At 66.6% G+C, this 57671-nt stretch carries 53 protein-coding genes (2 of these 53 cut by a window edge); 6 read left to right on the top strand and 47 right to left on the bottom strand.

Going from position 1 to position 57671, the window contains the following annotated elements; all coding sequences use genetic code 11:
• The 5 genes from ppk2 to C5B85_RS02390 form a co-directional block, all read right to left on the bottom strand.
• Positions 1–154 carry the start of a polyphosphate kinase 2 gene (ppk2, locus tag C5B85_RS02410; protein WP_258070544.1) on the bottom strand. The gene continues 929 nt to the left of window position 1, outside the view, so only the first 154 of its 1083 coding nucleotides appear in the window; the start codon lies at positions 152–154; its stop codon lies beyond the left edge, outside the window.
• 115 nt (positions 155–269) lie between these two features.
• Positions 270–539 (bottom strand): 30S ribosomal protein S15, encoded by a 270-nt coding sequence (rpsO, locus tag C5B85_RS02405; RefSeq protein ID WP_068480294.1) that lies wholly within the window; start codon positions 537–539, stop codon positions 270–272.
• Positions 540–648: 109 nt separating this feature from the next.
• The gene (locus C5B85_RS02400) at positions 649–1023 is read right to left on the bottom strand and encodes an FKBP-type peptidyl-prolyl cis-trans isomerase (protein ID WP_104284449.1); all 375 of its coding nucleotides are present in this window, start codon (positions 1021–1023) and stop codon (positions 649–651) included.
• Positions 1024–1026: 3 nt separating this feature from the next.
• Positions 1027–2271 (bottom strand): PrsW family intramembrane metalloprotease, encoded by a 1245-nt coding sequence (locus tag C5B85_RS02395; protein WP_146077814.1) that lies wholly within the window; start codon positions 2269–2271, stop codon positions 1027–1029.
• On the bottom strand, positions 2268–3449 hold the full coding sequence (locus C5B85_RS02390; RefSeq protein ID WP_104284447.1) for a PrsW family intramembrane metalloprotease: 1182 nt from the start codon (positions 3447–3449) through the stop codon (positions 2268–2270). Before C5B85_RS02390 ends, C5B85_RS02395 begins: the two co-directional genes overlap by 4 nt.
• A gap of 167 nt (positions 3450–3616) precedes the next feature.
• On the opposite strand from C5B85_RS02390, the gene C5B85_RS02385 reads away from it, so the two are divergent.
• Positions 3617–4093: a hypothetical protein gene (locus C5B85_RS02385; protein ID WP_104284446.1), complete on the top strand. Its 477-nt coding sequence runs from the start codon at positions 3617–3619 to the stop codon at positions 4091–4093.
• Positions 4094–4195: 102 nt separating this feature from the next.
• Here C5B85_RS02385 and C5B85_RS02380 read toward each other — a convergent pair whose 3' ends face one another.
• On the bottom strand, positions 4196–5692 hold the full coding sequence (locus C5B85_RS02380; RefSeq protein WP_104284445.1) for an aspartate ammonia-lyase: 1497 nt from the start codon (positions 5690–5692) through the stop codon (positions 4196–4198).
• Between the two features lie 51 nt (positions 5693–5743).
• Positions 5744–7900, bottom strand: coding sequence for a DEAD/DEAH box helicase (locus C5B85_RS02375; RefSeq protein WP_104284444.1), 2157 nt, complete (start codon positions 7898–7900; stop codon positions 5744–5746).
• 265 nt (positions 7901–8165) lie between these two features.
• On the opposite strand from C5B85_RS02375, the gene C5B85_RS02370 reads away from it, so the two are divergent.
• The gene (locus C5B85_RS02370) at positions 8166–8822 is read left to right on the top strand and encodes a maleylpyruvate isomerase family mycothiol-dependent enzyme (protein ID WP_104284443.1); all 657 of its coding nucleotides are present in this window, start codon (positions 8166–8168) and stop codon (positions 8820–8822) included.
• A 77-nt stretch (positions 8823–8899) separates the two neighbouring features.
• Here the strand turns inward: C5B85_RS02370 and C5B85_RS02365 are convergent, their stop codons facing one another.
• The 4 genes from C5B85_RS02365 to truB are packed head-to-tail and all read right to left on the bottom strand — an operon-like array spanning position 8900 to position 11595.
• Positions 8900–9859 (bottom strand): bifunctional riboflavin kinase/FAD synthetase, encoded by a 960-nt coding sequence (locus C5B85_RS02365; protein WP_104284442.1) that lies wholly within the window; start codon positions 9857–9859, stop codon positions 8900–8902.
• Positions 9843–10292: a hypothetical protein gene (locus C5B85_RS02360; RefSeq protein ID WP_104284441.1), complete on the bottom strand. Its 450-nt coding sequence runs from the start codon at positions 10290–10292 to the stop codon at positions 9843–9845. The genes C5B85_RS02365 and C5B85_RS02360 overlap by 17 nt, the downstream gene beginning before the upstream one ends.
• On the bottom strand, positions 10289–10675 hold the full coding sequence (locus C5B85_RS02355; protein WP_104284440.1) for a hypothetical protein: 387 nt from the start codon (positions 10673–10675) through the stop codon (positions 10289–10291). Before C5B85_RS02355 ends, C5B85_RS02360 begins: the two co-directional genes overlap by 4 nt.
• On the bottom strand, positions 10672–11595 hold the full coding sequence (gene truB / locus C5B85_RS02350) for a tRNA pseudouridine(55) synthase TruB (protein ID WP_104284775.1): 924 nt from the start codon (positions 11593–11595) through the stop codon (positions 10672–10674). The genes C5B85_RS02355 and truB overlap by 4 nt, the downstream gene beginning before the upstream one ends.
• A gap of 80 nt (positions 11596–11675) precedes the next feature.
• On the opposite strand from truB, the gene C5B85_RS19480 reads away from it, so the two are divergent.
• Positions 11676–13601 carry a 2-dehydropantoate 2-reductase gene (locus tag C5B85_RS19480; protein ID WP_258070543.1) on the top strand — a complete coding sequence of 642 codons (1926 nt, stop codon included), beginning with the start codon at positions 11676–11678 and terminating at the stop codon, positions 13599–13601.
• Between the two features lie 59 nt (positions 13602–13660).
• Here the strand turns inward: C5B85_RS19480 and rbfA are convergent, their stop codons facing one another.
• The 12 genes from rbfA to C5B85_RS02285 form a co-directional block, all read right to left on the bottom strand.
• Entirely contained in the window at positions 13661–14095 is a 435-nt protein-coding gene (rbfA, locus tag C5B85_RS02340) for a 30S ribosome-binding factor RbfA (protein WP_104284439.1), read from the bottom strand.
• A 149-nt stretch (positions 14096–14244) separates the two neighbouring features.
• Positions 14245–17103: a translation initiation factor IF-2 gene (gene infB, locus C5B85_RS02335; RefSeq protein WP_104284438.1), complete on the bottom strand. Its 2859-nt coding sequence runs from the start codon at positions 17101–17103 to the stop codon at positions 14245–14247.
• A 78-nt stretch (positions 17104–17181) separates the two neighbouring features.
• The gene (locus tag C5B85_RS02330) at positions 17182–17481 is read right to left on the bottom strand and encodes a YlxR family protein (protein WP_104284437.1); all 300 of its coding nucleotides are present in this window, start codon (positions 17479–17481) and stop codon (positions 17182–17184) included.
• A 1-nt stretch (position 17482) separates the two neighbouring features.
• On the bottom strand, positions 17483–18502 hold the full coding sequence (nusA, locus tag C5B85_RS02325) for a transcription termination factor NusA (protein ID WP_104284436.1): 1020 nt from the start codon (positions 18500–18502) through the stop codon (positions 17483–17485).
• A 129-nt stretch (positions 18503–18631) separates the two neighbouring features.
• Positions 18632–20410 (bottom strand): proline--tRNA ligase, encoded by a 1779-nt coding sequence (locus tag C5B85_RS02320; protein WP_104284435.1) that lies wholly within the window; start codon positions 20408–20410, stop codon positions 18632–18634.
• 84 nt (positions 20411–20494) lie between these two features.
• A complete protein-coding gene (locus C5B85_RS02315) occupies positions 20495–21217 on the bottom strand; it encodes a hypothetical protein (RefSeq protein WP_104284434.1) in 723 nt (240 codons plus the stop codon).
• Positions 21214–22200 carry a VWA domain-containing protein gene (locus C5B85_RS02310; protein ID WP_181064238.1) on the bottom strand — a complete coding sequence of 329 codons (987 nt, stop codon included), beginning with the start codon at positions 22198–22200 and terminating at the stop codon, positions 21214–21216. Before C5B85_RS02310 ends, C5B85_RS02315 begins: the two co-directional genes overlap by 4 nt.
• Positions 22197–23192, bottom strand: a complete 996-nt coding sequence (locus C5B85_RS02305) for a VWA domain-containing protein (RefSeq protein ID WP_104284432.1) — start codon at positions 23190–23192, stop codon at positions 22197–22199. The genes C5B85_RS02310 and C5B85_RS02305 overlap by 4 nt, the downstream gene beginning before the upstream one ends.
• On the bottom strand, positions 23183–23671 hold the full coding sequence (locus C5B85_RS02300; protein ID WP_104284431.1) for a hypothetical protein: 489 nt from the start codon (positions 23669–23671) through the stop codon (positions 23183–23185). Before C5B85_RS02300 ends, C5B85_RS02305 begins: the two co-directional genes overlap by 10 nt.
• Positions 23658–24554 (bottom strand): DUF58 domain-containing protein, encoded by an 897-nt coding sequence (locus C5B85_RS02295; RefSeq protein WP_104284430.1) that lies wholly within the window; start codon positions 24552–24554, stop codon positions 23658–23660. The genes C5B85_RS02300 and C5B85_RS02295 overlap by 14 nt, the downstream gene beginning before the upstream one ends.
• A 2-nt stretch (positions 24555–24556) precedes the next feature.
• Positions 24557–25561, bottom strand: a complete 1005-nt coding sequence (locus C5B85_RS02290; protein WP_374953075.1) for an AAA family ATPase — start codon at positions 25559–25561, stop codon at positions 24557–24559.
• Positions 25562–25697: 136 nt separating this feature from the next.
• Positions 25698–27035, bottom strand: a complete 1338-nt coding sequence (locus C5B85_RS02285; RefSeq protein WP_104284429.1) for an RIP metalloprotease — start codon at positions 27033–27035, stop codon at positions 25698–25700.
• A 111-nt stretch (positions 27036–27146) separates the two neighbouring features.
• Between C5B85_RS02285 and C5B85_RS02280 the strand changes: the two genes are divergently transcribed.
• A complete protein-coding gene (locus C5B85_RS02280) occupies positions 27147–28160 on the top strand; it encodes an asparaginase (protein WP_104284428.1) in 1014 nt (337 codons plus the stop codon).
• 16 nt (positions 28161–28176) lie between these two features.
• Here the strand turns inward: C5B85_RS02280 and C5B85_RS02275 are convergent, their stop codons facing one another.
• The 15 genes from C5B85_RS02275 to prmC form a co-directional block, all read right to left on the bottom strand.
• Positions 28177–31104, bottom strand: coding sequence for an FtsK/SpoIIIE domain-containing protein (locus tag C5B85_RS02275; protein WP_181064237.1), 2928 nt, complete (start codon positions 31102–31104; stop codon positions 28177–28179).
• A complete protein-coding gene (locus C5B85_RS02270) occupies positions 31094–32179 on the bottom strand; it encodes a DUF4192 family protein (RefSeq protein WP_104284426.1) in 1086 nt (361 codons plus the stop codon). Before C5B85_RS02270 ends, C5B85_RS02275 begins: the two co-directional genes overlap by 11 nt.
• Before the next feature lie 171 nt (positions 32180–32350).
• Positions 32351–33046 (bottom strand): DUF5684 domain-containing protein, encoded by a 696-nt coding sequence (locus C5B85_RS02265; RefSeq protein ID WP_104284425.1) that lies wholly within the window; start codon positions 33044–33046, stop codon positions 32351–32353.
• A 171-nt stretch (positions 33047–33217) separates the two neighbouring features.
• Positions 33218–34033 carry a YaaA family protein gene (locus tag C5B85_RS02260; RefSeq protein WP_104284424.1) on the bottom strand — a complete coding sequence of 272 codons (816 nt, stop codon included), beginning with the start codon at positions 34031–34033 and terminating at the stop codon, positions 33218–33220.
• On the bottom strand, positions 34030–34308 hold the full coding sequence (locus C5B85_RS02255) for a F0F1 ATP synthase subunit epsilon (protein ID WP_104253476.1): 279 nt from the start codon (positions 34306–34308) through the stop codon (positions 34030–34032). The genes C5B85_RS02260 and C5B85_RS02255 overlap by 4 nt, the downstream gene beginning before the upstream one ends.
• A gap of 2 nt (positions 34309–34310) precedes the next feature.
• On the bottom strand, positions 34311–35777 hold the full coding sequence (atpD, locus tag C5B85_RS02250; protein WP_104284423.1) for a F0F1 ATP synthase subunit beta: 1467 nt from the start codon (positions 35775–35777) through the stop codon (positions 34311–34313).
• Between the two features lie 30 nt (positions 35778–35807).
• On the bottom strand, positions 35808–36704 hold the full coding sequence (locus tag C5B85_RS02245) for a F0F1 ATP synthase subunit gamma (RefSeq protein ID WP_104284422.1): 897 nt from the start codon (positions 36702–36704) through the stop codon (positions 35808–35810).
• A gap of 38 nt (positions 36705–36742) precedes the next feature.
• The gene (gene atpA, locus C5B85_RS02240) at positions 36743–38368 is read right to left on the bottom strand and encodes a F0F1 ATP synthase subunit alpha (RefSeq protein ID WP_104284421.1); all 1626 of its coding nucleotides are present in this window, start codon (positions 38366–38368) and stop codon (positions 36743–36745) included.
• Between the two features lie 52 nt (positions 38369–38420).
• Positions 38421–39212: a F0F1 ATP synthase subunit delta gene (locus C5B85_RS02235; protein WP_104284420.1), complete on the bottom strand. Its 792-nt coding sequence runs from the start codon at positions 39210–39212 to the stop codon at positions 38421–38423.
• Positions 39212–39781: a F0F1 ATP synthase subunit B gene (locus tag C5B85_RS02230; protein ID WP_104284419.1), complete on the bottom strand. Its 570-nt coding sequence runs from the start codon at positions 39779–39781 to the stop codon at positions 39212–39214. Before C5B85_RS02230 ends, C5B85_RS02235 begins: the two co-directional genes overlap by 1 nt.
• 12 nt (positions 39782–39793) lie before the next feature.
• A complete protein-coding gene (gene atpE, locus C5B85_RS02225) occupies positions 39794–40024 on the bottom strand; it encodes an ATP synthase F0 subunit C (RefSeq protein WP_104241494.1) in 231 nt (76 codons plus the stop codon).
• A 58-nt stretch (positions 40025–40082) separates the two neighbouring features.
• Positions 40083–40910, bottom strand: coding sequence for a F0F1 ATP synthase subunit A (gene atpB / locus C5B85_RS02220; protein ID WP_104284418.1), 828 nt, complete (start codon positions 40908–40910; stop codon positions 40083–40085).
• A 174-nt stretch (positions 40911–41084) separates the two neighbouring features.
• Positions 41085–41525: a hypothetical protein gene (locus C5B85_RS02215; protein ID WP_104284417.1), complete on the bottom strand. Its 441-nt coding sequence runs from the start codon at positions 41523–41525 to the stop codon at positions 41085–41087.
• Positions 41522–42733, bottom strand: a complete 1212-nt coding sequence (locus tag C5B85_RS02210; RefSeq protein ID WP_104284416.1) for an MraY family glycosyltransferase — start codon at positions 42731–42733, stop codon at positions 41522–41524. The genes C5B85_RS02215 and C5B85_RS02210 overlap by 4 nt, the downstream gene beginning before the upstream one ends.
• Before the next feature lies 1 nt (position 42734).
• Positions 42735–44570, bottom strand: coding sequence for a peptide chain release factor N(5)-glutamine methyltransferase (gene prmC / locus C5B85_RS02205; protein ID WP_181064236.1), 1836 nt, complete (start codon positions 44568–44570; stop codon positions 42735–42737).
• Between the two features lie 134 nt (positions 44571–44704).
• Between prmC and cysK the strand changes: the two genes are divergently transcribed.
• On the top strand, positions 44705–45640 hold the full coding sequence (gene cysK / locus C5B85_RS02200) for a cysteine synthase A (RefSeq protein WP_104284414.1): 936 nt from the start codon (positions 44705–44707) through the stop codon (positions 45638–45640).
• Positions 45641–45643: 3 nt separating this feature from the next.
• A complete protein-coding gene (gene cysE / locus C5B85_RS02195) occupies positions 45644–46246 on the top strand; it encodes a serine O-acetyltransferase (RefSeq protein WP_104284413.1) in 603 nt (200 codons plus the stop codon).
• Between the two features lie 87 nt (positions 46247–46333).
• On the opposite strand, the gene prfA is transcribed toward cysE, so the two are convergent.
• The 9 genes from prfA to C5B85_RS02150 all read right to left on the bottom strand — a co-directional run.
• On the bottom strand, positions 46334–47416 hold the full coding sequence (prfA, locus tag C5B85_RS02190; protein WP_104284772.1) for a peptide chain release factor 1: 1083 nt from the start codon (positions 47414–47416) through the stop codon (positions 46334–46336).
• 17 nt (positions 47417–47433) lie between these two features.
• A complete protein-coding gene (rho, locus tag C5B85_RS02185) occupies positions 47434–49368 on the bottom strand; it encodes a transcription termination factor Rho (protein WP_104284412.1) in 1935 nt (644 codons plus the stop codon).
• A gap of 143 nt (positions 49369–49511) precedes the next feature.
• Positions 49512–50462, bottom strand: a complete 951-nt coding sequence (gene thrB / locus C5B85_RS02180) for a homoserine kinase (RefSeq protein ID WP_104284411.1) — start codon at positions 50460–50462, stop codon at positions 49512–49514.
• 96 nt (positions 50463–50558) lie between these two features.
• A complete protein-coding gene (locus tag C5B85_RS02175; RefSeq protein WP_104284410.1) occupies positions 50559–51908 on the bottom strand; it encodes a homoserine dehydrogenase in 1350 nt (449 codons plus the stop codon).
• A 13-nt stretch (positions 51909–51921) separates the two neighbouring features.
• A complete protein-coding gene (lysA, locus tag C5B85_RS02170; RefSeq protein WP_104284409.1) occupies positions 51922–53382 on the bottom strand; it encodes a diaminopimelate decarboxylase in 1461 nt (486 codons plus the stop codon).
• A 66-nt stretch (positions 53383–53448) separates the two neighbouring features.
• Positions 53449–54642 (bottom strand): LmeA family phospholipid-binding protein, encoded by a 1194-nt coding sequence (locus C5B85_RS18900; protein WP_146077813.1) that lies wholly within the window; start codon positions 54640–54642, stop codon positions 53449–53451.
• A 111-nt stretch (positions 54643–54753) separates the two neighbouring features.
• A complete protein-coding gene (locus tag C5B85_RS02160) occupies positions 54754–55539 on the bottom strand; it encodes a DUF2993 domain-containing protein (protein WP_104284408.1) in 786 nt (261 codons plus the stop codon).
• A 6-nt stretch (positions 55540–55545) separates the two neighbouring features.
• Complete coding sequence (gene argS / locus C5B85_RS02155; protein WP_104284407.1) at positions 55546–57210, bottom strand: arginine--tRNA ligase; 1665 nt, start codon at positions 57208–57210, stop codon at positions 55546–55548.
• A 57-nt stretch (positions 57211–57267) separates the two neighbouring features.
• Positions 57268–57671, bottom strand: the 3' portion of a protein-coding gene (locus C5B85_RS02150; protein WP_181064235.1) for a transglutaminase family protein. Its footprint extends 388 nt past the window's final position; the window shows 404 of its 792 coding nt (coding positions 389–792); its start codon lies off the right edge, out of view; its stop codon occupies positions 57268–57270.

Raw genomic sequence — 57671 nt, 5'->3', positions numbered from 1 at the left:
CCGTCTGGGCGCTTGGCGCAGGCTTTCGACCACGCGACGTCGCACCTGAGACCGACTTGCCAGTCTCGATGGGAGCATCGTCGCTCTCAGTCGCGGCCTTCGCGTGTCCCTTGATGTCTGTCTGCTGCTTCGCTGGAGTTCGAGGGGCTGCCATGCCAACAGCCTAGCGGCGGCGGCCCGTCACGAGAGGAACTTCTGGGCGCAGATCGCTCCGCTCAGCGCGCGAAAAGAGCCCCTGCCGTTTGGCAGGGGCTCTTCCCAGAAAGTGCTTAGCGGCGGAGGCCGAGTCGCTCGATGAGCGAACGGTAACGCGCGATGTCGACGTCGGCGAGGTAGCCGAGCAGACGACGACGCTGACCCACAAGCAGGAGGAGACCACGACGCGAGTGGTGGTCGTGCTTGTGCTCCTTGAGGTGCTCGGTGAGCTCCTTGATTCGCGTGGTGAGGATGGCAACCTGAACTTCAGGGGAGCCAGTGTCACCCGGGTGCGTTGCGTACTCTTCGATGATGGCCTTCTTGCCCTCAGCGCTTAGTGCCATTGACAGACCCCCTTCTCTTTCGTTGCGCGGCGCTCGGCACACAATGTGCGAGCTCTCTTCATCCGCGGCCGTTTCACGGCAACCGAAAGAGCATAGCAGGTTTCAGGCGTCAGCTCACACCGAGCAGGTCGATGATGAAGACGAGCGTCTTGCCGGAAAGCGGGTGTCCCCCGCCAGCTGCGCCGTAGGCGAGATGAGGGGGAAGGACAAGCTTGCGGCGTCCGCCGACCTGCATGCCCGGGATGCCTTCCTGCCAGCCGCGAACGAGCGCCTTCAATGGGAAGTTGACCGATTCGCCACGGTTCCAGGAGGAGTCGAACTCCTCGCCGGACTCGAACTCCACGCCGAGGTAGTGCACGTCGACGGTCGAGGACGTCTCCGCGACTGCCCCGTCGCCCACGATGATGTCTTCAATTACCAGCTCTGCTGGTGCGTCCCCACCCGGGAAGTCGACTTCTGGCTTTGTGCGATCTGTGTGTGTCATGTCCTACATCCAAGCGCCGGAGCCTGGACGAGTCCCGGATGACGCGCCGTGCGGCTGCGCCTGGGCCTGGATGAGCTCGGCCCGCAGCTCGCCGAGGTTTCTGAGCAGGAGCCGCTCGTCCAGCAGCTTGCTCGTCCGGTTCGGGTCGAGCACGACCTGGTGGCGAACACTGGCGAGACGAGTCGACTCTGTGATGAAGTCGCGCATGGCCTTGTCGGCGCGTTTGCCGGACCGCCGAGCCCACGCTCGTGCACTCGAGCGCCCGCGCATCGTCGACAGCATCCTAATCTCGGCCGGCGAGTACCACCCGACCGCCGCGTACTCGGACAGCCTCTCGATGATGATGCGAGCGTCTTGCCTCCGCAGCAGGAAGATCGTCACGATCCAAGCTATGAAGATGGGCACCATCACGAGTGCGAAGAACCCGATGAGGCCGAGGATGCCGGCCGATTCCTGCACAAGCCCGGAGCCGACGTTCCAGAGCGCATGGAGTCCCATGGCGGGAATCAGCCCGATGGCGAACCCTCCGAGCGCGGAACCCCATCCTCCACGACGCGCGCCGATGCCCATTCCGATTCCCGTGAGCGAGACGCACATCGGGTGAAGAAGTGGCAGGGCGATACCGCGGATGAAGTACTGCGCCACGAATCCGCCGACACCCGCCTCCTGCCACATCGACGAGAAGTACAGGATGTTCTCCGTGAACGCGAAACCTGCGCCGAGCAGCGCCCCGTAGACGAGGCCGTCGGTCGGGCCGTTGAAGTGGCGACGAGCGACCGCGTAGATCACGATGAGGCCGAGACCCTTCCAGATCTCCTCCCCCACGGGCGCCTCGACGGATGGCCCCCACCAGGCGGGGAGCGCGCCAGGCAGGAGGAACTCCCGCAGGAAGCCGGTGAGGAGCGCGCCGCCGACCGCGATCCCACCACCCCAGAACACTGCTCCGATGAGCAGGATGCGCGGCTCCGGTTCCCAGCGGTCGATGAGCCAGACAACCATCCACACGACGAAAAGCGGGACGAGGGCCGCGAGCACGCTGCCGAGCAGTACGACGTCGCTGCTGCCGAGGTACGCGAGGAACAGGACCACCGCGATGATGAGCGCGGCGAGGCACATGACCACGATCGTGGTGATGCGCATCGCGAGCTCGCCGCGCGTGGGCGCCTGTGGGATCGCGAACTGCGGGTCGATCTGACGCTGAGCTCCCGGCACGGCCCATTGGCCCCGAGGCTGCTGCGGGGCGCTCACGAGGTCGCCGCCTTAGCGCCGCCAGCGCCGAATCTCGCGAGCTGCGAACGATGCTCCTTGACTCGATCGAGCATCCGCTTCTCCACGACCCGACGATTCGGGTCCCGCTTGTTCACCCTGGCGTGTTCGCGGGCGAACGCGAGACGGGACGCGTCCTGAACGAAGCCGCGCATCGCCCGATCGGCTTCCGGGCTCACGGACTTCGCCCACGCGAATGCCTGCTCGCGTGCGCTCCAGTCTCCGATCATGGCGACCTCCGACGTCGTGAACCAGCCCGCGTCCGCGTACTCGCCGAGCCGGTCCACGATGATCAGACGGTCGCGGTCGTGCAGCTTGACGAGGAACCAGGCGAGCAGCAGGAAGATCGGGAGCTGGACGACCAGGTAGAAGATGAGCCAGCCGAACTGGTTGCTCGGGTCGACGCCGAGCAGGGGCAAGATCAGGAGGCTGCCACCGTTCCAGAATGCGTGCGCGAGGATCGCTACGACGAGACCGCCGAGGCCCATCAGAATCGGCCGAAGCCACCCGCCTCGACGCGCTCCCCAGCCGATCGCCATGCCGGTGATCCCCGTGAAGAGTGCGTGGGCGAACGGCGAGAGGATGCCGCGCACGATGAACGTCGAAGCGAAGCCAGCGGCCGAGTCAGCGGCCTGGGAGAAATAGATGATGTTCTCGGTGAAGGCGAAGCCAGCGCCGATGACCGCTGCGTAGCTGAACCCGTCAAGGGGGCTGTCGAAGTGGCGCCGAGCGAAGATGAGGATCAGGAACAGCCCGACGGCCTTGATCGCCTCCTCGGAGATGGGCGCCTGGATGAGCACGGAGAACTTGCTGACGTCGCCCTCGGTCGAGAGGTAGGACCTCGCCACGTCGAGCATCATGCCGCCGGTCACGAGCGTCCCGACGACTGACGCACCCGCACCCCAGAACAAGCCGAAGGCGAGCAGGATGCGCGGCTCTGGCTCCCAGCGATCAAGCCACCAGACTGCGCCGAGCACCAGCCCGAGCGGGACGAGTGCGGGGATTGCCATCGTGAGCGCGGCGAAGCGCAGCTCGCTGAACAGCCAGGCCACGACACCGACCGAGAGGAGGACGGCGAAGCCGAGCAGGAGGAGCCACGTCAGCCTGCCCCGAGTCAGCCTTCGACGCCTCTTCGGCGCGACTGACGTGGCACTGCTCATCTATGGTCCTCCGTGGATTGGGGTGAGCGTCCGGTTCGGGAGTTGCCGGACTCGCTGCGGGCGCGGGTATCCCCGCTTCGTGGGCTCGCTGCGGTCAGCATAGCCAAGCGGACGCGCGTGAGGCGAACGACCAGTCGCGTACGCCAAGCGCACGGTAGATTAGAGGCATGATGCGTCTCGGATTCCTTCTCGGTGCCACTGTCGGCTTTATCGCTGGTATCAGCACGAGTCGAGTGCATGCAGAAGAGGTCGCGAAGGACATCGGCGGCAAGTCGAAGGCATTCGCCGAGCGGATGACCGTCTCCGCTGAGGACCTGCGTCGACGCAGCGACACCCAGCTCGAGGACATGCGCCGGCGCGTCGACGAGCAGCTTGATGACATGCGCAAGCGCGTGGACGACGGCTTCGACGACGTGAAGCGGCGCGTCGAGGAAGAAGTCGAGAAGAGCATCGAGTCGCAGGTTCAGACGCTTGTCCGCGCTGGCCAGGCCCGCGAAGACGTGCTCGAGACCTTCGAAGACGATGACGCGGACGCAATGGTCTCGCCTGGTGAAACCGCCACGCCACGCCACGCTGCGCCGACCGCCACCGAGACGAAGAGCTCCGAAGCGACACCGGAAGCCGGAGAGAAGCCCGCCAGCTAGTCGGCCCGCCTCACGACAGGCCTAGTAACACGGCCCGGCCGGTGCTTCGCACCGACCGGGCCGAACTCTCTCTACAGCGTTCCGCGACGACTCACGGCGAAGCTACGAGAAGTCACGCAGGTCAGCCCTGTCGAGGCTGTCCTCGAGCGCCATGGCTTCGGCCTGCGAGATGATCGGGATCGCGCTCGTGACTGCCTGGATGCCGGAGAGCCTCTCGGGCGAGAGGATGCTCGTGACCTCCTCGCGGCTGAGGAGCCCCCGCTCGACGACCAGGTCTGCGATCGTGGCCTTGGTGGTGAGCGCCTCCTTCGCGAGCTTCGACGCCTCGGAGTAGCCGATGTATGGCGTCAGCGCCGTGACGACACCCACGGAGCTCGAGACGCGCGACGCGAGCAGCTCTTCGTTGGCGGTGATCCCGTCGATGCAGTTCACTCGCAGCGTGCGCGCGGCGCGGCGAAGCCAGGCCGAGTTCTGCATGAGCGTGTGCAGCATGACCGGCTCGAAGGCGTTGAGCTGCAGCTGGCCGGCCTCTGAAGCCATTGCGACGGTGACGTCGGCTCCCGCGATGACAAACGCCACCTGGTTCACCGCCTCGGGGATGACGGGGTTCACCTTGCCAGGCATGATCGACGAACCTGCCTGACGCGCCGGCAGGTTGATCTCACCGAGGCCCGCCTGCGGGCCTGAGGAGAGCAGGCGAAGATCGTTGCAGATCTTCGAGAGCTTCATTGCCGTGCGCTTGATGACGCTCGAGAGCGACATGAACACGCCGGTATCGCTGGTCGCCTCTATGAGGTCGTGAGCCGTCTGCAGGTCGTTGTAGCCCGTGATCTCCCGCAGCTGGCGCATGACGGCAGAGGCGTAGCTGGCCTCTGCGGTGATGCCGGTGCCGATCGCTGTCGCGCCGAGGTTGAGTTCGAGCAGCAGCGGAAGCACATCCCTCAGTCGCTGGATGTCCTCGCCGATCGTCGTGGAGAAGCCCCTGAACTCCTGACCGAGCGTCATCGGTACGGCGTCCTGTAGCTGCGTGCGGCCGATCTTCAGGATGTGCTTAAACTCGGTCCCCTTCACGCGGAAAGAGTTCTGCAGCAGCGTGAACTCGTCGATGAGTCGCTCCGTGGCATGCACGAGCGCGACCTTCACGGCACTCGGGTACGTGTCGTTCGTGGACTGCGAGCGGTTCACGTGGTCGTTCGGGGAAAGGAACTCGTAGTCCCCGAACTCACGCCCGGCGAGCTCGAGCGCACGGTTGGCGATGACCTCGTTCACGTTCATGTTCGTGCTCGTGCCGGCACCGCCCTGGATGACGCCGACGACAAACTCCTCGTGGAGCTTGCCATCGATGATGTCCTGGCAGGCGCGGTCGATGAGCCACGACCGTTCCTGGTCGAGCACCCCGATCTCAAGGTTCGCGCGAGCCGCAGCCTGCTTGACCTGCGCATACGCGACGATGAAGTCCGGGTACACGCTGATCTGGCGTCGGCTGATCGAGAAGTTCTCGAGGGCACGCGCGGTGTTCACGCCCCAGTAGGCACCTGCGGGGATCCGCATCTCGCCGAGCGAGTCGCGTTCGACACGGAATTCCTGCGTTTCTGACATGACCTGATGGTCCTCCAACTTCGTCGTCTGAGTTTCCGCGCTGTCCTCAGCCTACTGCCGGCGCACGCCCCGGATCGCCGCTTCGAGGAGACTCGCCAGGGCATCCACCTGGATGCTGTCTGCGGACTGCTCGCCCGTGTCGATTCCCTCAAGCGCACGCAGCGCGAGCCCCTGCTTATCGTCGATGAGCTCGGCGATGCGCGCGTCGATCGTCTGCGCGGCGACGATGCGCCACGCCGTGACCGGCTCCACCTGCCCGATGCGGTGCACGCGGTCGATGGCCTGCGTCTGCTCAGCCGCGGTCCAGCTGAGCTCAGCGAGCACGACGTCCGAGGCTGCCTGTAGGTTCAGGCCGACGCCCGCTGCGAGGAGCGAGCAGACGACAACCTGCACGCTCGGGTCGTTCTGGAACGCATCGATGGCTGCCTGGCGTGCCGCCGGCGTCTGGTCGCCCCGGATGGAGACTGACGAGATCTCGTTCTCGGCGAAAGTGCGCTCCGCCGCGTCCATGACCTCGATGTGCTTGGCGAAGAACACGACCTTGCCCGCCGAACGTGCGATCTGGCCCGCGTACTCGGCCGCGAGGCGCGCCTTCGCTGCGCCGATCGTGCGGAGCATCGTGAAGATGCTTGCGCCGGTCGAGGAGGCCTTCGACTCTTCGACTTCCTGCCGCGCGATCATCCTGACCCGCTCGAGGTCGACGATGCCGGGCTCGAGGCCCGCGGCCGAAGCCATGCGGCGGTACCGTTCAAGGAGACGCGAGACGAGTGCGGCCTCAGCCGCGCGGATGCTCCTGCCCTCGTCGGAGTCGAGCTCGACGGGCATGTCGACGACACGCTTGGCGGGCAGGTCGGCCGCGACATCGATCTTGCGCCTGCGGACGATCCCGAGGTCGATGACCGCCTGCCGCGCCGCGGCGAGGAACCCGGGGTCGCTCGGCACGAGCCCTGTCTCGTCGAGGCGGTCGAGGAGTAGCTGCGACGGCCGGTCGCCCTCGAGCCAGCCCAGGAACTGCCAGATCGCCTTGAAATCATCGACGTCGTTGATGAGCGGTGTTCCGGTGAGCGCCATGAGGAGCGGGTCGGCGCCCGGAACACGAGCACGGATGCTGTTCGCGAGCTGCATGACGAGACGCGACCGCTGAGACTGCAGGTTCTTGATGAAGTGTGCCTCATCGAGCACCATGCCCTCGAAGCCGAGAGACGTCAGCCAGCCGAGGTGACGGTCGAGGATCTCGTAGTTGACGATGAAGACGTCCGCGAAGGCGTCGATCCCCTGGCCATCGCCGGAGATGACCGTGACGCGGCGGTTCGGCGTCCAGCGCTGAACCTCGCGGGCCCAGTTCGTCTTGACGACGTTGGGGACGACGCAGAGCAGCGGGTAGGCGTCGGCGACTGAGGCGGCGAGAAGCGCCTGCGCGGTCTTGCCCAGCCCTGGCTCATCGGCAAGCAGGTAGGCCCTGTGCCCCTCGGCGACGCTCGCGAGGAGCCTCGCCTGGTGATCCATGAGCTCTTGCCCCGGCGGGGAGATGCGGTCCCAGCGGGGAGCCGGAGGCAACTCCATCGACGCCGCGTTGCCGCCGGCGCCGGTCTCGAACGCTCGCAGCAGCGGCCCGAGCAGCTCCCAGTTAGAGAGCCGCGAGTAGTGCGGAGTCGTGGTGTTGACGTTCGTGAGAACGGGCGCGAGGAACGGGTTCGAGCGGGTTCGCGCCTTCACCGAGCCGGGCAGCACCTGTCGCTGCGCGATCTCAGGCGGGAGCTTCTCCGTCTGCGTTTCCGGCTCTGGCTGCTCATCGATGACCATCTCGATGCCGCCCGCGAAGAGCATCTGCTTGCGCAGAGCCTTGGCAGCCTCGCTGATTGGCGCACCGGGCTCGAGGAGGCTGATGAGCGAGGTGTCACGTGCCGCCGTCTTCGCCAGAATCGAGGCGAGACCGTCCAGTCGCTTGAGCGCCTCAGCCCTGTCGTGCTCGCTGAGCTCCGTCGACTCCTTGGCCTTCGCACGCTCCTCTCGCATGAGGAGTGCGATGACCTGGAACTTCGTGCGGTTCGACGGCGAGACCTTGCCTCGCTGCGCCGATGCCTCGACCTCTCTCGCCGCCTTCGCGAGCTGAGGGATGACACCGGTGTTGTCGACCGGTTTGCGGTGGCGTGGCGCCGTGTGAACGCCGGCGCGACCGCCAGCTTGGGCGCGTGTCCTACGAGACATGCCCCTCCTTATGCAACGTGGCAGGGATCGGGAAGTTGAGCCGGGCGGAGGTCGCAGCTTCGGCGCCGAACGCGGCGACCGGCAGTGAGGCGGGCGTCGGCCCACTCGAGTGACGAGCTCCCGGATGTCATGCAGGTCTCGAGGAGAGTTCAGATTCCCTCAGACACCAGCGCTCACAGTGTACGCCAGGCGACCCGAAGGTTTCGACTAGGGAACGACGTGTCGTTGACGGGCACATGCGCCGCGCGGGTGCGATAATCGTCAGGTGCCACAACGCCCCTTCCCAGATCCCGACCGGCCGTACTTCACGCCGTCGAAGCGGGTCGCCGGCGACTGGAGCGCTCACATCGCCACGACCTTGGACCGCACCGCCACACTCCTCGCTGGTTTGACGCCAGAGCAGTGGGAGACGCCGAGCAAATGTGATGGGTGGAGCGTGCGCGACGTCGCCGGGCACCTCGCCTGGCGCCTCGGCTCCCCCACGTCCTCGCTGGTCCGCGAGGCATCTCGCGGCGTGCTCCGCAAGGGGCTCCGTGTCGACTCGTACCTCGACGAGGTCGCGAAGCGCGAGGGTGCCGCCCCCACCGAGGAGCTGGTCGACCGCATCCGCACGATCGCCGCGGCGAAAGTGGTGTCACCGACCCGTGCCGGCATTTCCGAGCTCACGGAAGCTGTGGTCCACACGTACGACATGACCGAGGCACTGGGCCTCCGCATCCGACTCAGCCCTCGCTCCACGAGCGCAGTCGCGCTTGTGCGCACGCGGGTTCCGCTGAGCTCGGCCGCCTCGCTCGCGAAGCGCAACCGGCTCCGCGCAACGGATGCCCGCTGGCAGATCGGCGAGTCCGGCCCCGTTCTCGAGGCCACTGCGGCACGCATCGTCCTCAGGCTCTTCGGGCGCACCGTCGAACTCGGCTCCTAGCCGTCTGCCTTGGCACCTCACCGTGTACCTCGGAAGCGGCGTGCTCGGCGGGCGGACCGCCCGTGGCACCAGCGGCTTCAGACGACGTAGCTTCCGCCGAGCGTGTCTGCGGCCTCGACGACGTCAAGCGCCATGCGGTCCTTGAGCGCCTCGATGCCGTCGAACTTCTCCATGCCGCGGATACGCTCCACGAACTCGACCTCGGCGACGAGCCCGTAGAGGTCAACCGTCTCGCCGATGAGGTGCGCCTCGACCTGCTTGCGGGGCACGCCGTCGAAGGTGGGGTTGTTGCCAATGGAGATCGCAGCGGGGGCGCTTGTCTCGCCGCCCCGGAACCAGCCGGCGTAGACGCCGTCCGCCGGGATGAGGCCCTCGAGTTCCGGAGAGAGGTTTGCCGTCGGGAAGCCCAATTCCCGCCCTCGCTTCGCCCCGTGCACGACCTCGCCGGTCACGCTGTGGTTGTGCCCAAGAACCTCGGCGGCGGCTCGGACATCGCCAGCCGCCAGCAGCTCGCGAACCCACGTCGACGAGGCACGGCGCTCTACGTGCGAGCTCTCATCCTCTGCCATCTCGTCGTCGGCGATGACGATCTCGAAACCGTACGGTGCCGCCAGCTCGCGCAGGAGAACAACATCGCCCTCGCCCTTGGCCCCGAAGCGGAAGTCCTGCCCGACGACGATGAGCTTCATCTGGAGCGCACCGACAAGAAGGTCGCGCACGAAGGATTCTGCGCTCATGCTCGCGAGCTGGTCGTCGAACGGCAGGACGATCGTCGATCCGAGTCCGGTCTTGCCGAGCAGGTCTATCTTCTGCGCCAACGACGTGATGGGCTCCGGCTCGATGCCAGGAGTGATGAGCGAGAGCGGATGCCGATCGAAGGTGACCGCGAACGGCTCAAGGCCACGCGAGGAGGCCTCGTCAACGAGGCGAGAGAGCAGCCAGCGATGACCGCGGTGCACGCCGTCGAACTTGCCGACGGTGATGGCACTTGGCGTCAGCTCCGCTGGTAGCTCTGCCAGGTCAGTGAACAGCCGCACGTTCCCTCTTTCGTCTCGATCTTCCCGTCTCCAGCCACGCGATGCCGAGGATCGGGAGCACAAGAGGAATATACGCGTAGCCCACCCCGAAGTCCGACCACACCGTATCCGAGGGGAAGAGTTCCGGGTGGAACTCCGTCAGCGACCCGACGACAAGGACTCCGACGAGTTCGAACACGATCGTGAACCAGGCGATTCGGTTCCAGGTCCTCCCGCGCCGAACAAGTGCAACCGTTGCGAGCAGGTAGACAAGCGCTGCAGCCGCGGAGAGCGAGTACGCGAGAGGCGCTTCCCCGAACTTGGCGAGCAGCTGGTACGAGCTGCGACCGATCGACGCAAGCGCCAAGACCGCGTAGACAACAACAAGTGCTCGCCCGGCGCCGCGTGCTCCCTCATAGCTATCAGCAGCCGCAGTCCGCGCCGTCCCGCTCAAACCGGCACTCCGATGAATGGGCTGGCGCCGATCCAGATCTGGTGCATCCGGAAGACCATGACTCCGATCGTGAGTGCCGCGACACCGAGGATGATCGTGGACCACTTCGTCCGCTCGACCAGGCCCCAGAAGACCGCGGCGGGCGGGATGATGATGGCGACGACCCAGTACATCCAGAACTCGAGTGCATCTCCGACGGGCTCGTTGCCCGCCGCGGGTGCGATCAGCGCCATCACGAACTGCACAACAAGCAGCAGCTCGACAAGCGCGACGGCACCCACTGTGACGTCACCAGGCTTTCGGCCCGTGGCCCCGACGATGATGCAGAAGACACCAGCGGCGGCGCTCACGAGGCAGAGCACCCACGTGAACCAGTCGATCACGCTATGGCCCCAGTCGGCATGTTGAATTCGGACTTCAATATGCCGCCAGAAGCCCTGGCGATACCGATGAGGTCGCCCTCCGGGTCGATGGCCGCGAGCAGGCCGTCGTCGACCGGGGCGCTGAGGCGCAGCTTCTTTCCGTTGCGAATATCCGCGGCCTGCTGAGCCGTCGCCTCGAACGCGCGGAACCGGCGCAGCGCAGCCTGAGACGGAGTCATGAGGCGCGTCTCGAGCCCGTCAGTGTCGGGCGCAACTGCGTCGGCGATGCTGAAGTCGCCGACGCGGGTGCGCCTGAGGGCCGTCAGGTGCGCGCCAGTGCCGAGCGCAGCGCCGAGGTCTCTCGCCAGCGCCCTGATGTAGGTGCCGGACGAGCACGAGACACGGACCTCCAGGTCAACGACGGGCTCACCACCGGCGAGCGCGTCGTGCGAGGCAAGCAGCTCGAGCTCCGCTATCGTCACGGCGCGAGCTGCGAGCTGCACGTCCTCGCCGTCGCGGACGCGCTTGTAGGCACGCACTCCATCCACCTTGATGGCGCTCACAGCGGATGGGATCTGCTTGATCGGTCCGCGCAGTGCGGCCATGGCAGCCTCGATGCGCTCAGGGGTCACCTCAGCGACGGACCCTGCTGGTGCGCTCGCCGTGACTTCACCCTCAGCGTCCTCGGTGTTCGTCGATACGCCAAGGCGAACCGTCGCGTAGTACTCCTTGTCGTCACCGACGAAGTAGGTGAGCAGTCTCGTTGCTCCGCCGACGCCGAGGATCATGAGCCCGGATGCCATCGGGTCGAGCGTGCCCGCGTGGCCGATCTTCCGCGTGCCGAGGGCCCGCCTGGTCATCGCGACGAGCGTGTGGCTCGTCGGGCCCTGCGGCTTGTCGAGGAGCAGGACACCGTTTGGGCCAGGAGATGGAGTCGTCATGTCCCCAATATCTTACGGTGCCCGTAGGCTCGTTCCCGGCCGTCGGGCGGAGTGCTGGCTCCAAGACGAAGACGAATTGCATGCACGAACGGGAGATCAGGATGCGGGTTGCTGTCATCGGCGCCGGTGCGGTCGGCGGCGCCCTCGCGCTCCTGCTCGACCGAGCGGGACACGAGGTTGTGCTCGCCTCGCGGAGCAGCGCCGAGCCTGCACGCGGCGGACGACGAACGCTGAACCTCACTGGTGCCTTCGGAGAGCACCGCGCGGCGTTCGCTCAGGCCTCGCGCCTCACGGGCGCCTTCGATCTCGCGCTGATCGCGGTGAAGGCACAGGACACCCAGCGCGCGGTCGCGCCCCATCTCGCGATGCTCGCAGCAACGCCCACGATTGTCGTGCAGAACGGCCTCGAAGGGGCAGCGACGGTGGAGCTTCTACTCGCCGGTCTGGCCGACGCAAACGCTCGCGGATTCGTCGCAGGCGGACTCGCCACCTTCGCCGTGAACAGGCCCGCACCCGACGAGGTGCGTGCGACAGCCAAGGGTTCGCTGACCCTTGGCGCTGCGTCCACTGCGCACCTGTCTCGGCTGGAGGAGCTCGCGGCGGCGCTCTCCCCCGCTCTTGAGTGTGTGGTCACCGACGACCTGACTTCCGCGCTCTGGAGCAAGCTCCTCATCAACCAGGTGAACGCGCTTCCGGCCGTGACCGGGCTCAGTGTGCAGGAGATCGGACTGGATGCCGATCTGCTCGGTGTGCTCGCCTCGAGCATCGGCGAGCTGCTCGCAGTGGCCGCTGCGAGCGGTGCGTGGCTTGTCGAGCTTGGCCCATTGGACAGAGCCCTCGTGGACCTCGCGAACGCCACGCCACTCGACACGGTCGAGGACCTTGCCAGGAACCGGCGGCTCGCGCGGGAGCTCTCCGCGGCCTTCGGGCCAACGCCGAACTACGCATCCACCCAGCAGAGCATCACCCGCGGCGAGGCAACGGAGATCGACGCGCTCAACGGCGCCGTCGTCTCGCGCGGGCTCATGCGTGGCCTTGCTGCGCCCGTGAACGAGCTCCTCACCTCGCTTGTGCACAACAGGGAAGGAGGTTCGCGGCAGCTCACCCCAGCAGACGTTCGGGCTGCAGTTATCACGGCGACGGTGAACTCCTGGTTCACCAGGGAGCACCGCCAGCTCGCGTGGCGACTGCCCACGACAACGGCGTGGGGTGTCCTCGTGAGCGAGACGATGCTGCAACAGACCCAGGCCGCGAGAGTTGAACCGAAGTGGTTGGACTTCATGGAACGCTGGCCGACACCAGCGGCCATGGCGGAAGCCACCGAGGCCGAGGTACTCCGGTTCTGGGATCGGCTGGGCTACCCGAGGCGCGCGCTGTGGCTCCTTGCCTGTGCCAGGGCGATCGCTGAAGAGCACGACGGACGCGTGCCAGAGACGCGAGAAGCCCTGCTCGCGTTGCCGGGCGTCGGACCGTACACAGCATCGGCGGTCATGTCTTTCGCGCACGGCGTGCCCGAACCCGTCGTCGACACAAACGTCCGCCGCGTCCTCTCCCGCGCCTTCCTCGGCGAAGAAACGCCCTGGGGACCATCGGCCGTGCGGGACGCGGCGGAGATGCGTGCCGTCGCCCCCGCCGACCCGACCGCGGCGAACCTCTGGAACGCCGCGTCCATGGAGCTCGGTGCCGTCATCTGCACTGCGAAGCGGCCGAACTGCAACGACTGCCCCATTGTCGGGCTCTGCGCGTGGGTCAGCGCCGGACGTCCCGCCTCGACGACGATCAAGAAGCCACAGGCGAAGTTCGCCGGCTCGGACCGCGAGATGCGCGGCATGGTCCTGCGGGAGCTCCGCGCGATTCCGGGTGGCGTCGAGATCGAGTTCCTCCGCCGCCACCTCGACCCGGACGGAGCGGACTCGCTCCGCTTCGACCGGGCGCTGACCTCGCTGAAAGTCGACGGACTCATCTTCGAGCGAAACCAGGCGGAGATAGCGCTGACCGGCGACTGATCAGTCGCCGGTCAGCGTCGCAGTCGGCCGCAGCCGAGCAGGAATTCAGCGGGAGGGACTCAGGCGTCCTCCGGCTCGTCCTTCTTCTCGTACGGGTCCGCGTCCCCCGCGTAGCTCGCAGTCTTCGCTTGCTGGGCGGAGGCAACGTCGCGATCGTGCGCTTCGCGAAGCAGCGCGGCGATGGCGTCCGCGTTCTCGGGAATCGCGTCAGGAACGAACTCGAGGCTCGGGGTCAGGCGCGAAGTGATGTTCTTGCCGACCTCGGTCCGGAGCATGCCGGTCGCGCTCCTGAGCGCCGCCGCCGTGTCCCGTCGTTCCTTCTGGTCACCGTAAACGGTGTAGAAGATCGTGGCGTGCTGAAGGTCACCCGTGACGCGCACGTCCGTGATCGTGACGAAGCCAAGCCGCGGGTCCTTGACACCGCGCTCGAGCGTCTTCGCGACGATGACCTTGATTCGGTCTGCGAGGCGCAGTGCCCGTGAATGATCAACCATGGTGGCTACTTTCTCGTGTGCTGGTGCAGACAGTCAAGTGAGTCTGCAGGGTCTCAAACTGCGCAGAACCTGAAGGCGGGGCCCTAGCCGGATGGCCAGGACCCCGCCCCGAGTACGCACCGCGCTCAGCGCGGCAACTCGGTCAACAGCTAGACGCGCGGCTTCTCGACGAGCTCAGTCGTCTCGATCTCGTCGCCGATCTGGATGTCGTTGTACTTGCCAAGGCCGATACCGCACTCGAAGTCCGTGCGGACCTCGGTGACGTCGTCCTTGAACCGGCGGAGCGAGTCGATCGCGAGATTGTCCGCGATGACGATGCCGTCGCGGATGACGCGAGCAGTCGCGTTCCTCGTGATCGTTCCGCTGCGCACGATACATCCGGCGATGTTTCCGAACTTGGAGGAACGGAACACCTCGCGGATCTCCGCGACACCCGACTGGACCTCTTCGAACTCGGGCTTGAGCATGCCCTTGAGCGAATTCTCGATGTCCTCGAGCGCACCGTAGATGACCGAGTAGAAGCGGACATCCACGCCTTCACGGGCGGCGCGCTCGCGCGCCTTCGTGTCGGGGCGCACGTTGAAGCCGATGATGATGGCGTTGTCGACCGTGGCGAGGTTGACGTCGGACTCCGTGATGGCGCCGACACCGCGGTGGATGATGCGCAGCTGCACCGAGTCATCCACATCGATCTTGAGCAGCGACTCTTCGAGTGCCTCGACGGCACCGGAGACGTCACCCTTGATGATGAGGTTGAGCGACTCGACCTTGCCCTCTTCGAGTGCACGAGTGAAGTCCTCAAGGCTGATGCGCTTGCGGGACTTGGCGAGGCTCGCGTTGCGCTCGACGGCTTCACGCTTCTCGGCGATCTGACGCGCGGTGCGGTCCTCTTCCGTGACGATGAAGGTGTCGCCTGCACGAGGAACGCTCGACAGACCCTGCACCTGAACCGGCCTCGAAGGCTCAGCCTCGGTGACGACCTGGCCGTTCTCGTCGAGCATTGCCCGGACGCGGCCGTATGCCGTTCCCGCGACGATCGGATCTCCGACGCGGAGCGTTCCCGACTGGATGAGGACGGTAGCAACCGCACCGCGTCCCTTGTCGAGCTTCGCTTCGATCGCGATACCGCGCGCTTCCTTGTTCGGGTTGGCGCGAAGGTCGAGACCGGCATCAGCCGTCAGCAGGACTGCCTCGATGAGGCTGTCGATGTTGACGTTGTTGCGTGCGGAGACGTCGACGAACATCGTGTCGCCACCGAACTCCTCGGCAACAAGTCCGTACTCGGTCAGCTGCGCGCGGACCTTCGCCGGGTTGGCGTCTTCCTTGTCAACCTTGTTGACGGCAACGACGATCGGGACGTTGGCGGCCTGGGCGTGGTTGAGCGCCTCGACCGTCTGCGGCATGATGCCGTCGTCCGCGGCGACCACGAGGATCGCGATGTCGGTGACCTGAGCACCACGGGCACGCATGGCCGTGAAGGCCTCGTGACCTGGCGTGTCGATGAACGTGATGGCGCGCTCGATGCCCTCGTGCTCGTGCCAGACCTGGTAGGCACCGATGTGCTGCGTGATGCCACCGGCTTCGCCGTCGACGACGTTCGCGTTGCGAATCGCGTCGAGGAGTCGCGTCTTACCGTGGTCGACGTGACCCATGACGGTGACAACGGGCGGGCGGATCTCGAGAACGTCGTCGCCTTCGTCCTCTGCTTCCTGGTCGAGGTCGATCGAGAAGCCCTCGAGGAGCTCGCGGTCTTCGTCTTCCGGGCTGACGATCTGGATGCGGTAGCCCAGCTCTTCGCCGAGCACCTCGAACGTCGCCTCGTCGAGCGACTCCGTTGCCGTCGCCATCTCACCGAGGTGGAACAGCACGGTCACGAGGTCACCGGGGCTCGCGTCGATCTTCTCTGCGAAGTCAGAGATCGAGGCGCCGCGACGCAGACGGATCGGCGTCGTGCCATCTCCGCGACGGACCTTGACGCCGCCTACGCTCGGGGCTTCCCGCATCTCGAATTCTGCCCGCTTCGTCCGCTTGGACTTGCGCGCCTTCGACTTGCCGCCACCGCGACCGAATGCACCGGCCGTCGAGCCGCGACCGCGACCGCCGCCACCTGGACGACCGCCACCGCCACCTGGGCGCGGGGCGAAGCCGCCACCTGCACCTGGAGCGCCGCCTGGACGTCCGCCACCGGCACCGCCGGCGCCGGGACGACCGCCCGGACGACCCGCACCTGCGGGACGAGCTCCGGGAAGCACGCGGGGCTGTCCTGGACGCGGAGCTGCCGGGCGGGGACCGCCTGGGCTCTGCGGACGAGGGCCGCCTGCTCCACCTGGACGGGGGCCACCGCCGGCTCCGCCACCTGGGCGCATGCCCTGGTTCGAGGAGAACGGGTTGTTGCCCGGGCGCGAACGGCCCATGCCCTGGCTGGACGCGAACGGGTTGTTTCCGGGACGCGGGCCGGGACGGGGTCCACGCGGACGCGGGATGGAGGGGCTTGCGCCACCCTCAGCCTGCGCGGGCTTCGCATCGCCGGGAGCAGCTGGACGCTGCGTGTTCGGCTTCGGTGCACCTGCGTCTGCTGCGGGTGCAGCGGGAGCTGCCGGTGCTGCTGCCGCCTGGGCCTCGGCTGCCGGAGCTGGCTCAGGCTTGCGCTTGGGTCCTGGGGTCGGTCCAGATCCGCCTGAAGGGGCGGCCTTGGGTGCCGGAGCAGCTGGTGCCGCGGGGGCCGATGGTGCGGCCGGTCCTGGCTTCGTGCCGGGACGGACGCTCGATGGCGTCGCGCCACCTGGACGCGGCGCGCCGGGCTTCGACGCCGAGGGGGCCGCCGCTTGAGGCTGCGCGCTACCGGCGGCGTTGGTCTTCAGCGCCTCGCGGAGGCGACGAGCCACTGGGGGCTCGACGCTCGACGATGCGCTCTTAACGAACTCGCCCATGTCCTGCAGAGTCTTGAGGGCCGTCTTGGAATCGACGCCCATCTCGCTGGCGATTTCGTGTACGCGTGGTTTTGCCACTTTTCTCCTGTCTGGGGCCCGCCCAGAACAGGAGCGGACCATTAAAGTCGGATGTGCCTCATCGTGAGTCACTCATGATTAGTCCATGGTCCGATCAGCCTTTTCTCGTAGTAGAGCAGGGCGCTCGCCCTGTTCCAGTGTGCTCGCGTGCCTGCTGAGCGCCTCGGTGTCCACCTTGCCGGTCTTGAAGGCCCGCAAGAATGCGCGCCGCTCAATCGCTAGCCTGGTGCACTCCGCGGTCGGATGGATCCAGGCTCCACGCCCTGGAAGACTCGCCGAGATATCGACTTCGAGGCTTCCCTGACGGAGGACAACTCTGAGGAGTTGACTCCGTGCGGAGCGCAAACGGCATCCAACGCACGTTCGTACAGACGACATACTACCCCTCTGAGCGCGCTTCGTCTCCGTCTTCGAGGATCGAGTCTGGCTGGATGTCGATTCTCGCCCCCGTGAGCTTGGCCGCGAGGCGCGCGTTCTGGCCTTCCTTGCCGATCGCGAGCGACAGCTGGAAGTCGGGCACGAGTGCTCGGACGGCCTTCGTGGCACGGTCGATGACAAACGCGCTCGAGACCTTCGCGGGGCTCAGCGCACTGGCCACGAAGGTCGGCAGGTCGTCGGAGTAGTCGACGATGTCGATCTTCTCGTCGCCGAGCTCGTTGGTCACGGCCCGCACGCGCGCACCGAGCTCGCCGATGCATGCACCCTTGGGGTTGATGCCCTCCTGAGTCGCGCGGACCGCGATCTTCGATCGGTGGCCTGCTTCGCGGGCCAGCGACACGATCTCGACGACGCCGCTGGCGATCTCGGGAACCTCGAGCGCGAACAGCTTGCGAACAAGTGACGGATGGGTGCGGGAGACCGTGATCTGCGGCCCCTTGTTGCCCCGCTCGACCTTGGTCACGAAGACGCGCAGGCGCCTCCCATGCGAGTAGTCCTCACCTGGAACCTGCTCCTCCGGAGGCAGGATCGCCTCGACGGTTCCGAGGTCGACGTGGATCATGCGGGGGTTCGGCCCCTGCTGGATGACGCCGGCGACGATGTCGCCCTCTCGTCCACGGAACTCGCCAAGCACCTTGTCATCGCCGATGTCGCGGATGCGCTGGTTGATAACCTGCTTGGCGGCGAACGCGGCGACTCGTCCGAAGTCGTCAGCCGGGAGCTGCGCCTCGCCGATGATCTCTCCGTCTTCGTCCATTTCCGGGACGAACACGTTGACTTCGCCGCTCTTGCGGTCGAGGTGCACTCGCGTCGATGCTGGTGGCACGTCCTGGCCAAGCTCCTGCGATACGTGCTTCTCGTACGCGGTCAGGATCGCCTGCTCGAGAATGCTGGCAAGTTCCTCAAACGGGATCTCACGCTCTCGCTCGAGAATCCTCAGGACAGCAAGGTCGATCTTCATGGCGCTCCCTCTATTCAGATGAAAGAACGAGTTTACCCCAGGATGTCGGACGAAGGCGCCCTCCGGCGCACACTTCCGTGCAGCTTGCCTGCAGGATGGGGCCTGGCCTAGCCCCATCCCGCACGGCGCTCAGTGGCTGCGCTTGGACTGCAGCAGCTCGAGAACCTCGTCCTTGGAGACCGCGTCGCGCTCGTTCGTGCGTCGGTTCCACAGCTCGACCTGGCCGTCGGCTGCCCCCTTGCCTGCGATGACGATCCACGGAACCCCGAGGAGCTCGGCGTCGCCGAACTTCACGCCGGGCGAGACCTTCTTGCGGTCGTCGTAGAGCACGTCGAGCCCTGCAGCGTCGAACGCCGCAGAGAGTTCTTCCGCCACAGCGAACGGCTCCTCGTTGCGCCCGGTCGCGACGATCTGCACGTCGAACGGCGCCACCTGTTCTGGCCAGATGAGGCCGCGGTCGTCGTGGTTGGCCTCGGCGATAAGCGCGAGGTTCCGGGTGACGCCGATGCCGTACGAGCCCATCGTCACGGTTGTGAGCTTGCCCTGCTCGTTGAGCACCTTGAGCCCGAGCGCCTCCGCGTACTTGCGCCCCAACTGGAAGACGTGTCCGATCTCCGTGCCGCGAGCGGTGGTGATGGCGCCGCTGCCGTCTGGAGCAGGATCGCCGTCGCGGACCTCAGCGGCGCCGATGCGCGCATCCGCAGTGAAGTCGCGGCCCGCGACCAGGGAGTGCACGTGCTTGCCTTCGACGTTCGCGCCGGTGATCCAGCTCGACCCCTCGGCAACGGTCTCGTCCAGGAAGTAGGCGACGCCCGTGGTCGACTCCTCACCCAGCACCTGGCCCTCGACAGACCAGGGGCCGATGTAGCCCCGGACGAGTCCGGGGTGCTTGGCGAAGTCCTCCGCGGTGGCCGCTTCGACCTCTGCAGGCTGAAGCGCCGTCTCGAGGCGCTTCATGTCGACCTCGCGGTCCCCCGGGATGCCGATGACGACCAGGTCTCGGGTTCCATCCGTGTGGAGACGAGCGACAACAACGTTCTTGAGCGTGTCGGCGGCCGTCCATTCGCGACCTGCAGGCTTTTCTACGACCGCGTTCGCGTGAGCGACGAGCGTTGCGATCGTCGGCGTGTCCGGCGAGTCAAAGACGGTTGCGGGACCGGTCGAGCTCGCGTCAACGGCGGCGGGTGCCGGAGCAGCGTACGCCTCGACGTTCGCCGCGTATCCGCCCGGCGAACTCACAAAGGTGTCCTCGCCGACGGGCGTCGGGTGCAGGAACTCCTCGCTACGTGAGCCACCCATAGCCCCCGCGTTGGCGGCGACGATGACGTACTCGAGGCCGAGGCGGTCGAAGATGCGCTCGTAGGCGTCGCGCTGCGCCTGATAGCTCGCGTCGAGCCCCGCGTCGTCGATGTCGAACGAGTAGGCGTCCTTCATCGTGAACTCGCGTCCGCGCAGCAGTCCCGCGCGGGGGCGCGCCTCGTCGCGGTACTTGTCCTGGATCTGGTAGATCGCGAGCGGCAGGTCCTTATAGGACGAATAGAGGTCCTTGACGGCGAGCGTGAAGGCCTCCTCATGCGTGGGAGCCAGGACAAGAGGCGCACCCTTGCGGTCCTCGAGCCGGAAGATTCCATCTCCGAAGTCGTTGAGGCGGCCCGTGGCCTCGTAGAAGTCAGCAGGGAGGATACCGGGGAAGTGGACTTCCTGAGCGCCGGCCGCCTCCATCTCCTCGCGCACGATCTGCTCGATGCGGCGCTTCACCTTGAGGCCGAGCGGCAGCCAGGCGAAAACGCCGGGCGCCTGACGGCGGATGTAGCCGGCGCGCACGAGGAGCCTGTGGCTTGCCACCTCCGCGTCGACTGGATCTTCGCGGAGGGTGCGGACAAAGAGCTTGGAGAGGCGAGTAGTCACCCCGCCAATGCTAGTCGTGCCAGGGCGCGTGTGCTGTCCCGCTGAGCAGACCTATGGCCGCACCGATGTCGGTGCGGCCACTTCTCACCACGGCTTGTCGTGGGACGCGTCACCTTCTGTCTCGCCGCGCTCTTGATCGAGCTCGTCCTGCCGTTCCTGCTGATTCTGCTGCAACTTCTCCTCGAGTTCGGTCATCTCGGGCGACTGGGTCGATTCAGGGGGCTCCTCCCCCTCGTTCGGCTCCTGCGTTTCGGATTGCTGCTGCAGCTTCTGCTGGATGCGCTCGGTCGATTCGACCGCGGGCGGCTCGAACTCGGTGGATGCGCAGCTCGGGTCGCGCGCATCCAACACGGCGAGCGCCTCCTGCCAGAGCGCCACCGCGCCTGCGGTGTCGTCCGCCGCGAGCCTTGCGTCCCCCTGGCGCTCGATCGTGATGGCGAGGTTGGCGCGGATAGGACACTGCTGCGGGGGTTCTGCCAACGGCAGGGCTGTCTCGAGCTCACTGCGTGCTTCATCGAGCAGCCCCAGCTGAAGCATGGACGTACCCGTGTTGTACGGCGCCTTCCAGCTCTCGAGGATGTTCACGAACTTCTGCTGCTGCGCCGAGTTCATGCTGCCCTCGTAGTCGGGCTCGGAGTAGAGCGCGACTGTGCGGTCAGCGATGACGGACATGCTGATCAGCTTTGCCGCGAAGGCCGCAGCGATGAGCGCAAACGGAATGCTGAAGAGGATGAACCTCCTCCTGCGCTTCGCGGCAGCCGCAGCGGATGGGAGTGCGCCTTTCGGCTTCTTCTCGCGAGGACTCATGCTGTCCCTCCCCTGGCTCTGCTGAGCTCGATGAAGTGCTTCACCGATTCCCAGACGTCACGGAGCAGTAAGAGGAACGCCGCCGCCGCGAGGATCCAGTACACCTCGAATGCTGTCTCCGTGCTTCCCTTGGTCTGTGTCACTCTCGTGCTGTCGACTTCCGCGGCGACGACCTCCGTGCCAGGCGCCCTGGTCTCGAGGGCCACACCCAGTTCGTCGGCGATCTGCTGCAAGGCCGCCGTGTCGATGACGGACAGCGCCTGCTGGCCCTGCGCATCCACAATGTAGGTCGGCTCGCCGGTCTCCAGCGTCCCCGCCGTCTCCTTCATGGGGCCGCCGGCTTCCGTACCGTATCCGAGTACAGCACCGCCTGCGAGGTAGCCCGCGAGATCACTGAACGAGTCGGGCTCGGTGTCAGCCGTCTGCTCGCCGTCGCCCAGGTAGTAGACGACGCGTGCCCGCTCGGGCTCGGCCTCCGAGGCGGCCTCGAGGAGGTCCTTCACGAGTGGTTCGGCGATCGAGATCGAACTCCCTCGTGAGTACTGCGTGACCTCCGGACGCAACGTCTGCAGGAGCGCGTCGAGCGCCGTCGTGTCGGCGGTGAAGGGAAGCCGCTGCACTGCCGCCGCGTCGAACGTGACCAGGCCGAAGCGAGCTCCCTCGTGCGCGGAAGCGAGCGCCGAGATGTCGGCCTTGACGCCGTCGAGTCGGGGCGCCCCGCCCCAGTCCTCCGCGACCATGCTGGCCGTCGTGTCGACGACGAAGAGCACGTCGACCTCGCTCTGCAGGTTCGGCGCCGGGGCGCTGCCGATTCCTGGGCGGAACGCCGCGAGCACGATGAGCCCGCAGGCCGCGAGACGCAGCACCCAGTTGATGCGCCGACGTCGATCGGTCGCCCTGACAAGCGCGAAGACGCAGAAACCCAGCAGCAGGATGGCGAGGATCACCAGAGCAAACGCCGGCAGGATCGGATTCCAGGTCATAGTCGGAGCCTCCATGCCAGCACGACGTAGATCGACGCGAACACGAGCATGAGCATGAGCCACACGTTCGGCCGATCGGTGATGAGCAGTTGGGGCTGGCCGACCATGAGCGAGGTCTGCTCGCTCGTGATCTGGTCGACGATGCCGGAGACGCTTGCGGGGTCGGTGAGCTTGAAGTAGCTCCCGTCCGCCTGCAGGATCGTCGTGCGGAACTGGTCGGCAAATGCGTCCTCGAACTGGTTCGCATCGAGCGCATAGATCTTGATACCGCGCTGCTCCGTGTACTCGGCGGCCTCGGGGAACGAGACAAGGGGATCGCCGTTCACCGCGTTGTCGGTCGCGAAGATGATCGAGCGTGACCGGCCGTCGTCGGCCGCCGGGTCGTAGTCTCCGAAGGTCATGGCGCACGAGGCCAGCCCGTCACCGACGAGCGAGGCACCCGCAGCACTCTGCGTGCCCTGGGCGAACGAGTACTCGATGTTGGACCCACCCGACGCGGACTCCATCTCGTCCCTCACCTGCTGCAGTTGAGTCTCGACAAACGCATAGTCGTCCGTGAGCGGGAAGAGCTGCACGGCTGTCGCATCCCAGAGCATGAGCGACATGCGCTCGCCGTCGAAGCCGGGGAGCATCTCCAGGTACCTGTCGAGCACCTCGACGTCGTAGTCGACCATGGACCCTGAGATATCGAGGCACAGCACGATGTCGCGGTTGAACTTCTCAGGCGACTCGACGCGCTGGTAGACCCAGCGCCCGGCCGCAACGCTCGTCACCGCGAGCAGGATCGCGAGCACAACGCCGACCGCCGTCATGAGGCTCGAATAGCGCAGGAGCGCGCGGCGGTACGCCGGGAGCTTCGTGAGACGCCTCGAGTTGGCCACCGGAATCGCGCCAGAGCGCCCGCGCTTGCGCGCGCGCCACCAGGCCACGGCTGCCACGGTGACCGCCACGGCGATCAACGAGACGCTGATCCACCACATCGCTATCGCCATGTCGAGATCACCTCCCGTGCCGCCGCGACGCCGGCCTCGGCACCGCTAGGGTCGTGCGCCCCGAAGACCATCGGGTAGTACTGGCCCACCGTGTGCGAGACGCCACGGAGCTCGGTGCGCCTGAGATCGGTCAGCGTCATCTTGTCCGCCGGAACGGTCGACACTGCTGCCACGAAGCCGCGAACAAGCACGCTCAGTTCAGCGTGCGCCCTGCGTGGCGTGAGCTCACCAGCCGAAGCGCGGCGCGCAACGTCGTCAACCCGCTCCAGGTACTCCTGCTGCAGGGCGTAGACGGGCGGGCGCGCTGGCGGCAGCACCGGGGCCGCCTTCGGAGGGCGGGGACGAGTCAGGAAGACCACGAGGAAGTAGTAGGCCACTATGGCGGCCAAGATCAGGAAACCCAGCACCAACCAGAACTGCGCGTAGTCGATGACTGGGATGACGGTGCCCTCCGGGGGCTGGACGTCAGCGGCGTACATTCGCCCTCGCTTTCAAGAGCCCGAGCAGGACCGGTGCGACGTCCGCCTCGCTCGCGACCTCCGCGTACGACACGGCATTCGCCTCGAAGGTCTGCTCCATCTCGATGGTGCGCTTCTGCTCGGCATACTCGAACTCGCGCTCGAGCAGACGGTCGCCGCCGAAAAGGCTCGGCATCGCCCAGCTGCCCTCAACGTCGAACGCCAGCTCGCCGCGTCTGCCTCGTTGGTGCGGCTCCGCGTCGGTGATCTGCAGCCACACGATCTCATGCTGCGCCGCGAGCCGCCGCACGAGTGCCGCTCGCTCGTCGTCCCAGTCGAACTCGTCCGCGATGACAACGAGCAGCGCACGGTGCCTGACGGTGAGACGAACGCGTTCGAGGATCGCGTTCATGTCGCTCGTCGCAGCTTCGAGGCCGACCGTGTCGTAGACGGCGTGGAGCATCCGCTCGAGCGCCGAGGTCGTGCTTCGGAAGGGCAGCTGCCGGACCCCGTCTGATGTCCCCGTGACGAGGCCGACGTCGTCGCCGTGCCGGATAGCCAGGTAGCCGAGGATCCCGAGGGCTGCGACGAGCACCTCCCGTTTCGGCTCGCCGCTCGCAGAGAGAGCCGCCATGTTCCGACCTCCGTCGACGGCGAACAGCACACGGTGGCGCCGCTCCGCAACGTAGCGCTTCACGAGGGGCTGCCCGGTCCGAGCGCTCGCCTTCCAGTCGATGTCCTTGATCTCGTCGCCAGCGACATACTCGCGGAGGTCGTCGAAGTCCATGCTGCGTCCGCGCAGGTGGGACGCGTACTGACCATCAAGCAGATGCAGCACGCGCCTTCGCGCGTGCAGGAACATCTTGGACTTGACCTTCGAGAGAAGGGGGCGTTCGTTTGACATCGTCACGGAGTGCGAACTGCCCCGAGCACGGCATCGATGATCTGCTCGACGCGCACGCCGGTTGCATCCGCTTCGAAGCCGAGGATGATGCGGTGACGGAGGATGCGGTGGGCGAGCCTGCGGACGTCTTCTGGTACAACGTGGTCGCGGCCCTGCAGGAGCGCCACTGCCCTCGCGCCCTTCGCGAAGTTGATCGAGGCGCGCGGCGACGCACCGACCTCCACCAGCCTCGCGAGCTCCGGCGCGATGTACTCGCCAGCGTGCCGCGTGACGTAGACAAGCCCGACGATGTACTCGGTGATCGCCTTGTCCACGTAGACACGGGAGGTCAGCTCCTGCAGACGCGTGACGTCTTGCAGCCCGACGGCCGCCGGCTCCCCGTGCTCGAACACGCCCTCGTCGATACGGCGAAGGATCTCGGCCTCCTCGGCGGGATTCGGGTACTCCAACACGTCCTTGAGCATGAAGCGGTCGAGCTGCGCCTCTGGCAGCACGTACGTGCCCTCCTGCTCGATCGGGTTCTGCGTCGCGATCACGAGGAACGGGTCAGGCAGCGGGTAGAGCGTGCCGCCGATGGTGGTCTGCCGCTCCTGCATCGCCTCGAGCATCGCCGACTGGGTCTTGGCACTCGAGCGATTGATCTCATCGAGCAGCACGAAGTTGGCGTGCACGGGCCCGAGCTGCGTCGAGAACCGATGCTCCGCTGCGTCATAGATCTGCGTGCCCACGATGTCCGAGGGCAGGAGGTCTGGCGTGCACTGGATGCGGCTGAACGAGCCGCGCACGGACTGCGCGAGGGTCTGAGCGGCGGTGGTCTTGGCGAGCCCTGGCACGGACTCGAGCAGGACGTGTCCCCCGGACATGAGCCCGACGAGCAGGGTCTCGCGGAGCTGTGTCTGCCCGACGACCTTGTGCGCGAAGGCCTGCGAGACGGCCCCAATTGACCGACCCGCTTCCTGGAGCTCCTGCTGGCTGAGCTTGAGCTGCTGACCGCCGACAATCGTCACGGATCCCTCTTCCTGCGGCTGGACTCGCCTGCCGACTCTTCTGGTCTCGTCTCGTGCACTTCGATGAATGCCAAGGGAAAGCGTAGTGATCCCGCTCGACCGCTGCTTTCAGGCTGCTGGTGTGCCCGTCGAGGCGCTACTCGAACAGGCGAATGGGGTTCACGATATCCACGTAGATGAACAGCGCACTCATCGCCATAAGGCACCCGGCGATCAGCAGCGTCACGGGCAAGAGCTTCGCTGTATCGAAAGGTCCCGGGTCTGGCCTACCGAGGAGCTTCGCCAGCCTGCGACGGATGCCGTCGATGAGCGCAGCGAGGATATGCCCTCCGTCGAGCGGCGGGAGCGGGACGAGGTTGATGACGCCGAGGGCGATGTTGACCGACGCGACCAGCTGGACGATCGTCGCGACCCTGTCGATGACCGGAATGCTGGTCTCAGCCGCCACCTCGCCCGTGATCCGCCCGACCCCCACGACGCTCATGGGGCCGTTCGGGTCGCGCTCGGCGCCTCCGAAGCCCGCGTTCCACATCTCCACGATGCGCTCCGGGATAGTGACGAGGAAGTTCCCAACCGCGCGTACGTTCGCGTCGGCCATCGTGAAGGCGTACAGCGGCGACTGCCTCATACGTTCCTGCGTTGGCGTGATGCCGACGAACCCGACCTCCTCGGTCACGTAGGAGCCGTCGGCGGACTCAACTCGAGCTCCCGTCAGGTCGTCGAGCTGGTAGACCGTGTTGACGCGCGGAGTGAGCTCGAGCTGCAACTGCTCCCCAGCGCGGTCGACGCCAAGCGAGATCGGCTCTCCTGGGCTCACGCGAATCGCATCCTGGAGCACATCCCAGGTGCTGGCCGCGACGCCATCGACGCTCGTGATCCTGTCACCGGGCCGCAGCCCGGCTTCGAACGCGGGTGCAGGGGTCTCACAGGCTTCCCCCTCGGTCGGAGCGGCCGCCCCAGCCGGTACGACGCACTCGTAGACGGTGCCGACCGTCGTGCTGGGCTGGTAGAGACCGAAGCCCGAGCAAACGATCATGAACCCGAGAATGGCGATGACAAAATTCATGGCGGGGCCTCCCGCCATGATGACGATCCGTTTCCAGACCGGGAGCGACGAGTATGTGCGGGCCTCCTCACCCGGCGCCACCCCCTCGGCGGAGGCGAGCCTCGCGTCGTCGATCATGCTCGACATGAACCCTGTGCCACCGGTCCGGGCCGCTTCCCCGGCCTTGGCGGGCGGGTACATGCCGATCATGGCTACGTAGCCGCCGAGAGGGATGGCCTTGACCCCGTACTCCGTCTCTCCTCGCCTGCGCGAGAATAGCGTCGGTCCGAAGCCGATCATGTACTGCGTGACGCGCACCCCGAATCGCTTGGCTGGGACCAGGTGACCCACTTCGTGCAGCGCGATTGACGCCGCGAGGCCGATGACTGCGGCCAGCACGCCGACGATGAAGAGCAAGACAGATTCCACGGGGGTCAAGCGTAGACCTGCTGAGCCAGGCACTTGCTGTCGATCCGCCTTCCCGCCGTGCCGAGTGCGTGCGAGAGGCGCACGCCGGCCACCGCGTAGGCTTGCCCGATCATGAGCGAAGCATCAACGCTGCAGGCCGCAGCCGCCGTCGAACTCGCAGTTGTCGTCCGCTCGGGATTCGTCGAGTCCAGGCACGTGGGTGCTGCGGTGCTGACCAGCCCGGACGCCACAGTCCGCGCCGAACTCGGCGACGGACATCAGCCCGTCTTTCCGAGGTCGACGCTCAAACTGTTCCAGGCGCAGACCGCGCTGGCGCTCGGCGCACGACTGACCGACGAGCAGACCGCGATCGCCTGCGGCAGCCACTCGGGCTCCCCCGCGCACGTCGCGCACGTGCGGGAGATCCTGCACGCGAGCGGACTCGACGACAGAGCACTGGCGTGCCCCGCGGCCTGGCCGAAGGATCGCGCTTCCCGTGACGCGCTGGTTCGCGCCGGCGAAGCTTCCTCAGCCGTGTACATGGAGTGCAGTGGAAAGCACGCTGCGATGCTTGCGGCATGCGTCGCGCAGGGCTGGCCGACCGACGGATACCTGGCCGTGGAGCATCCGCTCCAAGTTGCCATCAGGGACACGGTCGAGCGTATGACACGGGAGCGCCCGAGCGCGGTTGGCATCGACGGCTGCGGCGCGCCCGTCTTCGCGGTGAGCCTCGTCGGGCTGGCCGCGGCAGCCAGCCGACTCGCCACGGCGAGCGGGTCCTCACCCTTCCCCTTGTTCAAGGCAGCCGCGGCCGTCTGGCGCTCGGTGCTCTCGAACGGGTGGCTCATCGAAGGGCACGGCCGGCCGAACTCGCTCGTCATCTCCGAGCTCGGCGTCCTGGCGAAGTCAGGTGCAGAAGGTGTGCTGCTGTTGGCGGCGCCGGACGGCACGGCCGTGGCGCTGAAGATGCTCGACGGGTCCAACCGCGGGACGACTCTCGTCGGCTTGCAACTGCTTGTCGCTGCGGGGGCGGTGGACGTCGGTCGAGTCCAGCAGCTGCTGCCTCGTCTCGGGCTCGAAGTGCTCGGCGGTGGGGTCCTCGTCGGCGAGATCATGGTCGGCGCTGGCGTGCCCACCAGCTTGTAGATCTCCGACCACCGCCTCAGACGTCGGCTGGCCACGAGTCAGCCCAGCGGACGCGCGTCATGCCGCCTTCGCAGTCACGCAGGATGGCGCTGCGCGATGGATCGGTCGTGAGCGGAGGCAGCGGGTCGCCTCTGAAGATCGCACGGTGCTCCCCTGGGGTCACCCCTGACAGCAGGACGCGGTGATCGGTGGAAAGCCTCGAGAGCGCCCCGAACTGCGACTGCCAACTCTCGAGGTCACCGACAACCGCTCGCCGCCCGGCCGGGTCTCGTTGCTCGCCCGCCTCCTCCGACGTTGCGCTCGCGATCCCTGTGCGCCAGTGTGCGAGATCGACGCACTGGAAGCTCCGCGCCTCCAGGAGGTGGCGAATTGATGCTCGCCCGCGCGCGACGACCAGCAGCTCGCGACCCATCCCACTCGCCTTCTCGTTCAGGCCCTCGACCGGTTGAGGCGCTGGCGCTGGGACGCTCGAGGATGCGTGCACTGCCGAACTCAGTGCCGGAAGCTCCTGGCGCGCTCGGGCTACCTGACACGAGAGGCCCCGCCAGACTGCGCGTCCTGGCGGAGCATCGGCACGGTGTTCACTGCCCTCACCGCCTGCCATCACGAAACTGGCCCGGTCACCTCCGACAAGACGCAGCGTCTGCGCCACAGCCGCGACAAGTGGGGCGGTGGCGCCGCTCACCCTCGTCAGGGAGAGCACCAGCGCCGGCGACGCGGACGCCGACTTCCTGATGAGACGCACCAGCTGATCGGTCACTGCGGTTCTGTGCGGCTCGTCGATGCCTGCGAGGAGCGCGTCGACGTCGTCGATGACCAGGAGCCCCCGCCGCGCCTGGAGGTCCTCCGCGAAGAGCTGATCCCAGGCCCGCTCAACGTTCGAATCGAGCACGGTTGCACGTCCGACCTCAGGCCCACCAGCGGCGCGGGCAGCCTCGACGAGCACGGCCAGGCAGGCCGACTTTCCCGTGCGCGGGCCACCGATCACGATCAACGCGCCCAAGGCGGTGTCGAGGGTCGCCGACGACTGCCGTCGTTCCACGGTGTCGTCGAGTAGGCCGAACGGGATGCCACTCCCCTTCATCGAGAGCCCCGCCAGATCAACGTGCTGGGGCAAGGCCGGGAGCCAGGGGCGCCCGGGAGCGGCGTGGCGGAGGTGCGCTTCCCGTTCGATAGCCGCCTCGGTGAGCCGCGCGATGGTGCGACGCTCGCGCTGCTGGACCTGGATCTCCGTGATCCGATCACCAGCCGCGACCAGAGCGCGCCCCGGGGAGGAAGAGGGCAGGCGGGCGGCGGATGCATTGCCGATCAGTGCGGTGCTGTCGGCGTCCGAGATCACTCGCAGGCAGACGCGGACACCGCAGTTCGCGAGCGTTGCGCCCCGCACGGCGACCGCAGGCTGCTGAGCGCAGAGCACGAGATGCATGCCGAGGCTTCTGCCCCTCGCCGAGATATCCGCGAAGACCTCCTGCAGGTCCGCACCGGCGTCGACAAGCGCCTGGTACTCATCCACGACGATGACAAGCCGAGCGAGACCAGGCAGTCGGCTGATGTCCGGCACTCCAGCACGCCGAAGTGACAGCTCCCGTTCGCGCACTTCGCTGCCAAGGCTGATAGCCGCTCGGCGAGCCTCCTCCGCATCCAGGTCCGTGACGATCCCGACGCAGTGCGGAAGCGTGGCAATGGGATCGAACGTCGCCCCACCCTTGAAATCGAAGCAGAGCACCTGCACCTCCCTGCTCGACCTTGCCTCGGTCATGGCAAGCACCCAGGTCATGAGCAACTCGCTCTTGCCGGACCCGGTCGTCCCACCGATCACGGCGTGCGGCCCGGCGCCAACAAGATCGATACCGAACGGTGCTTCACCCTGGGTACCGACCACGGCGTAGAGCGAGGATCGACCGCGATCCCCTTGAGCCGCGGCGGACATCGCTCGCGCGTTGGTTTCGTTCCGCACCTCCCGGCTGAGCTGTACGCCTGAGGGCCTGCCTGCACCTGCGGCGGTCAGGTCACCGAGGCTACAGTTGCGCAACTCCTCCGCGGTGACAAGAGCCGGCCGCAGCGAAAGCCGGTCGCCGCGGCTGAGCTCGACGCGTGCTGTCGACGTGTCTTCGACGTGCAGGCGCACCACTGGCGAGGGCAACGTCGAGCTCAACGCCTGGCGACCCAGGACGTGGCGGCCGCCAAGCTCCAGAAGTAGGCCACGCGCGCCCGAGGCGGCAGCCGCCGCGTCACGAATCCAAAACCAAGGCACTCCAGCGGCGTCGAGCTCGTCGGCGAGCGACGACGCCACCTCTCCGCCTGCGATACCCAGCTCTGCAGGAGAACCAAAAGTCTGCACGACCAACGCGCGTCCTGCCGCCAAGACGAGCTGACGCGGGCCAGTGACGGCGACCGTCGCCGCGTCCACCAGCACTGGCGCGTCTTGGTGCGTTGTCTGCTGATCCAGTTCTGCACGGGCTGATCTCGACAGCTCCCCGAGCTCTCCCTGAAACTGGACGCGCGCCTTCACCGGGCCGTTGCCGAGGCTGACCGCTTCGACTCTCAGAACGCGCGTCCCGGCCACGACCGCCCTGGCTCCCGGTGCCGAGCGTTGGAGGGCAATGAGTTCATCCCTGGCTCGCCGGCCCGCCTGACGGATACAGGCCTGCAACTCACGATCGAACGAAGCCTCCGCCTTCGCGTGCTCGGCCCGCGTTTGACGGCGCGCCTCCAAGTAGCTGGCAACGGCCAAGACAGGTCCGAGTACAGCAAACGCGAGCATCGCGGGTGACCCGAGCAAGAGCCAGAGCACCACGGCCACGACAACGGGCGCCAAGGCCATGACAAGCGGGAATGGCACGGTTCGCCGCTCCGCGACGGGGGCGGGGATGCGCAGCACTCCACCGTCGGGCTCCGCCAGAGACGTCGGAGCTTGCGCCCCGCCGGAGGCCTCAGCCTTCACGCCTGACAGCCGACGTGGATTCGGGTTCTTCGCTCCACTCCTCGACAACCGAGAGCCAAGGCGGGACCACACACCGTTCGACGAGCCAGACGACGCTCGAGGCGAGGGAATCATCCGGTCTGACCGCAATCGCGCGCCTCGCAAAAGCTGCAGCGGCGCTCGAACGGCCGGAGGCCCACTCGAGCCAGCTGAGGCCAGAGAGGAGCCCGGCTTCGTCCTCGAGATCAACAAGCGCAGCCAATTCCCGCAGCACAGCAACCGCCCGACGGACGCGCTTGCGCGAAAACTCCGGCAATTGCGGCTCTTCGTCATCGGACATGACCGGACCCCAGACCCTGGCGAGCGAGAGCAGGTCATGACTGACGCCGAAGGCGATGGTCACCAGCAGGAGCTCAGAAGTATGACGCCCCCTGAGCATGCACAGGAGCCGTGCGAGTCTCGCGTCATCCGGGCTTGCGGCGAGGCTCGCCGGAGCGAATATCGTGAGCCAGCCTCGACGCATCGACGGCAGGTCGTCCTCGCCATCATGCAGCTGCCAATGGCGCTCGTCGGCTTCAGCGAAGGCGAGCCGCCTCCTTCTCGATGCGGGTGCGACGACCGAGTCATCGATTGGCCTGGCTGCGGCCTCGACCCAGCTCCGCTGCGTTCCGAGAGCACGCGGGCCGATGTCACAGCAGTCGGGGTCGTCGCAGCCGTAGACACCCCAGGCGTCCGTGGCTCGGCAGATGCAGAGTACAACTTCGATTCCTGCTCTCTCCGCCGCCGCCACGAGTTCCTCGGTGAGCCAGGAAAATGGGGGCCTCGGCCCGGCGCCAAACGGCTGATCGGGGCTCAGCACGAAGACCACACGCTCGATGCTCTTCAGATGTGCCAGATGTCCGACAACGGAGTTGGCATAGGAGGTGGCGCGAACTGTCGGTTTTCCCGAGGCGCTGGGAAGGTCGAATCGCAGGACCACCCCTCCCCGTTTCCCACTGAGGGGGATGGCGACTAGCGAGCCGACGGGCGAATAGCCAAGAAGGCGCGGGACTGCGTCGAGGATCTGTTTTGGTGTGCTGAGACGAATCTGTTCCATGCCGAGAAGCTAGGCCTGGAGAGAATCGATCTTCTGCACCAGATCTGCCCCTGTGGAGAACACCTCACAACCCCGCCTGTGACAACGGAGTGGACACACGAACACGGCCCGCGGATTGACATCCGCGGGCCGTGTTCGTGACCCGACTTCTCGGGTTTCAGTGCTGAAGCGCTACTGCTGGGGAGGCGCCTGCTGGCCGTATGGCTGCTGGTTCTCAGGGGCCTGGCCGAGCGGCGGCTGCTGCACGGGAGCCTGGCCGTACGGCTGCTGGGCCGGAGGCTGCTGCCCATAGGGCTGCTGCGCTGGAGCCTGGCCGTATGGCTGCTGCGCCGGAGGCTGACCGTAGCCCTGCTGCGCCGGAGCCTGGCCGTATGGCTGCTGCGCGGGAGACTGGCCGTAGGCCTGCACCGGAGCGCCCTGCTGGTAGCCGACAGCGCCCTGAGGCTGACCGTACTGCTGACCACCGAGGTTCATGAGCGCAGGGTTCCAGCGTGAGCTGTCGAACCCGACGATCGCGAACCATACGATGGGAAGGAAGATGTAGAGCAGTACCCAGACGCCGCTCTTGCCGAAGCCGAGCCCGATGCGGTACGCGGCGATTGCCAGGAGCACAACGAGGGCGATGTTGACACCGGGGATGAAGCCGACGAGCACCCACCATCCCGGGAAGCCAGCAGCCTCGACAAAGGTCCAGGAGTTGTAGACCGGTACCCAGGCCTTCCACGCCTCGATGCCCATCTTCGTGAACACCTTCGACATGAGCCATGATGAAAGGGCGTATGCACCGAGGACAAGGACAAGCCACAGGAGGATCCCTAGGGCGCCGATCCCTGCCGCGGCCTGATCGCCGTAAGAGATGAATTCCATGGAGGAGTCACTTTCTGATATTCAATGGGGTCTGCACAACGCGCAGGGAGTGCGCTTGAGTGAGAAATCGCAGACACTGTATAAATTAGCGGCGTTTTGCCGACTTTGTCGATGGGGAGACCTGCCCGGCATCTGAGGCCCGATATCCGGAGCTCCGGAAAGGCGTGTTGCTCATGCCCCTTCTGGAACGATGAGCCTGGCTGTCCCGACACCCGTTGATTCGAGTTCCCAGCCGGCATCGAGGCAGAACTCGACGAGATCAGCGGCGTCCTGGAGCGCGTCAGCGCGCTCGGGCTCCGCCACGGCAAGAGCGATGAGCCCTCGAGTGAAGAGGCCCTTGCCTCGCTTGTTGAAGTGGTTGAGCGAGCGCACGGTCCCATCTGGCGATCGTGAGGCCACGTCGATGGTCACGTGCCGGTCTGCGGCGTCCACTGGGCCCAGTGCCGCGTAGGCCTTCGAGCGAAGATCAACGACAAGTCCCTGGTGAGCGGCAAGAGCTGCTCGCGTGATCGGCGTCCACCGGCTTGTCGCTGGTCTGCCGCCGAGTCTCGAAGCGGCAGACAGTCGATAGGCGGGGATGCCCTCTCCCCCGCCGACCAGCCCGAACAGGGCGGAGTGGACGGCGACATGGTGTGCCGCCCAGCTGAGTTGCTGAGCCGTGAGGGTCGGCGCGTCGAGTGCGTCATAAAGCACACCCGTGTAGCGCAACAGTGCCGGCATACGCGGCGCCGAGCGGAGGTTGCGGTTCCTGCTGAGCTCGAGCTCAGCCTGCTTCTCCGAGATCTTGAGCACCTTGCGGGCCGTGTCCTGATCGTGCGAGAGATGGTGCAGTTCGCTCGCGATGAGTTCTCGAGTCTCGGTGAACGTCTTCGCCCAGCTGAGCCCGCCTGCCTCGGGGCTCTCGACCAATTCACCCGTAAACGCAGCGTTGCCGCCGTCCCGTTTGGTTTCGGACGGCGGCAACAGCAGCAGGAGACCTTCGGTCACTCCCCGGAGACGAGTTCAGCCTCGCCAGCGACGACAGTGACGACGTCGCTGTTCACCGAGAGGAAGCCACCCTCAGCGTTGGCGACGATCTTCGATCCGTCGGAGGCCGTGATGCGAACCTGGCCGGCACCCAGGGCAGCGAGCACAGGCTCGTGGCCGGAGAGGATTCCGATCTCGCCCTCAGAAGTGCGAGCGACGACCATGGTCGCGCTGCCTTCCCAGACGAGCTTGGTTGCTTCAACGACCTTGACGGTCAGTTCGCCCTTGCCTGCCATGACTATGCGTTGTCCTTCTGCATCTGAGCCCACTTCTCTTCGACGTCGTTGATTCCACCGACGTTGAAGAACGCCTGCTCGGCGACGTGATCGAAGTCACCCTTGGCGATGGCGTCGAACGACTCGATGGTCTCCTTGAGCGGAACCGTCGAACCCTCGACACCGGTGAACTTCTTCGCCATGTAGGTGTTCTGCGAGAGGAACTGCTGGATGCGGCGAGCGCGGGAGACGGTGATCTTGTCTTCCTCGGAGAGCTCGTCGACGCCGAGGATCGCGATGATCTCCTGCAGTTCCTTGTTCTTCTGAAGGATCTGCTTGACCTCGGTCGCGACCCGGTAGTGGTCTGCGCCCAGGTAGCGGGGGTCGAGGATGCGGCTCGTCGAGGTGAGCGGGTCGATGGCCGGGTAGAGGCCCTTCGACGCGATCTCGCGCGAGAGCTCAGTCGTGGCGTCGAGGTGCGCGAACGTCGTGGCGGGGGCCGGGTCGGTGTAGTCATCAGCAGGCACGTAGATTGCCTGGAGCGACGTGATCGAGTGGCCACGCGTCGACGTGATGCGCTCCTGGAGCACACCCATCTCGTCGGCGAGGTTCGGCTGGTAACCAACGGCGGACGGCATACGGCCGAGCAGCGTGGAGACCTCGGAACCGGCCTGCGTGAAGCGGAAGATGTTGTCGATGAAGAGGAGCACGTCCTGCTTCTGCACGTCACGGAAGTACTCAGCCATGGTGAGAGCTGAGAGCGCGACGCGGAGTCGAGTTCCCGGCGGCTCGTCCATCTGGCCGAACACCAGCGCCGTCTTGTCGAAGACGCCTGCCTCTTCCATCTCGTAGATGAGGTCGTTGCCCTCACGCGTGCGCTCACCGACGCCGGCGAACACGGAGACGCCGCCGTGGTCCTGCGCGACTCGCTGGATCATCTCCTGGATGAGGACCGTCTTGCCGACACCGGCTCCACCGAAGAGGCCGATCTTTCCACCCTGAACGTACGGGGTGAGCAGGTCGATGCTCTTGATGCCGGTCTCGAAGAGCTCCGTCTTCGACTCGAGCTGGTCGAAGGCCGGGGGCTCACGGTGGATGGGCCAGCGCTCGGTGATCTCGTAGGGCTCCGAGAGCATGGTCTCGTTGAGCACTTCACCGGTGACGCTGAAGACCTTGCCCTTGGTGACGTCGCCGACGGGCACCGAGATCGGTGCACCTGTGTCGCGGACTTCCTGGCCGCGGACAAGTCCGTCGGTGGGCTTGAGCGCGATGGCGCGGACGAGGTCGTCGCCGAGGTGCTGTGCAACCTCGAGCGTGAGCTTGAGCGACTGGTCGCCGAGGGTGACCTCGGTCTCGAGCGCGTGGTAGATGCCGGGGATGGCGTCATGCGGGAACTCGATGTCGACAACGGGACCCGTGACACGGGCGATCCGGCCGACACCGGCCGGAGCCTTCGTGTCTTCCCTGTCGGAGACGATGTGCGTCGTCATGTCTTGTCCTTTTCTTGCGTGTTCGCGCGGTTATGCGGTTGCGAGCGCGTCCGCGCCGCCCACGATCTCGGAAATCTGCTGCGTGATCTCTGCCTGGCGCGCGTTGTTCGCGAGCCTGGTGTAGTCGCGCACCAGGGTGTCTGCGTTGTCGGAAGCCGCGCTCATGGCGCGCTGGCGGGCAGCGTGCTCGGATGCGGCGGAGTGCAGCATGGCGTTGAAGAGTCGCGCCTGAATGTAGTCGGGGAGCAGTGCGTGGAGCACCGTCTCCGCATCCGGCTCGAACTCGTACAGCGGGAGCAGCGGGGCCTCTTCGGCGACATCGTCGCTTTCGACGACCTCGAGCGGCAGGAGCCGCACGACGGTCGGTGTCTGCGTGACCATCGACTGGAACCGGTTGTAGACGTAGTGGATCTCCTCCACGCCGCCTTCTTCGAACGGAATCGTGAACCGCTCTACCAGTGCCTCGCCGAGCTCCTTCGCGGTCTGGAAGACCGGGAGGTCGGTGGAACCCGTCCACTGCTTCTCGCTCGCACGCTTGCGGAAGGCGAAGTAGCCCACTGCCTTGCGACCGATGAGGTAGTGGACAACTTCCTTGCCCTCAGCCTCGAGCGCGTTCGTCAGGCCCTCGGCCTCGCGCAGAACGCTCGAGGAGAAGGCTCCGTTGAGGCCTCGGTCGCTCGTGAAGACGACGACCGCGACACGGCGGACCTCTTCACGCTCGGTGACGAGGATGTGATCGATGTCCGTGTAGCTGGCGACAGCCGAGACTGCCTCGGTGATCGCCTGCGCGTACGGGTTCGACTCGGCCATGCGTTTCCGCGCCTTGGTGATGCGCGAAGTGGCGATCAGCTCCATGGCGCGGGTGACCTTCTTCATCGTCTGGGCAGACTTGATCTTCTGCCGGTAGACCCGAAGTTGTGCTCCCATGCTTCTCCTGTGCTCGTCGTCGAAGTCGTCGAGGGCGCCTAGCGGCGCTTCTTGACGATCTTCTCCTGCTCGATCTCGTCAGCGGCGACCTGTTCGGCGCTAGCGACGAGCGGAGTTCCGTCGTTCTTGAGGTACGTCTTCGAGAAGGCGTCGACACCGTCGGCCATGGCCTTCAGCGTGTCGTCTTCGAGCTTTCCGCTGTCGCGGAGGAGGCCGAGGACGTCGGTGTTGCGTTCGAGGTACTCGAGGAGCTCGCGCTCGAAGCGCAGGATCTCGTCAACCGGGACCAGGTCCAGCTTGCCGTTCGTGCCAGCCCAGATCGCGACGACCTGCTGCTCGACGGGGTACGGCGAGTACTGCGGCTGCTTGAGGAGCTCGGTGAGGCGTGCGCCACGTTCGAGCTGCTTGCGCGTCGTCGCGTCGAGGTCGGACGCGAACATCGCGAATGCCTGCTGCGAGCGGTACTGGGCCAGCTCGAGCTTGAGCGTTCCAGAGACCTTCTTGATGTGCTTCTGCTGCGCGTCGCCACCGACTCGCGAGACGGAGATACCGACGTCGACCGCTGGACGCTGGTTGGCGTTGAAGAGGTCGGACTGCAGGAAGATCTGGCCGTCGGTGATCGAGATCACGTTGGTCGGGATGTACGCCGAGACGTCGTTGGCCTTGGTCTCGATGATCGGAAGACCGGTCATCGAACCTGCTCCCATCGCGTCGGACAGCTTCGCGCAACGCTCGAGGAGGCGGGAGTGCAGGTAGAACACGTCGCCCGGGTAGGCCTCGCGGCCCGGCGGGCGGCGCAGGAGGAGCGAAACGGCACGGTAGGCCTCAGCCTGCTTCGACAGGTCATCGAAGACGATGAGGACGTGCTTGCCCTCGTACATCCACTGCTGGCCGATGGCCGAGCCCGTGTATGGAGCGAGGTACTTGAAGCCGGCGGGGTCGGAGGCGGGGGACGCGACGATGGTCGTGTACTCCATGGCTCCGGCGTCTTCCAGCGCGCCCTTGACGGAGGCGATGGTCGAGCCCTTCTGGCCGACGGCAACGTAGATGCAGCGCACCTGCTTGTTGACGTCTCCGGACTCCCAGTTGGCCTTCTGGTTGATGATCGCATCGATCGCGATCGCCGTCTTGCCGGTCTGGCGGTCGCCGATGATGAGCTGGCGCTGGCCACGGCCAACGGGGATCATCGCGTCGATCGCCTTGATGCCGGTCTCGAGCGGCTCGTGCACCGACTTGCGGTCCATGACGCCGGGCGCCTGGAGCTCAAGAGCGCGACGGCCGGACGTGGCGATCTCGCCGAGTCCGTCGATTGCGTTGCCGAGCGGGTCGACGACGCGGCCGAGGTAGCCCTCGCCGACGGGAACGGACAGGACCTCGCCGGTGCGGCGGACTTCCATGCCCTCGACGATGCCCTGGAACTCGCCCAGGACGATGACGCCGATGCTGCTCTCGTCGAGGTTCTGCGCGAGGCCGAGTGTGCCATCCGCGAAGGTGATGAGCTCGTTGGCCATGACGCCAGGGAGACCCTCGACGTGCGCGATGCCGTCCGAGGCGTCAACCACGGTGCCGACCTCGGTCGCCGTGGCGCCTTCCGGACGGTATGAGGAAGCGAACTGCTGAAGCGCGTCGCGGATCTCATCCGGATTGATTGTGAGTTCTGACATGTTCTTCCCTTGTCGTCCGGGGCCTCGCCCCGAGAGTTTCAGTGCGTGAGGCTCAGGCGAGCTGCAGGCGGAGGTTGTTGAGTCGAGCGGCGACACTGTCGTCGATAACGTCATCGCCAAGCTGCACGCGCAGGCCGCCGATGATCTTCGGGTCGATGACCGTCGTGACGGAGACGCGTCGGTTGAAGCGACGCGTCAGTCCCGCCTCGAGCTTCGCAAGCTGCTCGGGAGCGAGCGGGCTCGCGACCGTGACCGTTGCGACTGAACGGCCGGCCTGATCAGCAACCACTTCGCCCGCCCAGGTCAGGAGGCGACGAGTGCGACGACCGAGCGGGTTGCCGACGAGCTCGCGCAGAATCAGCAGGCTGGGCGCGCTGATCTTGCCCGCGAAGAGACGCTCGACGAGCTGCGACTTGACAGCCGAGTCTCCGAGGCGCGACCCGAGCGTGAGCTCGAGCTCCGGGTTGGCGCTGACCGTGTCCGCGACCGTGGTGAGCTCCGCGGCGATAGCCGATTGTTCTCCCGCAGTCTGGGCGGTGGCACGGACTGCGAGTTCCTGCAGGCCGAGTGCGAACTCATGGTTGCTCGACCAGGTCTGGCTGACAGCTTCCTGAAGGAGCTGCAGCGCACGCGGGCTCAGGTGAGCGCCGAAGACTCTCCCCGCGAGCTCGCGCCTGGCGCTGACGTCGGCGGCAGGGTTCGACAGTGCAACAAGAAGGTGCTGGTTGGCGCCCGCTGCGTTGACAGCGGCGAACACCTGCTCAGCATCCCGAAGCTCTGCCTGGCCCCAGCCGTCGACGCTGTTCTTGAGGGCTGCCAGTGCGTGTCTGGTCGCGCTTCCCATCAGCTGTGCGTTCCTGCCTTCTGGTCGTTGTCGAGCTCGCTCAGGAACCGGTCGACGTAAGCCGTCGAGCGGCTGTCCTCGCGCAGGCTCTCCCCGACCACGCCGGAAGCGAGGTCGAGTGCAAGCGTGCCCACCTCGGCGCGGAGCGAGACGATCGCCGTCTGACGCTCCGCCTCGATCTGTGCCTTCGCGGAAGCGGTCATGCGGTCGAGCTCAGCCTGCGTCTCGGCCTTCTTCTGGACCTTGATCTGATCTGCGTCGACGCGAGCCTGTTCGCGGATCTCCGCAGCTTCGGTTCGCGCGGCGGCAAGAAGCTTTTCGTTCTCGTCGCGCTTGGCAGCGGCCTCGGCCTGGGCGATCTCCGCCTTGCGGATACCGCCCTCGATCTGCGATTCGCGCTCGTCGAGTACCTTGCGCAGGGCCGGGATGGCGAACTTCCAGAAGAAGAATCCGAGCACAACGAAGACGACCGCCGACCAGACGATGTCATACGTAGCGGGGAGAAGGACGTTGCCGCCTTCTTCCGCTGCGAGAGTCGACGTAGCCGCCGACAGTGCGAAAGTGCTCATGTGCGGACCCGCTTACTGGAAGATGAAGAACGTTGCCACGCCGATGAAGGCGAGCAGCTCGGTGAAGGCGATACCGAGGAACATGGTGACCTGAAGGCGGCCAGCCATCTCGGGCTGACGTGCCATGGCCTCGACGGTCTTGCCGGCGACGATACCGATGCCGATGCCGGGGCCGATTGCAGAGAGGCCGTAGCCGACGGTAGCGATGTTGCCGGAGATCTCGGCGAGCGTGGTGGTTTCCACAGGGGTTTCCTTCCGTATGGGTGGTGAAGCAGGTTGCTTCGCGTGAGTCAGGTGGGTCTTAGTGGCTCTTGGCAGCGGCCTGCTGGATGAAGACCGCGGTCAGGAGCGTGAACACGAAGGCCTGGAGGACCGCCGCGAGGATCTCGACGAGCGTCATGACGAAGCCGCCGAGCAGTGTGGGGATGCCGAACAGCATGTCGAGCGGACCGCCTGGGCCCTGCAGCGAGTACTGGATGACAAAGAAGTTCGTCGCGCTGAACGTGAGGACGAGCAGCAGGTGCCCGACCATCATGTTGAGGAAGAGTCGCAGTGCGAGCGAGACGGGGCGCACGATGAAGATGTTGATGAACTCGATCGGCGTCAGCAGGATGTACATCGGCCACGGCACACCGCTTGGGAAGAGTGCGTTCTTGAAGAACGTTCCGGGGCCGGCCTCGCGGAAGCCCGCGTAGATGAAGGCGACGTACGAGACGACGGCCAGCACGATCGGCATGCCGATGAGGGAAGTTCCCGCGATGTTCAGGCCGGGGATGATGCCGGTGATGTTCATGGCGAAGATGCCGAAGAACATCGCCGCGAGCAGCGGCAGGTACTTGTGGCCGAGCTTCTCGCCGAGGATGCCGTCTGCGATCTGCGACTTGACGAAGCCGATGGCGATCTCCGCGAGGGACTGGCCCTTGCCGGGGATGACCTTCGGGCTGCGGAGGGCGAGCCAGAAGAGGAGGAGCAGGACCGCAATTGCGAGGAGCCTGACCAGGATGATGCGGTTCAGTTCGAACGGCGTGCCGGCGAACGCCACTGCCTCGAGGAAGAACTCGTGGTCAAGCGACGGCGGGTGGAAGATGCTGTTGTCCTCCGCGGCAGCGATGAAAACTGGCAAGTTCAGGGCTGAGGCGAACAGAGCACTCTCCTGTCTCGGGGCGCAGCTGTCGTTGCTGCGCTTCGATGAGTTCGGACGGGTGAGCAGACAAGAAGGACCCCTTCTCGGCGCACCTGGATCAGCCTATCAAGAAATCCCCAGGCAGGAGTGCACTTCGGGCCTCGGAAGCGAACTTTTCTACTATTTGTCGTCGCCGGGGAGGCGAACGTCGCTGACGTTGCCCATTCGGCCGCGTACGACGCACACCACGTCGACGATGACCGTCGCGATGACGGCGACGACAAGGCAGAGCCAGAGCGTAAAGAGGTGGACGATCGGGAGGTCCCTGATCAAGAAGAGAGCGCCCAGGAACACGATGAATTTGAGGATCCAGGCTCCAAGGATCGTCGCCATGAAGAAGATCTGGTCGAGGTGCGATGCGAGGATCACCGAGACGACCGTGATTCCCGTGAAGAGGAGCGTGATGGCAGCGGCGAAGAGCGCGCTCCAGAGCCCGTTGATGCCGACCGCGAGGAAGCCGATGCCGCCGCCGAGCACGGCGACCGCGATCGCGACGACGACGGACCACTTCAGGATGCTCTTGAAGATCGGCACGGAGGTGGGGGTCGTAGAGGAGTTCATGCGTCCATTCCGGATTCGGGTGCTGCTTTCAGCAGCGAGGCGTTTGCGTCGGCGAGCTCGTCGTGGGCGTTCTCCCCCGGTGCCTTCTGCGCGCGGCGTTCGCGCGACTTGCGGCGGCTGAGCGGGGCCATCGTCACGAGCGTGCAGACGACGAATCCGACAACGACGAATCCGATGACGAGGCCGATGGGGATGGAGATCAGGTCGGCCGCGAAGGCCAGCAGGGCCCCGACCGACACGACGGCTGTCCAGGAGTAGAAGACCACGACGGCCCAGCGCTGCGAGTGTCCCATGTCGAGCAGGCGGTGATGCAGGTGCTTCCTGTCCGCCGTGAACGGCGACTTGCCTGCCCGCATTCGACGGAACACGGCAAGAGAGAAATCGAGCAGCGGGACGATGAGCACGGCGAACGGGATGATCATCGGCAGGAACGCAGGCCACAGCTCCGTACGGCTGATGGTCTGCGGGTCGACCTCGCCCGTGACCGCCACAGCACTCGCCGCCATCAGGAGCCCGACGAGCAGTGCTCCCCCGTCTCCCATGAACATCTTCGACGGGTACCAGTTGAGCACCAAGAAGCCGAGGCAGATGCCGATCACGATCGCGGAGAGCAGGGCCCCCATCGTGAAGCGCCCCGTCTGACCCGCGAACTCACTGAGCACGTAGCTGTAGACGAGGAAGACGCCATTGGCGATGATCGCGACTCCGGCAACAAGCCCGTCGAGGCCGTCGATGAAGTTGACGGCGTTCATGACGAGGACAACTGCGAGCACCGTGATGGCGATCGACATCCACTGGGAGCCGACTGTGATGCCGCCGATCGGGAGTGACGTGATGGCGACGCCTTGCCAGGCGAGGAGGATGGCGGCGAGGATCTGACCCGCGAGCTTCGTCATCCAGTCGAGATCGATGAAGTCGTCGATGACCCCGATCAGGACGATCAGGGAGGCTGCGCCGACAAGGGCCCAGATACGACCGGGCTGCTCGAAGACAAGAGAGAAGAACGGAATCTGGGATGCGGCGGCAAGAGCCAGCAGCATCCCGACGAACATGGCGACGCCCCCGAGCCTCGGCTTGGGGGTCGTATGGACGTCTCGATCGCGGACGGGCGGGTACCACTTGTACCGCATCGCGAGTCGCCAGACCCCGTAGACGAGCAGGAGCGTGACAAGCGCCGTGCCGACTACAAGGGCGAGGTAGATCCGCACGCTACGACTCGCGCTCCGTCAGTGACGAGGGCTTGGCAGGCGACGTGCCACCGTCTGCCTCGGGCTCGGTGTCAGGGGCGGTGTCGGTCGCTGTGGACGCGGTCCCGGCACCGGTCTCGATGGATGCCTCGGCCTCAACTGATAACTCGGCCTCAACTGAATCGGCCTCAACTGAATCAGTCTCTACTGAGCCAGTCTCCACCGAGTCAGTCCCCGCCGAGTCCGCCTCAACCGCTGACGCGGCTTCCGGCCCAGGCTCTGGCGCTTCGAACGCGGCGAGCTTGTCCCCGAGGACCTCCTCGATCAGGTCCCGCGAGAGCGCACCCTGGCGAACGATGCGGGCGGGCTCGCCGCGAGTCAGTGGAGTAGCGTCGACGATCGTCGACGGCTCTCCCCCGGCCGGACCTCCGTCGAGGAAGACACCGACGACCTCGCCGAGGGCCTCGAGGGCCTCCTCTGCGGTTGTTGCTGCCGGCTGACCGTGCTTGTTGGCGCTCGAGACCGCGAGGGGCCCCGTCTCCTTCAGCAGCTCGCGAGCGAGACGGCTGTCGGGGATTCGCAGCGCAACGGTGCCGTTCGTCTCGCCGAGGTCCCATTGCAGTGATCCCCTGGCCTGCAGGATGACAGTGAGTGGCCCAGGTGCGAAGCGCTGGAACAGCTCACGGGCAAGCGGGTGAACGTTCTCGGCGAGAGCGTCGAGGGTCTCGTGGTTCGCGACGAGGACAGGCGGCGGGGTTGCCCGCGTGCGGCCCTTCGCGTCGAGCAGACGCTGGACCGCGGTAGCCGAGAAAGCGTCAGCTGCGATGCCGTAGACCGTGTCGGTCGGCATGACGATGACCTCGCCGCTCGCGATGGCCGTGCGTGCCGCACGGACCGCTGCCAGGAGGTCGAGTGAGTCTGTGGTGGCGTAGATCTGTCCCATTCTTTGCTCCATGATAGTCGGCTGGCCGTCGCCGCCCCGGCCAGACGCGGGGAGCACCGCCGAAGTGATCCGGTCCCTCCCCGTGAGGTCCTCCGCTGTCGCCGCCTCCGTGAAGCCTGCAGCTGTGAAGATCTGGCGGATCTCCGCCCCCTGCGTGTCCTCGTGCTCGATGATCAGCACACCCCCGGGGCGCAGCGAGGCCGAGGACCAGATCGCGAGTTCCCGAATGAAGTCGAGTCCATCGGCGCCCGAATACAGTGCCTCGGCCGGGTCGTGCCGCCAGACTTCCCGGCTTTCCGGTCGATTCTCGGCCGGCACGTATGGCGGGTTGGAGATGACCAGATCGAGCGACTCGGCGGCAATGCCGGAGAAGGCGCGGGATGCCTCCCCGAAGAACGTGGCGACGGTCCCGTCCCCGTAGGTCTCGACGTTGGCGCGCAGCCAGGGCCACGCCGCGCTGGATGCTTCGATCGCTGTCATCCGGATGCGCCCGTTCCCTCGGGCAACGCCAAGTGCAACTGCGCCGCTTCCGGAGCCCACGTCGACGCCAGCCAGCTCTCCCCGTGGCGCCCGATCCTTGATCAGTTCGAGGGCGGACGTGACCAGCGATTCCGTCTCTGGTCTCGGGACGAATACTCCCGGACCCACGGCGAGCTCCATGTCCAGGAACGGCGCAGCACCGAGCACGTGCTGCAGTGGCTCCCTACGAGCCCGCCTTGTGGACGCGGCGGCGACGTCGATCGCCTCGCGCTCGGTCATCTCGCGGCCGAGAAGCGAACGCATCTGCACCTCTCCTCTTGAGATGCCGAGCACTCCGGCGAGCAACAGGTCGGCCTCTACTGCGTCGGCGGGGATGCCAGCTGCCTTCAGCTGTTCGCGAACCAGCTTTCTCTGCGCTTCTACGTGCAAGATCATGGATAGAGTCTCCCGCACATTGACTCGCGGCGTCATGCACAGCATTCGCGTGCGAGATCATTGGGACGATTGACGCGGGCGAACGCTGCCAGCGACACCCACGAAGTTCACACAGCATCCCAGAAGGGCACGAAGTGACTGGAAAGATCTACAACGACATCACCGAAGTCGTCGGCCGCACCCCGCTCGTCAAGCTCGGTCGCATCAACGACACAGGCGCAAACATCTTCGCGAAGCTCGAGTACTTCGGTCCTGGCTCCTCGGTCAAGGACCGACTCGGCCTCGGCATCATCCGTGCTGCAGAGCAGAGTGGCGAGCTGCAGCCAGGTGGCACGATCGTCGAGGGCACGTCGGGCAACACCGGCATCGCTCTCGCGATGCTCGGCGCATCGCGCGGCTACCGCGTCATCCTCGCGATGCCGGAGACGATGTCCGTTGAGCGCCGCCAGCTACTGAAGGCGTTCGGCGCGGAGCTCGTCCTGACGCCTGGCCCCGAGGGCATGCGCGGTGCGGTTGCCCGCGCGAAGGAGATCGTCGCGGAGACGCCTGGATCGATTCTCGCGAGGCAGTTCGAGAACGAAGCGAACGTTCAGATCCACCGCGAGACGACGGCCGAGGAAATCTGGGCCGACACCGACGGCGATATCGACATCTTCGTTGCCGGCATCGGCACGGGCGGCACCATCTCCGGAGTCGGGCAGGTGCTCAAGGAGCGCAAGCCCGGCGTGAAGATCGTCGCGGTCGAGCCCAAAGACTCCCCCCTCCTGACCGAAGGCAAGGCTGGCCCGCACAAGATCCAGGGTCTCGGCGCCAACTTCGTCCCTGATGTGCTTGACCGCGACGTCATCGACGAGGTCCTGGACGCGACCCTCGAAGACAGCATTCGGGTCTCGCGCGCCCTCACCTCGACCGAGGGCATCTTCAGCGGCATCTCGAGCGGCGCGAACCTCTGGGCAGCCCTCGAGGTCGCGAAGCGCCCCGAGAACGCTGGCAAGAACATCGTCGTCATCATCTGCGACACCGGCGAGCGCTACCTGTCCACCGTGCTCTTCGACGATCTGCGCGACTAGCGAGTGACGACTGCAACACCACGTCGAACGCCGGCACCTCAAGGTGTCGGCGTTTGGCGTCGCGTCAGGGAAGACATCGCGGCGACGCGGAAGAACGACCCGGCCGCGCGCTCCAAGGCAGAGATCGTCATCAACTACTCGGGACTCCACGCCCTGTGGCTGCACCGCATCGCGCATCGCCTCTGGCAGCGCCCCGGCACGAAACTCCTTGCACGCACGCTGTCCCAGTTCAATCGCTTCGCGACCGGCGTGGAGATCCACCCCGGTGCCGAGATCGGTCGCAGGGTTGTCATCGACCACGGCATGGGGATCGTCATCGGCGAAACTGCCATCGTCGGGGATGATGTGCTCATCTACCACGGCGTCACGCTCGGTGGCACGTCGGGCGACCGGGTGAAACGACACCCGACCGTCGGCAGCCGCGTGCTCATCGGGGCCGGGGCGAAGCTCCTCGGGAACATCACTGTCGGCGACGACTCCAGGGTCGGGGCAAACGCGGTTGTCACCCGTGACGCTCCCGCGAACTCTGTCCTCACCGGTGTACCCGCCCGCATCCGGCAGCGCACGGCGGCAGAGCAGGACCTCATCGGCTACTACGAGATCTAAAGGATCTCAACGTCCGAGGGTTGGCAGGACAGCAGAACGGCGGCCAGCATTGCTGGCCGCCGTTCTCGCGTCTGACTCCGTCGTGGATTAGTCGTCGCTGCCGGAGAGAGCCGCGAGCCGCGCCTCCTCGTCGGCAGCGATCGCCGACTGGATGACGGGCCCGAGAGCACCGTTCATGACATGGTCGAGGTTGTACGCCTTGTACCCGGTCCGGTGATCCGCGATGCGGTTCTCCGGGAAGTTGTACGTGCGGATGCGCTCGGATCGATCCATCGTGCGAATCTGCCCGGAACGCGCCTCCGACTCCGCCGCGGCGATCTGCTCCTGCTGATGCGCGAGCAGTCTGGCGAGCAGCACGCGCATACCCGCGGCACGGTTCTGGATCTGGCTCTTCTCGTTCTGCATGGACACGACGATGCCGGTCGGGATGTGCGTGATGCGCACCGCCGAGTCGGTCGTGTTCACCGATTGTCCACCTGGGCCCGACGAGCGGAAGACATCGATCTTGAGGTCGTTCGGGCTGACCTCGATCTCCTCCGGCTCATCCACCTCAGGGAACACCAGCACGCCGGTCGTGGAGGTGTGGATGCGCCCCTGCGACTCGGTCGCTGGCACCCGCTGCACGCGATGCACGCCACCCTCGTACTTGAGGCTGGCCCAGACTCCGAGCGCGGGGTCGTTGGCATTGCCCTTGATGGCGACCTGGACGTCCTTGAACCCGCCGAGGTCGCTCTCCGTGGACGAGATCATCTCGGTCTTCCAACCGCGCTGCTCGGCGTAGTGCGAGTACATGCGGAGGAGGTCGGCAGCGAACAGCGCGGATTCCTCTCCGCCCTCGCCGCCCTTGATCTCCATGATGACGTCGCGCCCGTCGTCGGGGTCGCGCGGGATGAGGAGGCGACGAAGCTTCTCCTGCGCGACGCGCAGGTTCTCCTCGAGCACAGGCACCTCTTCGGCAAACGACTCGTCGTCCTTCGCGAGCTCGCGGGCGGCCTCAAGGTCATCCTCGAGCTCCGCGCGGGACGCATCGGCTGCCAGGATCTGAGCCAGCTGCGCGTAGCGCCTGTTGACCTTCTTCGCGCGCGCCGGGTTGGCGTGCAGCTCGGGGTCGGCAAGCTGCTCCTGCAGGTCCTCGTGTTCGGCGCGAAGCTGCCGAACGGAGTCGGCCATCTCGTGTCTGGCCATGGCTATGCCTTGGCTGCGCGGATGGGCTGCTTCGCAACGGAAGCGAGGAACTCAGCGTTTGTGCTGGTGCCGGCGACGCGAGCGAGCACTGCCTCGAGGAGGAGGAGCGGGTCGCCGCCGGTCAGGGCGCGGCGGATGCTCCAGGTCGCCTCGACCTCCTGCTGCGTCAGCAGCTGCTCCTCGCGGAGCGTCTGGGAGTGCGAGATGTCGATGGCGGGGAACACGCGCTTGTCGGCGATGTCGCGCGAGAGGCGAAGCTCCATGTTGCCCGTGCCCGCGAAGGACTCGAGGATCGTGTCCTCGGTCTTCGAGCCGGTGCCGATCATCGCTGTGGCGAGGATCGTGAGCGAGCCACCGTTCTCCACGTTCTTGGCGGACCCGAAGAAGCGGCGAACTGGAGTCAGCGCGGACGCGTCGACGCCACCTGGCAGGATGCGCCCGGATGCGGGAGCGGCGAGGTTGTAGGCCCGGCACAGCTGGGTGACGCCATCGAGCAGCACAACCACGTCGTGGCCGAGTTCGACGAGGCGCTTGGCGCGCTCGATGGCGAGCTCCGCGACTGTGGTCTGGTCGTCTGCGGGCAGGTCGAACGTGGCCGCGACGACCTCGCCCTGGATGGTGCGCTGCATGTGCGTCACTTCTTCAGGACGCTCGTCGATGAGGACAACCATGAGGTGCACGTCCGGGCTGTTCTTCGCGACGGCGGCGGCGACCTGTTCGAGGACGATCGACTTGCCAGACTTCGGCGGGGCCACGATGAGTCCGCGAGTTCCCTTGCCGATCGGCGCGAAGAGGTCCATGAGGCGCGTGGCGACGCGGTCCTCGCTCGTCTCGAGACGCAGGCGCTCCTGCGGGTAGAGCGCGGTCAGAGAGTCGAAGTCCGGGCGCTGGCGCGGCTCCTCGGGCGACTGGCCGTTGATGGCGTCGAAGCGCACGATGGCGTTGAACTTCTGGCGTCCGTGCTGGTTCTCGCCCTCGCGCGGCTGGCGGATCGCTCCGACAACTGCGTCGCCCTTGCGGAGCTGGTACTTCTTGACCTGGGCGAGCGACACGTAGACATCGTTCGGGCCGGGGAGATACCCGCTGGTCCGCACAAACGCGTAATTGTCGAGCACGTCCAGGATGCCGGCGATCGGCAGGAGGACGTCGTCCGCCGCGATCTCGGGCTCGGTGTCCTCGGCTCCCCCACGCCCGCGCTTGCGGTCGCGGTAGCGGCCGCCGCGACCGCGACGCTGCTCGTCGGTCTCGTCGTCCGCCGGAACATCCTGTGCCTGCTGAGCGTCGCTGCGTCCCTGGGCTTGGTCGCCGCCGCGTCCGCGCGAGCGGCCACGCTGGCGTCGTCCGCCCTGCTGCTCGTCGTCCTGGGCGTCGCCGTTGGTCTCGGCAGGAGTTTCTTCCTGCTTGGTCGCGGGCTCCACGGTCTCGCTGTTCTGCTCGTTCTCGGCGCCGCGACCACGGCGACCGCGTCCACGGCCCCGCTTGCGCTGGCCCGCGCGGCCCTGATCCTCGTCACGCGCCTCGTCCTGCTCGGATGCCTCGCCGCGTGCCGGCGGGAGGACGAGGTCGTCAAGCGACAGCTCAGGCACGGAGGGTGCAGCCGGCTCGGCCGCCTCTTCGCGCTTGTCCTCGACGGCGACGGGCGCCTCCTCGACTGCGACGGCCTGCGTGTCCGCGGCGACGTTCGTGTCCGCGGCTTCTGCCTCTGGCGCTGCAGGTGCCTCGGCCGGGGCGGCCTGCACGTCTGCGCCTGCCGACTCAACCACGGGCACCTCCGGCTCGGCGGTGGCGCGCGCGGCCTCGATGGCCTCGATGAGCGCTCCCTTGCGGAGGCTGCGAGCCCCACGGATCTGCAGCCCTGCGGCGAGAGCCTGGAGGTCAGCGACCTTCATGGAAGTGAGCGGAGCTTCCTGCTCCGCAGTTGGTGTTGTGTCAGTCATCTGCTGTGAATCCTTACCTCTACCGCGTTCTGCGGTGTTCAGATCGAGCGAGCGGGACTTCTCACACACTCGGAACCACATCGACAGAAATCGAGGGGGGTGCGTACTCCGCTGCTCGGAGAGTTGAAGCTGTCGCGCTGTGCCTACACCGAAAGTGTGGCCGCGTCGCCCGACAGCACCTCAACTGTAGCACCGAGGAAATCAACGGCCGGCATGATCGCGTTCCACTGCGTCTGCGTGTTGGCCTCCGCAACCGCGGCGGCCTGCAGGCGCTGCTCGGGGCTGTCGCAGAGCACAAGCACGCTTGGGCCTGCGCCCGAGACGACTGCAGGCAGCCCGGCCGCACGCAGCTCGGCCACGAGGCCGCTCGTGAACGGCATGGCCGAGGCGCGGTAGCTCTGGTGGAGACGGTCCTCGGTCGCCTCGAAGAGCAGCTCCGGGCTCTGGACAAGAGCCGCGACGAGCAGCGCCGACCGCGAGAGGTTGAAGATCGCGTCGGCGTGCGGGACGCTCTCCGGCTGGAGGCTTCGAGCGAGCTTGGTCGACATCGTCTCGGTTGGGATGAGGACGATCGGCGAGACCCCGCGGTGCACGAGCAGTTGCTTCGACCGCGGGCCGTTCTCTCCGACCCAGGCGATCGTGAGCCCGCCGAAGAGGCAGGGCGCCACGTTGTCAGGGTGGCCCTCAAGCTCGGTGGCGAATCGCAGCAGGGTGTCGGCGTTGAGCTCGACGTCGTTGGACACGAGCGCGGCTGCAGCCATGACGCCTGAGACGATTGCTGCGCCCGACGAGCCCATGCCGCGGCCGTGCGGGATCGTGTTGACAGCGCGAACGCGCAGACCCGGCATCTCGTAGCCGAGTCCCTTCAGGGTGTGCTCGATCGACTGCACGACGAGGTGCGAGGCGTCGCGCGGGACGCTCTCGGCACCGACGCCCTCGACATCGATCTCGAGCACGCCAGCGGGCGCGCTTTCTACGACGAGCGTGTCGTAGACGGCAAGTGCCAGTCCGAGCGTGTCGAAGCCCGGGCCGAGATTTGCGCTCGTCGCGGGGACCTTGACTTCGACGCGACGCGCCTGTTCGACCTGCTTCATGCTGCGACTCCTAGGCAGAGGACTGATGCGATTGGACTGGTATCGACGGGCACGACTGCCGATGCACGGGGACGGGCATCGGCGAGGTGCCCTGCGCTAGAGCGCACCCTCGACGCGGAGGACGCCGGTGACGCGCCGCGAGGCTTCATGCGCGGCCAGCGCTTCGGCAAGCGCCGAGAGGGCGCGCTCGGTGGCGGCGTGCGTGCCGATGACGAGAGTGGCGCCACCCTCCGAGCCGCCGTCGGCGTGACCGGGGGTGGCCGCGCCATCCGCCGATCCGGTGCTGCGCTGCTCGAGCGTCGAGACCGAGACCCCGAAGTCGCTGAACACCTTCGCGATCTCGGCGAGCACACCGGGACGGTCGTGCACTTCGAGGATGATCTGGTAGCGGGTCGTGATCTCGCCGACCTCGAGGACCGGCAGGTCCGCGTGGGTCGATTCACCGAGTCCCGGGCCGCCGTTGACGCGGCGTCGGGCCGACGAGACGAGGTCGCCGAGCACGGCGGACGCGGTCTCGACTCCCCCGGCGCCTGCACCGTAGAACATGAGGTCGCCGGCCGCCTGGGCCTGCACGAACACGGCGTTGTTGCCGCCGTGCACGGAGGCGAGTGGATGCTGTGTGTCGACGAGCGCGGGATAGACCCTTGCCGAGATTCCCTCGACGCCGTCTGAAGTCGTCACGCGCTCGCAGATCGCGAGCAGCTTGACGACGAAGCCCGCCGCCTTCGCGCGCTCGATCTGCTCGATCGTGATCTCGGTGATGCCCTCGCGATGGACCAGCTCGACCGGGACCTCGGTGTGGAACGCGATGGAGGCGAGGATCGCGGCCTTCTGCTGCGCGTCGTAGCCGCCGATGTCGGCCGTCGGGTCCGCCTCGGCGTAGCCGAGGTCCGTGGCGATGCGCAGGGCTTCCTCGAGAGAGTCGCCGCGCGTGTGCATGCGGTCGAGGATGAAGTTGGTGGTGCCGTTGACGATGCCGAGGATGCGCTCGACGCGGTCGCCGGCGAGGCTGTCTCGCAGCGGGCGGATGATCGGGATGGCCCCTGCGACGGCGGCCTCGTAGGTGAGCTGCGCCCCGACGCGCCTCGCCTGGTCGAACAGCTCGGGGCCGTGAGCCGCGATGAGCGCCTTGTTGGCGGTCACGACGTCGGCACCCGTGGAGAGAGCGAGGGAGATGAGTCCCTTGGCGGGGTCGATGCCGCCCATGAGCTCGATGACGATGTCGGACCCCAAGATGAGGCGCTCGGCGTCGTCGGTGAAGAGTTCCTTGGGCAGGTCGACGTCGCGCTTCGCGTCGACGTTTCGCACTGCGATCCCGGTGAGCAGCAGCGGTGCGCCCACGCGGGCGGCGAGCTCGTCGGCGTTCTCGAGCAGGATGCGGGCGACCTGCGACCCGACGGATCCTGCGCCAAGCAGGGCGACACGGATGGGTCGGTTCTGGTTCATCAATTCTCCTCGGTTACGGGCGCTCATCGGTCACGGCAGCTGTGAGTCCCGCGTCTCTGGCAAGCAGATCGGCCACGGACTCCGCACGGATCAGCGTGCGCGCCTCGCCGCCGCGAACCGCGACGACGGCCGGTCGGCCGATCATGTTGTAGTTGCTCGAGAGCGACCAGCAGTAAGCGCCGGTCGCTGGCACGGCGACGAGGTCGCCGGGGGCGACATCGCTCGGGAGATAGTCTGCCAGAACGACGATGTCGCCGGACTCACAGTGTTTTCCAACGACACGAACGAGCGCGGGACCCGCGGCGGATGCTCGAGATGCGAGGCGGACGCAGTACTCGGCCTCGTAGAGCGCGGCCCTCACGTTGTCGCTCATGCCCCCGTCCACCGAGACATAGAGGCGCTCAGCGCTTCCGCCCTCGTCGAGGGGCACCCTGACGGTCTTGGTCGTACCGACCTCGTACAGGGCTGTGCCAGCGGGGCCGATGATGGTGCGGCCCGGCTCGAACGCCATGTTCGGAACGGCGACACCAAGACGCGCACACGCGTCGGCGACGTGGGAGGCGATGTGCGAGGCCATCGTGCGGATGTCTGTCGGCGTCTCGCGTGGCAGGTAAGCGATCCCGTAGCCGCCGCCGAGGTTGAGCTCGGGCACCGGGCCATCGGCAAGGAGGCGGGCGTGCACCTCGACGAGGCGGTCCGCCGCCTCGCCGAAACCGTCGGCGTCGAAGATCTGCGAGCCGATGTGTGAGTGCAGGCCGAGGAATTCGAGGGAGTCGTTTTCCCGAATGCGCGCGACAAACGCATCCACCTCGTCGAGCGGGATGCCGAACTTCTGGTCTTCGCGGCTCGTCGCGAGGAACTCGTGTGTCGACGCGTGTACCCCTGAGTTGACGCGCAGACGTACTGACTGGCGGACTCCCGCGTCGGCGGCTGCCGCCGCCACGCGCTCGAGCTCCTGGGCGCTGTCGAGCACAATCGCGCCGATGCCCGCGGACACCGCGAGGCCGATCTCGCGGGTCGACTTGTTGTTGCCGTGGAAGCCGATCAGGGCAGGCGGCGCACCGGCCGCGAGGGCAAGCGCGAGTTCGCCCTCGCTGCACACGTCGATCGCGCATCCCTCCTCGAGCATCCACCTGACGACATCGGCGCTCAGGAACGCCTTGCCCGCGTAATAGACCTTCGCGGTAGCTCCGAGCGGCTCGAAGGCATCGGTGAAGGCCCCGACCGTCGCGGCAGCGCGGGAGCGAGCGTCGTCCTCGTCGACGACGTACAACGGGGTGCCGAACTGCTCCGTCAGCGCCCGAGCATCCAGACCCGCGATCTTCAGGGCACCATCCGCGCCGCGCTGAGCGTTCTTCGACCAGACGTGGGCGTCGAGCGAATTCAGGTCGCTTGGGACTTCGAGGTCGATCGGCGCAAGCGGATTGGCACCGGTCGAGTGGGCGGCTTGGGGTTCGCGGAGAGCTTCAGGCACCAGAGCATGCTAGCCGCTGGCCTCGAACCGGGACAGGTCAGCAGCGCCGACACGCAGGCGCCACGGCTACAGGCAGTCGGCGACCGCCGGGAGTTCGGTGAGCTGCGCACCGTCGACCTGCCAGGAGAAGGTCAGCGCGTCACTCGAGACGCTCGCGTCCGTGACCTTGGCCTCGAGCTCCGAACCCTCGCACGTCGGCACCTCGACCTTCTCGTTCGACCCGAACGGAATGCTCGTGCCGAAGAGCGTCATGCTGCTGTCGCTCGTCACGAAGAGCTTGCCGTCGGCCGTCTCGTAGCCGAGTTCCGACTGCACCTTGACCTGCCACTCGCCCGTGCCGCTGACCGCCTCGATGTTGATGACGTCGTCGCCGTAGCTGATGGTCGTCTCATAGGAGTCGGTGTTGATCTCGCTGTCCTCGCCCTGCAATGCGGCCGGGACGCCGTCAAGCACGTCCGTCGCGACGGAGAGATCGACCGTCGTCGAGTCCACTGGCCCCTCGAGGGACGCGTCGATGCCGGTCAGATCGATGCCGACCGTGATGCCGCCGTCGCCCTGGGAGGTCATCGTGGCGTGGTCGATCTTCCCGGCGAGAACCTGGGCGAGCACGCTGAAGCCATCCACCGTGACGGCGAACTCCCCCGGGGTCTCGTCCTCCCCGTAGTTGTCGATGACGATCTTGCTCGCCTGCTCCTCGAGCGCACTGGTGACGTTGGCGCGGGCTACGAACTCGCCGATGACCAGGCCACCCACGACGACCACGACGCCGACTCCGGTCCAAAGCCACCACTGCGCGTACCAGGGCCGCGCCTTCTTCCCCTGCGGCTGGCCGCCCTGCCAGGCCCCGGGCTGCTGGCCGTGCGGGGGCTGACCGCCAACGAAGGCAATCTGCTGGCCATGGCTACCACCCTGGGGCTGCCCCTGGGGCTGAACCCCTGGTTGTCCCTGTGGCTGTCCCTGTGGCTGCCCGAACGGCGGCCGCTGCGGGTGGCCATAGCCTTGCCCCGGCGCCGGCTGGCCGTACCCGGGCTGCCGAGGCTGCTGGCCGTAGCCGGGGTGCTGCGGTTGCCCGGGCTGCGGCTGCTGACCGAAACCTGGCTGGCTCTGCTGACCTGGCTGGCCATACTGACTCGGCTGGCCATACTGACTCGGCTGGCCCTGAATCGACTGGGGCTGGCCGTAACCGGGCTGCTGCCCGTAGCCAGGACGCTGTTGCCCGTGCCCCGGCTGCTGTCCGGAGCCCTGTCCGTTCGGCGGCATGCTCATCACAGTTCTCCAGTTCCTCGGCGGCGCGGGCCGGCGATACGCGGAGCGCGAGCCGGCGAGCCCGTGCGGCCTCGTCGGCACAGACCCCATCGTCTCAGCTCGAAACTAGTCGCGACAGGTGGAGAACTCCCCGGAATCCGGGATTTCGGCGGAGAGGGCGATGTTCCTGGCTTCCACGCCGACCGTCAGCATCCCCTCGGCGATGCGCAGCTCGGACACGTGCAGTCCTGCCGGCAGGTAGTCGGCCGTGCAGATGGGCACCGCGAACTCGTCGATATCCGGGAGCGCCTGAGTGAGCGCCTGCCCGAAGGCGGTGCCAGACACCTCGACGTTTGTCGGGTCGATGACCACTTCCCCGTCGATCAGACGGAGCTGCGCATCGACGGTGAGCGTGCCCGTGAGACCGAGGAAGGAGACCGTGGATGCGTACGACAGTTCGTCGTCTCCGAGCGTCAGCGACGCGTCGGTTCCCGGCAGCGCGGCGACGCCCTCGAGCGTCGCCTCCGGCACGTTGAGGGTGCCCGTCAGCATCTCCGTCCGCATCCCGTCGAAGATGTGAACTCCGTACGCGTCGACGCTCGCCGCCAGCTTCAGGCCGTAGGCCGTGAGCTCATCGGCCGACACCGTCACGTGGCTCGCGCGCCCAGTGGCCAGCTGCCAGAGCGTCGAGAAGCCATAAACACGCGCCTGCACGTCACCGCTCACTCCGGGCGGCAGCGTCTCCTGCACGTGGTGGGCGATCCGATCCTGCGCGACGAGTCGCACGCCCACGTCGAGTCCGACGAGAAGGAGCAGCGCACCAAGCAGCCAGAGGGTCATTTTGACCCACGTTCGCATGCCGCGCTTCGGCCCTGGCAGGATCAGCCGCTCCGACTCGACGACCGGGGTCACGCCGAGCTACATCCGCTCTGGAGCCGAGACGCCGAGCATCGTGAGCGCTGAACGCAGGACCGTACTCGTAGCGTCGTTCAGCCAGAGCCGGGTGCGGTGCAGGTCGGTGATCTCGTCATCGCCGCGAGGGATGACGCGGCAGTTGTCGTACCAGCGGTGGTACAGGCCGGCGAGCTCCTCCGCGTAGCGGGCGACACGGTGCGGTTCGCGCAGCTCGGCCGCCGCCGCGACGACTCGCGGGAAGTCCTGCAGCGCGCCGAGCAGCGCGGACTCCGACTCGTGGTCGAGCAGCGACGGCTCGAAGACCGAGCGGTCCACGCCCGACTCGGTGGCGTTGCGGCCGACAGCGCAGGTGCGGGCGTGCGCGTACTGGACGTAGAAGACGGGGTTGTCGTTGGTGCGCTGCGCGAGGACATCGAGGTCGATGTCGAGCGTGGAGTTTGCGGACGAGCGCACGAGGGCGTAGCGACCCGCGTCAACACCCACGGCATCGACGAGATCGTCGAGCGTCACGATCGTGCCGGCACGCTTCGACATGCGAACCGGCTCGCCGTCCTTCACGAGGTTGACCATCTGGCCGATGAGGATCTGCAGGTTCACGCCAGGCTGGTCACCGAACGCGGCGACCATGGCCATCATGCGCGCGACGTAGCCGTGGTGGTCGGCGCCGAGCATGATGATGCACTGGTCGAAGCCGCGCTCGCGCTTGTCGAGGTAGTAGCCGATGTCGCCAGCCATGTAGGTGGGGCTGCCGTTGGAGCGCACGACCACGCGGTCCTTGTCGTCGCCGTACTCGGTGGTGCGCAGCCACTGCGCACCGTCCTGCTCGAAGATCTGGCCCTGCTCTCGCAGGCGTTCGATGGCACGGGCCACCGCGCCGGACTCGTGGACGGAGTCCTCGTGGAAGAAGACGTCGAAGTCGACGCCGAAGTCGTGAAGCTTCTGTTTGATCTCGCCGAACATCTGCTCGACGCCCTTCGAGCGGAACACCTCCTGCTGCGCATCCCGGTCGAGGCCAGCGAGACCGTCGCCGTATGCTGCGGCCACCTGGCCGGCGATGTCGGAGATGTACGCACCCCCGTAGCCGTCCTCAGGGGTGCTCTCTCCCAGGTACGCGGCGAGGAGCGAGCGGGCGAAGCGGTCGATCTGCGCGCCGTGGTCGTTGAAGTAGTACTCGCGGGTCACATCCGCGCCGGCCGCGATGAGCACGCGCGCCAGCGAGTCGCCGACCGCCGCCCAGCGCACGCCACCCATGTGGATGGGGCCGGTCGGGTTCGCCGAGACGAACTCGAGGTTGACCTTCACGCCCGCGAGCGAGTCTCCGTTGCCGTACGCCGAGCCAGCCTCGACGATGACCTTGGCGAGCGAACCGGCGGTCGCCGCGTCGAGCGTGATGTTGATGAAGCCGGGACCGGCGACCTCGGCGCTCGCCACCTGGGGGTCGAGCACAAGCTGCTCGACGATGCTTGTTGCCAGCTCTCGCGGGTTCGTGCCGACACGCTTCGCGAGGCGCATGGCGATGTTCGAGGCCCAGTCGCCGTGGTCGCGGTTTCGCGGCCGCTCGAGCACGATGTCCGTCTCGGGGACGGTGATGCCCTGCGCGCCCTCGATGGGGGCGAGCGCGGCGTTGACAGCGGTGGTGAGAGCCGTGACGAGAGCTGGAGAAGTCATAGACCACCCATCTTAGAGCCGAGACGGGCGCTCCGGCGGCGCGAAGGAGCGCCGGGGTCAGCCCAGCTGGACCCGCTCGGTCCAGTCCTCGAGGATGACCTCGCTCGACGTCGCGTTCACGTGGAGTTTCGAGAGGCGGAGGTTCGCGATGGTGTTGCTGAGGAAGGCGGTGTCGGCCGCGTCCCGTCCGCTCGCGATGCGCTGCATGAGACGGCGGGGTGCCAGGTGCGTCGCATCGACGACGTACCATGCCCCGTCGACGAGCACCTCGACGACGGCGTGGAAGTCCATGGGCACGAGGCCGGGCGCGTACACGGACACGAGTCTGGCCGGCAGGTCGTTGGCGCGCAGGAACGCGATCGTGAGGTGGGCGAAGTCACGGCAGACGCCCTGGCGCTTGAGGAACGTGTCGCGGGCTCCGTCGGTGGGGGCACTCGACCCGGGCACGTAGCTGATGTTCC

The sequence above is a fragment of the Pseudoclavibacter sp. AY1F1 genome (assembly GCF_002931075.1).
Lineage (GTDB): Bacteria > Actinomycetota > Actinomycetes > Actinomycetales > Microbacteriaceae > Pseudoclavibacter.
The sequence above is the reverse complement of the archived record's forward strand: the minus strand, read 5'-3'. Positions and strand labels throughout refer to the sequence as shown.

Excerpts from the sequence above, each read along its gene's own strand:
- rpsO (WP_068480294.1), bottom strand. The coding sequence starts at position 539 with ATGGCACTAAGCGCTGAGGGCAAGAAGGCCATCATCGAAGAGTACGCA.
- C5B85_RS02400 (WP_104284449.1), bottom strand. The coding sequence starts at position 1,023 with ATGACACACACAGATCGCACAAAGCCAGAAGTCGACTTCCCGGGTGGG.
- C5B85_RS02390 (WP_104284447.1), bottom strand. The coding sequence starts at position 3,449 with ATGAGCAGTGCCACGTCAGTCGCGCCGAAGAGGCGTCGAAGGCTGACT.
- C5B85_RS02385 (WP_104284446.1), top strand. The coding sequence starts at position 3,617 with ATGATGCGTCTCGGATTCCTTCTCGGTGCCACTGTCGGCTTTATCGCT.
- C5B85_RS02380 (WP_104284445.1), bottom strand. The coding sequence starts at position 5,692 with ATGTCAGAAACGCAGGAATTCCGTGTCGAACGCGACTCGCTCGGCGAG.
- C5B85_RS02375 (WP_104284444.1), bottom strand. The coding sequence starts at position 7,900 with ATGTCTCGTAGGACACGCGCCCAAGCTGGCGGTCGCGCCGGCGTTCAC.
- truB (WP_104284775.1), bottom strand. The coding sequence starts at position 11,595 with ATGACGACTCCATCTCCTGGCCCAAACGGTGTCCTGCTCCTCGACAAG.
- C5B85_RS19480 (WP_258070543.1), top strand. The coding sequence starts at position 11,676 with ATGCACGAACGGGAGATCAGGATGCGGGTTGCTGTCATCGGCGCCGGT.
- rbfA (WP_104284439.1), bottom strand. The coding sequence starts at position 14,095 with ATGGTTGATCATTCACGGGCACTGCGCCTCGCAGACCGAATCAAGGTC.
- C5B85_RS02330 (WP_104284437.1), bottom strand. The coding sequence starts at position 17,481 with ATGTCGTCTGTACGAACGTGCGTTGGATGCCGTTTGCGCTCCGCACGG.
- nusA (WP_104284436.1), bottom strand. The coding sequence starts at position 18,502 with ATGAAGATCGACCTTGCTGTCCTGAGGATTCTCGAGCGAGAGCGTGAG.
- C5B85_RS02315 (WP_104284434.1), bottom strand. The coding sequence starts at position 21,217 with ATGAGTCCTCGCGAGAAGAAGCCGAAAGGCGCACTCCCATCCGCTGCG.
- C5B85_RS02310 (WP_181064238.1), bottom strand. The coding sequence starts at position 22,200 with ATGACCTGGAATCCGATCCTGCCGGCGTTTGCTCTGGTGATCCTCGCC.
- C5B85_RS02305 (WP_104284432.1), bottom strand. The coding sequence starts at position 23,192 with ATGGCGATAGCGATGTGGTGGATCAGCGTCTCGTTGATCGCCGTGGCG.
- C5B85_RS02300 (WP_104284431.1), bottom strand. The coding sequence starts at position 23,671 with ATGTACGCCGCTGACGTCCAGCCCCCGGAGGGCACCGTCATCCCAGTC.
- C5B85_RS02295 (WP_104284430.1), bottom strand. The coding sequence starts at position 24,554 with ATGTCAAACGAACGCCCCCTTCTCTCGAAGGTCAAGTCCAAGATGTTC.
- C5B85_RS02280 (WP_104284428.1), top strand. The coding sequence starts at position 27,147 with ATGAGCGAAGCATCAACGCTGCAGGCCGCAGCCGCCGTCGAACTCGCA.
- C5B85_RS02270 (WP_104284426.1), bottom strand. The coding sequence starts at position 32,179 with ATGGAACAGATTCGTCTCAGCACACCAAAACAGATCCTCGACGCAGTC.
- C5B85_RS02265 (WP_104284425.1), bottom strand. The coding sequence starts at position 33,046 with ATGGAATTCATCTCTTACGGCGATCAGGCCGCGGCAGGGATCGGCGCC.
- C5B85_RS02255 (WP_104253476.1), bottom strand. The coding sequence starts at position 34,308 with ATGGCAGGCAAGGGCGAACTGACCGTCAAGGTCGTTGAAGCAACCAAG.
- atpD (WP_104284423.1), bottom strand. The coding sequence starts at position 35,777 with ATGACGACGCACATCGTCTCCGACAGGGAAGACACGAAGGCTCCGGCC.
- C5B85_RS02245 (WP_104284422.1), bottom strand. The coding sequence starts at position 36,704 with ATGGGAGCACAACTTCGGGTCTACCGGCAGAAGATCAAGTCTGCCCAG.
- atpA (WP_104284421.1), bottom strand. The coding sequence starts at position 38,368 with ATGTCAGAACTCACAATCAATCCGGATGAGATCCGCGACGCGCTTCAG.
- C5B85_RS02235 (WP_104284420.1), bottom strand. The coding sequence starts at position 39,212 with ATGGGAAGCGCGACCAGACACGCACTGGCAGCCCTCAAGAACAGCGTC.
- C5B85_RS02230 (WP_104284419.1), bottom strand. The coding sequence starts at position 39,781 with ATGAGCACTTTCGCACTGTCGGCGGCTACGTCGACTCTCGCAGCGGAA.
- C5B85_RS02215 (WP_104284417.1), bottom strand. The coding sequence starts at position 41,525 with ATGAACTCCTCTACGACCCCCACCTCCGTGCCGATCTTCAAGAGCATC.
- prmC (WP_181064236.1), bottom strand. The coding sequence starts at position 44,570 with ATGATCTTGCACGTAGAAGCGCAGAGAAAGCTGGTTCGCGAACAGCTG.
- prfA (WP_104284772.1), bottom strand. The coding sequence starts at position 47,416 with ATGGCCGACTCCGTTCGGCAGCTTCGCGCCGAACACGAGGACCTGCAG.
- rho (WP_104284412.1), bottom strand. The coding sequence starts at position 49,368 with ATGACTGACACAACACCAACTGCGGAGCAGGAAGCTCCGCTCACTTCC.
- thrB (WP_104284411.1), bottom strand. The coding sequence starts at position 50,462 with ATGAAGCAGGTCGAACAGGCGCGTCGCGTCGAAGTCAAGGTCCCCGCG.
- C5B85_RS02175 (WP_104284410.1), bottom strand. The coding sequence starts at position 51,908 with ATGAACCAGAACCGACCCATCCGTGTCGCCCTGCTTGGCGCAGGATCC.
- C5B85_RS18900 (WP_146077813.1), bottom strand. The coding sequence starts at position 54,642 with ATGCCGCCGAACGGACAGGGCTCCGGACAGCAGCCGGGGCACGGGCAA.
- argS (WP_104284407.1), bottom strand. The coding sequence starts at position 57,210 with ATGACTTCTCCAGCTCTCGTCACGGCTCTCACCACCGCTGTCAACGCC.